General features: G+C 69.1%; 50 protein-coding genes. 23 read left to right on the top strand and 27 right to left on the bottom strand.

Annotation, left to right across the window (positions count from 1 at the left end; all coding sequences use genetic code 11):
- Positions 1 to 131: 131 nt before the first annotated feature.
- The 4 genes from ACIRGA_RS30975 to ccrA all read right to left on the bottom strand — a co-directional run bounded on the left by ACIRGA_RS30975 (position 132) and on the right by ccrA (position 4,401).
- Positions 132 to 1,283, bottom strand: coding sequence for an adenylate/guanylate cyclase domain-containing protein (locus ACIRGA_RS30975; RefSeq protein WP_400947606.1), 1,152 nt, complete (start codon positions 1,281 to 1,283; stop codon positions 132 to 134).
- Positions 1,283 to 1,732, bottom strand: a complete 450-nt coding sequence (locus ACIRGA_RS30970; protein ID WP_400947603.1) for a universal stress protein — start codon at positions 1,730 to 1,732, stop codon at positions 1,283 to 1,285. Before ACIRGA_RS30970 ends, ACIRGA_RS30975 begins: the two co-directional genes overlap by 1 nt.
- A gap of 105 nt (positions 1,733 to 1,837) precedes the next feature.
- A complete protein-coding gene (locus ACIRGA_RS30965; protein WP_400947639.1) occupies positions 1,838 to 2,947 on the bottom strand; it encodes a chromosome segregation protein in 1,110 nt (369 codons plus the stop codon).
- A gap of 104 nt (positions 2,948 to 3,051) precedes the next feature.
- A complete protein-coding gene (gene ccrA / locus ACIRGA_RS30960) occupies positions 3,052 to 4,401 on the bottom strand; it encodes a crotonyl-CoA carboxylase/reductase (protein ID WP_400947601.1) in 1,350 nt (449 codons plus the stop codon).
- 205 nt (positions 4,402 to 4,606) lie between these two features.
- On the opposite strand from ccrA, the gene ACIRGA_RS30955 reads away from it, so the two are divergent.
- Positions 4,607 to 4,975 (top strand): SPW repeat protein, encoded by a 369-nt coding sequence (locus ACIRGA_RS30955; RefSeq protein WP_400947598.1) that lies wholly within the window; start codon positions 4,607 to 4,609, stop codon positions 4,973 to 4,975.
- Positions 4,976 to 4,991: 16 nt separating this feature from the next.
- Positions 4,992 to 5,555, top strand: coding sequence for a TetR/AcrR family transcriptional regulator (locus tag ACIRGA_RS30950; protein ID WP_400947590.1), 564 nt, complete (start codon positions 4,992 to 4,994; stop codon positions 5,553 to 5,555).
- On the opposite strand, the gene mce is transcribed toward ACIRGA_RS30950, so the two are convergent.
- Positions 5,549 to 5,998, bottom strand: coding sequence for a methylmalonyl-CoA epimerase (gene mce, locus ACIRGA_RS30945; protein WP_093937501.1), 450 nt, complete (start codon positions 5,996 to 5,998; stop codon positions 5,549 to 5,551). The two genes, ACIRGA_RS30950 and mce, sit on opposite strands and share 7 nt — an antisense overlap.
- Positions 5,999 to 6,129: 131 nt before the next feature.
- On the opposite strand from mce, the gene ACIRGA_RS30940 reads away from it, so the two are divergent.
- Together ACIRGA_RS30940 and meaB are read left to right on the top strand one after the other, a co-directional pair.
- Positions 6,130 to 7,311, top strand: a complete 1,182-nt coding sequence (locus tag ACIRGA_RS30940; RefSeq protein WP_400947587.1) for an acetyl-CoA C-acetyltransferase — start codon at positions 6,130 to 6,132, stop codon at positions 7,309 to 7,311.
- A gap of 5 nt (positions 7,312 to 7,316) precedes the next feature.
- On the top strand, positions 7,317 to 8,285 hold the full coding sequence (gene meaB / locus ACIRGA_RS30935; protein WP_400947585.1) for a methylmalonyl Co-A mutase-associated GTPase MeaB: 969 nt from the start codon (positions 7,317 to 7,319) through the stop codon (positions 8,283 to 8,285).
- A 45-nt stretch (positions 8,286 to 8,330) separates the two neighbouring features.
- On the opposite strand, the gene ACIRGA_RS30930 is transcribed toward meaB, so the two are convergent.
- Together ACIRGA_RS30930 and ACIRGA_RS30925 are read right to left on the bottom strand one after the other, a co-directional pair.
- On the bottom strand, positions 8,331 to 8,675 hold the full coding sequence (locus ACIRGA_RS30930; protein WP_400947582.1) for a beta/gamma crystallin domain-containing protein: 345 nt from the start codon (positions 8,673 to 8,675) through the stop codon (positions 8,331 to 8,333).
- A 116-nt stretch (positions 8,676 to 8,791) separates the two neighbouring features.
- The gene (locus ACIRGA_RS30925; RefSeq protein ID WP_400947580.1) at positions 8,792 to 9,379 is read right to left on the bottom strand and encodes a hypothetical protein; all 588 of its coding nucleotides are present in this window, start codon (positions 9,377 to 9,379) and stop codon (positions 8,792 to 8,794) included.
- 146 nt (positions 9,380 to 9,525) lie between these two features.
- On the opposite strand from ACIRGA_RS30925, the gene ACIRGA_RS30920 reads away from it, so the two are divergent.
- Together ACIRGA_RS30920 and ACIRGA_RS30915 are read left to right on the top strand one after the other, a co-directional pair.
- Positions 9,526 to 10,206 (top strand): peptidylprolyl isomerase, encoded by a 681-nt coding sequence (locus tag ACIRGA_RS30920; protein WP_400947637.1) that lies wholly within the window; start codon positions 9,526 to 9,528, stop codon positions 10,204 to 10,206.
- A gap of 158 nt (positions 10,207 to 10,364) precedes the next feature.
- On the top strand, positions 10,365 to 12,014 hold the full coding sequence (locus ACIRGA_RS30915; protein WP_400947578.1) for a DUF262 domain-containing protein: 1,650 nt from the start codon (positions 10,365 to 10,367) through the stop codon (positions 12,012 to 12,014).
- Positions 12,015 to 12,111: 97 nt separating this feature from the next.
- Here the strand turns inward: ACIRGA_RS30915 and ACIRGA_RS30910 are convergent, their stop codons facing one another.
- The gene (locus ACIRGA_RS30910) at positions 12,112 to 13,491 is read right to left on the bottom strand and encodes a PLP-dependent aminotransferase family protein (protein WP_400947576.1); all 1,380 of its coding nucleotides are present in this window, start codon (positions 13,489 to 13,491) and stop codon (positions 12,112 to 12,114) included.
- A 46-nt stretch (positions 13,492 to 13,537) separates the two neighbouring features.
- Here ACIRGA_RS30910 and ACIRGA_RS30905 point away from each other — a divergent pair, with 46 nt between their 5' ends.
- The gene (locus ACIRGA_RS30905) at positions 13,538 to 14,002 is read left to right on the top strand and encodes a carboxymuconolactone decarboxylase family protein (protein ID WP_016336647.1); all 465 of its coding nucleotides are present in this window, start codon (positions 13,538 to 13,540) and stop codon (positions 14,000 to 14,002) included.
- Positions 13,999 to 14,742, top strand: a complete 744-nt coding sequence (locus ACIRGA_RS30900; RefSeq protein ID WP_400947573.1) for an isocitrate lyase/phosphoenolpyruvate mutase family protein — start codon at positions 13,999 to 14,001, stop codon at positions 14,740 to 14,742. The genes ACIRGA_RS30905 and ACIRGA_RS30900 overlap by 4 nt, the downstream gene beginning before the upstream one ends.
- Positions 14,743 to 14,800: 58 nt before the next feature.
- On the opposite strand, the gene ACIRGA_RS30895 is transcribed toward ACIRGA_RS30900, so the two are convergent.
- The 12 genes from ACIRGA_RS30895 to ACIRGA_RS30840 form a co-directional block, all read right to left on the bottom strand.
- A complete protein-coding gene (locus ACIRGA_RS30895; protein WP_400947571.1) occupies positions 14,801 to 16,429 on the bottom strand; it encodes a cation acetate symporter in 1,629 nt (542 codons plus the stop codon).
- A complete protein-coding gene (locus ACIRGA_RS30890) occupies positions 16,426 to 16,767 on the bottom strand; it encodes a DUF485 domain-containing protein (RefSeq protein WP_007031706.1) in 342 nt (113 codons plus the stop codon). The genes ACIRGA_RS30895 and ACIRGA_RS30890 overlap by 4 nt, the downstream gene beginning before the upstream one ends.
- 67 nt (positions 16,768 to 16,834) lie before the next feature.
- The gene (locus ACIRGA_RS30885) at positions 16,835 to 18,568 is read right to left on the bottom strand and encodes a cation acetate symporter (RefSeq protein WP_400947568.1); all 1,734 of its coding nucleotides are present in this window, start codon (positions 18,566 to 18,568) and stop codon (positions 16,835 to 16,837) included.
- A complete protein-coding gene (locus ACIRGA_RS30880; RefSeq protein ID WP_400947565.1) occupies positions 18,568 to 18,915 on the bottom strand; it encodes a hypothetical protein in 348 nt (115 codons plus the stop codon). Before ACIRGA_RS30880 ends, ACIRGA_RS30885 begins: the two co-directional genes overlap by 1 nt.
- Positions 18,912 to 19,682, bottom strand: a complete 771-nt coding sequence (locus ACIRGA_RS30875) for a LytTR family DNA-binding domain-containing protein (RefSeq protein WP_007031703.1) — start codon at positions 19,680 to 19,682, stop codon at positions 18,912 to 18,914. Before ACIRGA_RS30875 ends, ACIRGA_RS30880 begins: the two co-directional genes overlap by 4 nt.
- Positions 19,679 to 20,725 (bottom strand): sensor histidine kinase, encoded by a 1,047-nt coding sequence (locus ACIRGA_RS30870; RefSeq protein ID WP_400947562.1) that lies wholly within the window; start codon positions 20,723 to 20,725, stop codon positions 19,679 to 19,681. Before ACIRGA_RS30870 ends, ACIRGA_RS30875 begins: the two co-directional genes overlap by 4 nt.
- Before the next feature lie 58 nt (positions 20,726 to 20,783).
- On the bottom strand, positions 20,784 to 21,068 hold the full coding sequence (locus ACIRGA_RS30865) for a hypothetical protein (RefSeq protein WP_400947560.1): 285 nt from the start codon (positions 21,066 to 21,068) through the stop codon (positions 20,784 to 20,786).
- A 298-nt stretch (positions 21,069 to 21,366) separates the two neighbouring features.
- Complete coding sequence (locus tag ACIRGA_RS30860; protein WP_400947558.1) at positions 21,367 to 22,356, bottom strand: ABC transporter substrate-binding protein; 990 nt, start codon at positions 22,354 to 22,356, stop codon at positions 21,367 to 21,369.
- Between the two features lie 32 nt (positions 22,357 to 22,388).
- Positions 22,389 to 23,450, bottom strand: a complete 1,062-nt coding sequence (locus ACIRGA_RS30855) for an ABC transporter permease (RefSeq protein WP_400947555.1) — start codon at positions 23,448 to 23,450, stop codon at positions 22,389 to 22,391.
- Positions 23,447 to 24,211, bottom strand: coding sequence for an ATP-binding cassette domain-containing protein (locus ACIRGA_RS30850; protein ID WP_400947553.1), 765 nt, complete (start codon positions 24,209 to 24,211; stop codon positions 23,447 to 23,449). Before ACIRGA_RS30850 ends, ACIRGA_RS30855 begins: the two co-directional genes overlap by 4 nt.
- Positions 24,208 to 25,263: a class I mannose-6-phosphate isomerase gene (locus tag ACIRGA_RS30845; protein ID WP_400947550.1), complete on the bottom strand. Its 1,056-nt coding sequence runs from the start codon at positions 25,261 to 25,263 to the stop codon at positions 24,208 to 24,210. The genes ACIRGA_RS30850 and ACIRGA_RS30845 overlap by 4 nt, the downstream gene beginning before the upstream one ends.
- Complete coding sequence (locus ACIRGA_RS30840) at positions 25,260 to 26,246, bottom strand: LacI family DNA-binding transcriptional regulator (RefSeq protein ID WP_400947634.1); 987 nt, start codon at positions 26,244 to 26,246, stop codon at positions 25,260 to 25,262. Before ACIRGA_RS30840 ends, ACIRGA_RS30845 begins: the two co-directional genes overlap by 4 nt.
- A 263-nt stretch (positions 26,247 to 26,509) precedes the next feature.
- Between ACIRGA_RS30840 and ACIRGA_RS30835 the strand changes: the two genes are divergently transcribed.
- Together ACIRGA_RS30835 and ACIRGA_RS30830 are read left to right on the top strand one after the other, a co-directional pair.
- Complete coding sequence (locus ACIRGA_RS30835; RefSeq protein WP_400947547.1) at positions 26,510 to 28,897, top strand: GH92 family glycosyl hydrolase; 2,388 nt, start codon at positions 26,510 to 26,512, stop codon at positions 28,895 to 28,897.
- 203 nt (positions 28,898 to 29,100) lie between these two features.
- On the top strand, positions 29,101 to 29,466 hold the full coding sequence (locus tag ACIRGA_RS30830) for a DUF3817 domain-containing protein (RefSeq protein ID WP_400947544.1): 366 nt from the start codon (positions 29,101 to 29,103) through the stop codon (positions 29,464 to 29,466).
- Positions 29,467 to 29,530: 64 nt separating this feature from the next.
- Here ACIRGA_RS30830 and ACIRGA_RS30825 read toward each other — a convergent pair whose 3' ends face one another.
- A complete protein-coding gene (locus tag ACIRGA_RS30825; protein ID WP_037341773.1) occupies positions 29,531 to 30,031 on the bottom strand; it encodes a MarR family winged helix-turn-helix transcriptional regulator in 501 nt (166 codons plus the stop codon).
- Positions 30,032 to 30,118: 87 nt separating this feature from the next.
- Here ACIRGA_RS30825 and ACIRGA_RS30820 point away from each other — a divergent pair, with 87 nt between their 5' ends.
- Entirely contained in the window at positions 30,119 to 30,418 is a 300-nt protein-coding gene (locus ACIRGA_RS30820; RefSeq protein ID WP_400947541.1) for an MTH1187 family thiamine-binding protein, read from the top strand.
- Between the two features lies 1 nt (position 30,419).
- Here ACIRGA_RS30820 and ACIRGA_RS30815 read toward each other — a convergent pair whose 3' ends face one another.
- On the bottom strand, positions 30,420 to 30,836 hold the full coding sequence (locus ACIRGA_RS30815; protein WP_400947539.1) for a hypothetical protein: 417 nt from the start codon (positions 30,834 to 30,836) through the stop codon (positions 30,420 to 30,422).
- Between the two features lie 97 nt (positions 30,837 to 30,933).
- On the opposite strand from ACIRGA_RS30815, the gene ACIRGA_RS30810 reads away from it, so the two are divergent.
- Positions 30,934 to 31,905 carry a tetratricopeptide repeat protein gene (locus ACIRGA_RS30810; protein ID WP_400947536.1) on the top strand — a complete coding sequence of 324 codons (972 nt, stop codon included), beginning with the start codon at positions 30,934 to 30,936 and terminating at the stop codon, positions 31,903 to 31,905.
- Positions 31,906 to 31,965: 60 nt separating this feature from the next.
- Here the strand turns inward: ACIRGA_RS30810 and ACIRGA_RS30805 are convergent, their stop codons facing one another.
- Positions 31,966 to 33,435, bottom strand: a complete 1,470-nt coding sequence (locus tag ACIRGA_RS30805; RefSeq protein ID WP_400947534.1) for a neutral zinc metallopeptidase — start codon at positions 33,433 to 33,435, stop codon at positions 31,966 to 31,968.
- Between the two features lie 138 nt (positions 33,436 to 33,573).
- On the opposite strand from ACIRGA_RS30805, the gene glgP reads away from it, so the two are divergent.
- Both glgP and ACIRGA_RS30795 read left to right on the top strand, forming a co-directional pair.
- Positions 33,574 to 36,114, top strand: a complete 2,541-nt coding sequence (gene glgP, locus ACIRGA_RS30800) for an alpha-glucan family phosphorylase (RefSeq protein WP_400947532.1) — start codon at positions 33,574 to 33,576, stop codon at positions 36,112 to 36,114.
- Positions 36,115 to 36,218: 104 nt separating this feature from the next.
- On the top strand, positions 36,219 to 37,052 hold the full coding sequence (locus ACIRGA_RS30795) for a hypothetical protein (RefSeq protein WP_400947530.1): 834 nt from the start codon (positions 36,219 to 36,221) through the stop codon (positions 37,050 to 37,052).
- Between the two features lie 6 nt (positions 37,053 to 37,058).
- On the opposite strand, the gene ACIRGA_RS30790 is transcribed toward ACIRGA_RS30795, so the two are convergent.
- Both ACIRGA_RS30790 and ACIRGA_RS30785 read right to left on the bottom strand, forming a co-directional pair.
- The gene (locus ACIRGA_RS30790; protein ID WP_400947527.1) at positions 37,059 to 37,454 is read right to left on the bottom strand and encodes a rhodanese-like domain-containing protein; all 396 of its coding nucleotides are present in this window, start codon (positions 37,452 to 37,454) and stop codon (positions 37,059 to 37,061) included.
- The gene (locus ACIRGA_RS30785) at positions 37,451 to 37,999 is read right to left on the bottom strand and encodes a cysteine dioxygenase (protein ID WP_400947525.1); all 549 of its coding nucleotides are present in this window, start codon (positions 37,997 to 37,999) and stop codon (positions 37,451 to 37,453) included. Before ACIRGA_RS30785 ends, ACIRGA_RS30790 begins: the two co-directional genes overlap by 4 nt.
- A gap of 323 nt (positions 38,000 to 38,322) precedes the next feature.
- Between ACIRGA_RS30785 and ACIRGA_RS30780 the strand changes: the two genes are divergently transcribed.
- The 6 genes from ACIRGA_RS30780 to ACIRGA_RS30755 are packed head-to-tail and all read left to right on the top strand — an operon-like array spanning position 38,323 to position 43,296.
- On the top strand, positions 38,323 to 39,135 hold the full coding sequence (locus ACIRGA_RS30780; protein ID WP_400947523.1) for an ABC transporter ATP-binding protein: 813 nt from the start codon (positions 38,323 to 38,325) through the stop codon (positions 39,133 to 39,135).
- A 55-nt stretch (positions 39,136 to 39,190) separates the two neighbouring features.
- Complete coding sequence (locus ACIRGA_RS30775; RefSeq protein WP_020630952.1) at positions 39,191 to 39,970, top strand: enoyl-CoA hydratase/isomerase family protein; 780 nt, start codon at positions 39,191 to 39,193, stop codon at positions 39,968 to 39,970.
- A 5-nt stretch (positions 39,971 to 39,975) separates the two neighbouring features.
- Positions 39,976 to 40,938: a class I SAM-dependent methyltransferase gene (locus tag ACIRGA_RS30770; RefSeq protein ID WP_400947520.1), complete on the top strand. Its 963-nt coding sequence runs from the start codon at positions 39,976 to 39,978 to the stop codon at positions 40,936 to 40,938.
- A complete protein-coding gene (locus tag ACIRGA_RS30765; RefSeq protein WP_400947517.1) occupies positions 40,939 to 42,108 on the top strand; it encodes a class I SAM-dependent methyltransferase in 1,170 nt (389 codons plus the stop codon). It abuts the gene before it with no gap.
- An 11-nt stretch (positions 42,109 to 42,119) separates the two neighbouring features.
- Positions 42,120 to 42,884, top strand: a complete 765-nt coding sequence (locus ACIRGA_RS30760) for an HAD family acid phosphatase (protein WP_400947514.1) — start codon at positions 42,120 to 42,122, stop codon at positions 42,882 to 42,884.
- Between the two features lie 37 nt (positions 42,885 to 42,921).
- Positions 42,922 to 43,296, top strand: coding sequence for a DUF427 domain-containing protein (locus ACIRGA_RS30755; RefSeq protein WP_360085083.1), 375 nt, complete (start codon positions 42,922 to 42,924; stop codon positions 43,294 to 43,296).
- Between the two features lie 4 nt (positions 43,297 to 43,300).
- On the opposite strand, the gene ACIRGA_RS30750 is transcribed toward ACIRGA_RS30755, so the two are convergent.
- On the bottom strand, positions 43,301 to 44,020 hold the full coding sequence (locus ACIRGA_RS30750) for a hypothetical protein (RefSeq protein ID WP_400947510.1): 720 nt from the start codon (positions 44,018 to 44,020) through the stop codon (positions 43,301 to 43,303).
- Positions 44,021 to 44,087: 67 nt separating this feature from the next.
- On the opposite strand from ACIRGA_RS30750, the gene ACIRGA_RS30745 reads away from it, so the two are divergent.
- Both ACIRGA_RS30745 and ACIRGA_RS30740 read left to right on the top strand, forming a co-directional pair.
- Positions 44,088 to 44,864: a helix-turn-helix domain-containing protein gene (locus ACIRGA_RS30745; RefSeq protein ID WP_400947509.1), complete on the top strand. Its 777-nt coding sequence runs from the start codon at positions 44,088 to 44,090 to the stop codon at positions 44,862 to 44,864.
- Positions 44,865 to 44,892: 28 nt separating this feature from the next.
- Positions 44,893 to 45,318, top strand: coding sequence for an acyl-CoA thioesterase (locus tag ACIRGA_RS30740; RefSeq protein ID WP_400947507.1), 426 nt, complete (start codon positions 44,893 to 44,895; stop codon positions 45,316 to 45,318).
- On the opposite strand, the gene ACIRGA_RS30735 is transcribed toward ACIRGA_RS30740, so the two are convergent.
- Complete coding sequence (locus ACIRGA_RS30735) at positions 45,289 to 45,831, bottom strand: GNAT family N-acetyltransferase (RefSeq protein WP_400947505.1); 543 nt, start codon at positions 45,829 to 45,831, stop codon at positions 45,289 to 45,291. The genes ACIRGA_RS30740 and ACIRGA_RS30735 overlap by 30 nt on opposite strands.
- 28 nt (positions 45,832 to 45,859) lie before the next feature.
- Between ACIRGA_RS30735 and ACIRGA_RS30730 the strand changes: the two genes are divergently transcribed.
- Entirely contained in the window at positions 45,860 to 46,744 is an 885-nt protein-coding gene (locus ACIRGA_RS30730; RefSeq protein ID WP_400947503.1) for an aminoglycoside phosphotransferase family protein, read from the top strand.
- The last annotated feature ends 388 nt before the right edge of the window (positions 46,745 to 47,132 follow it).

The following is a 47,132-nucleotide window of genomic DNA, read 5'->3' as shown; positions in this document are numbered from 1 at the left end:
GGGGGCGCCCGCCGCGCCCCCCCCCGCGGGGGGGGGTGGGGGGGGGGGGGGTTTTTTTTCACACCCCCCCCCCCCCCCCCCCCCCACCAGCCGGGCGGTAGCAAAGGTCCCTTGCTCTCCCCAGCGGGAGGTCAGCGACGCCGACGCTTCGACCGGGGCCGCGGCCGGGGCGGCAACGAGTCCGCGGTGGCGTCTTCGACTTCCTCCGGAGCGGGCGCGAGAGGAGGAGCGGCGTCGCCCAGCCCCAGCATCTCCGCCGCGAGCTGCTGCGAAGACGCGAACATGCCCGAAGGCCGGTCCCGCGCCCGGCGCAGGGACGAAGGCCGCAGCCGGTTGTACCCCCGCACCGACACCGGCCGCCGTGAGCGGACCTCGAACTGCGGGAATTCCGCGAGCTCGGCGGCGAGTTCCTTGTCCACCAGGATGGTGCCGGGCCGTGCGGTCGAGGTGAGGCGGGCGGCGAGGTTCACGACCGAGCCGTAGACGTCGCCGAACCGGCTGAGAATCCGCCCCGAGGCCAGGCCGGCGCGCACGGCGGGAAGGGTCTCGTCGGCGTCGGCGCGTTCGGACAGGGCGAGGGCGATCTCGGCGCCGTCGACGGCGGAATCGGCGACGAACAGGACCTCGTCACCGATCATCTTCACGATCCGTCCGTGATGGTCGGCGATCACCTCGGTGGCGACGGATTCGAACCGGTCGAGGATGTCGGTCAGCTCTTCTTCGTCGACCTGCCTGGTCAGGCGGGTGTAGCCGACCATGTCGACGAAGCCGACCACTTCGGTCCTCGCTTCGAGGTCTTCCTCCGGCATGGCCAGCGCCCGGCCCGCGTAGGCCGCGAGGTGGCGGCGCCAGACGAACTCCTGCACCTTCTCCAGCTCGGGCAGCAGCCGTTCGACGAGCCGGCCGATCTGGCGTTCGCTGCTGCCGATCTCCTTGTTCTCGGTGATCATCGTCCACAACATGTGGACCTGCCATTCCGCGAGCCGCGAAAGGTGCTGGCCCAGGGCGCGCGTGACGGCCAGCTCGATGCTGGGGTCGATCAGCCCCGAGTTCATCAGCTGGTCCGCCGTGCGGATCGCTTCGATGTCGGCGTCGGTGAAGACGACCTCGTCGTCATCGACGGTCGCGAAGCCCAGCGCACGCCAAAGCCGCCGAGAACGTTCCTCGGGAACGCCTGCCTTCTCGGCGACTTCGAGCCGGGTGTACTTGCGTTTTCCGCCGAGCAGGATCCGTTCGAGGCGCTGTTGCAGCGCGTCGGGCGAGATCTCGCCGGGTTCGGGCATCAGGTGGTGTGGACGATGAGCACGTCCACCCCGGACTTCCGCGCGACTTCGGACGGCACGGAGCCGAGGATGCGGCCCGCGAGCGTGTTCAGCCCGCGGTTGCCGACCACCAGCAGGTCCGCGGAGCGGTCGGCGACGACCTTGCGCAGCGCGTCGACCGGGTCGCCGACGACCGCGGCGGTCTCGATGTTCTTCGCGCCGGCCTTCGCGGCCCGGTCACGGGCGGACAGGAGGGTGTCCTCGGCCGGTGCCGAACCCACCACCTGGTACGCCTCGTCACCGAGGACGTCCTGTGCCTTCTCCACGTCGCCCTTGGTGGCGGGGTAGTAGGCGCACACGACGACCAGGGTCGCTCCGGAGTCCCCGGCGACGCCCGCCGCCCGGTCGACCGCGGCGAACGAGGAATCCGATCCGTCCGTGCCCACGACCACGGTCCGATATGCAGCCATCCGCAACCTCCACCGATCTGACAGCCCGCACCTGCGTGCGAGCAGCGACGATAACCGCTCGTCGGCGGCCTCGCAGGCCGCCGTGAGCACGGTCGGGTGAAAAGGTTACTCGCCAGTCGGTTTCTGCGCTGCCGCAGGTCGCGGTGAAGGCTTCGCGCCGGATGTGGCCTTCGGCACATCGGCCGTCCGGAGCTGCACGGTGGCTTCCGCGTCGGGCGAGGGCTTCGCCTTCAGCTCGGCCGGGATATGCGGCTCGTCGCCGAGCACGTGCGTCGCCTCGGCGAGCGCGGTCCGCGCGGAACGTACCTGCTCGGCCAGGCTGGAGCGCACCTTGCGGAGCGCTTCGACCCGTTCGGTGGCCTGTGTGATCCGCCGGTTGGACTCTTCGGTGGCCTGCCGGACGCGGCGGCGTGCCTCGTCGGCCGCCTCGGCGAGCCGGGCGTTGGCCTCGGTGATCGAGTCCTGCTTGCGCTTGTTGGCGTCGGCGACGGACTCGCGCTGACGGCGCTCGATGTCGGCCTTCGCCGCCGTCTCCTCTTCGAGCACCTTCGCGCGGATGGCGGCCGCGTCCTCGGTGGCTTCGCGGACGCGGCGGGCGGCCTCGGCCTTGCTCGCGGCCTCCTGCTCGGCCAGCGCGTGCATGGCCTCGGTGCGCCGCGACGCCATCGCGATCTCGAAGTCCTCTTCGACCTGCGTGCGGCGCTGCTGCGCTTCGGCGTCGAGCTTGTCGCGCTCGGCCTTCGCCTTGTCGGTGACGTCCTTCGCCTCGGCGCGTGCCTTCTCCAGCACGCCGCGGTGCTCGGCCTCCATCTCCTTGCGACGGAGATCGAGCTCGTTGAGCAGCTGCTCGTAGCGGGCCCGCATGGCGCTCGCGTCGGTCTCCGCCTTGGCGCGGATGTGCCCGGCCTCGGCTTCCGCGCGCGCCTTCGTGTCGGCGGCCTCGTCCTGCGCGAGCCGCAACATGCGCTGCAGCCGCTCGGAAAGGCCTTCGACGCTCGTCGGCGGCTGGGCGAGCCTGTCGACCTGTCCGCGCAGGTCCGCGATCTCGCCGCGCGCGATCTCCAGCTGCCGTGCCAGGTCGCCCGCCTGTCCGATGGCGGCATCGCGATCGGCGGTGAGCATCTTCAGATCGGCGTCCAGCCGTTCGAGATGTTCGTCGACCTGCGCACGGCTGTAACCGCGCTTCGCCACGTCGAAGCCGGCTCCCAGCGGCACTAGCTCCCGTTCCTCGCCAAGGCTCATCCTTCTACCGTAGTCGAGCTGGAGTCACGGAAGGGTGAGCACCCACGCAACGCGCGGCGAAAGCACGTTCTGGCGCGCTAAACGTTCCGGAACGCATTGATCCCGTCGATGTGCTTTTCGCGCAGCTCGTGGTTCCGGACACCCAGACCTTCTTCCGGCGCAAGGGCGAGCACGCCGACCTTGCCCTGATGCGCGTTGCGGTGGACGTCCAGCGCGGCCTGTCCGGTGTCCTCGAGCGAATAGGTCTTCGACAGCGTCGGGTGGATCAGACCTTTCGCGATCAGCCGGTTCGCTTCCCAAGATTCGCGGTAGTTGGCGAAGTGGCTGCCGATGATCCGCTTGAGGTTCATCCACAGGTAGCGGTTGTCGAACTGGTGCATGTAGCCCGAAGTCGACGCGCACGTGACGATCGTGCCGCCCTTGCGCGCGGCGTAGACCGAAGCGCCGAAGGTCTCGCGGCCCGGGTGCTCGAAGACGATGTCCGGGTCCTCGCCGCCGGTCAGCTCGCGGATCTTCTTGCCGAACCGCTGCCACTCCTTCGGGTCCTGGTTGTTCTCGTCCTTCCAGAACTTGTAGCCCTCACCAGTGGCGCTGCTGCGGTCGATGATCAGCTCGGCGCCCAGCTTCCGGCAGATCTCCGCCTTTTCGGGGCTGGAGACCACGCACACGGGGATCGCGCCGCCGTTGAGCGCGTACTGCGTCGCGTAGGAGCCGAGGCCGCCCGAAGCACCCCAGATCAGCACGACGTCGCCCTGCTTCATGTCGGCGCCGTTGCGCGAGACCAGCTGGCGGTACGCCGTGGAGTTCACCAGGCCGGGGGAGGCGGCCTCCTCCCAGGTGAGGTGACCCGGCTTCGGCATCAGCTGATTCGCCTTCACGAGCGCGATCTCGGCGAGCCCGCCGAAGTTCGTCTCGAAGCCCCAGATCCGCTGCTCGGTGTCGAGCATCGTGTCGTTGTGCCCGTCCGGGCCTTCGAGTTCCACGTTGAGGCAGTGCGCGACGACCTCGTCGCCCGGCTTCCAGTTGTGCACGCCGGGGCCGGTGCGCAGCACGACGCCGGACAGGTCCGAGCCGACGACGTGATAGGGCAGGTCGTGGCGCTTCGACAGCGGCGAAAGCCGCCCGTAGCGCTCAAGGAACTTGAACGTCGAGACCGGCTCGAAGATCGAGGTCCAGACGGTGTTGTAGTTGATCGCGCTCGCCATGACCGCGACCAGCGCCTCACCGGGGCCGAGTTCCGGTGTCGGGACCTCGTCGACGTGCAGCGACTTGCGCGGGTCCTTGTCCCGGCTTTCGAGGCCTTCGAACATGCCGGCCTCGTCCTTGTGCACGGTCACGCCGCGATAGGTCTCCGGCACGTCGAGCGACGCCACGGCGCCGAGGTCATCGTTGAGAATGGCCTGCTGGATCTCGCCGAGCTGCGACATCGAAACCTCCGCGAATGGGATGGACGGCGTGTGGCGCCTTAAATTACTCACGGGTAACCAAGACCACAACTGTACGAGACGTGGAGCACGTACACATTTCGAAGCGTTATCGCCCGGTCTTGACCGGCCGGCCAACCAAGCGGACGATGGGCGGTGGAGATCTCTCCGACCTGCAGGTTCAGCCGATATTCGGAGGTGAGCACGCATGAACGAACCCACGACGCGCCCTTGGACCCGTCCCCATGACTGGGCGGAGGTGGTCATCGGTGTCGTGGTCGCTCTTTCACCCCTCTGGATGACCACGGACAACACCGCCATGTGGTCGCTCGTCATCCTCGGCGCACTGATCGCCCTCGACGGTCTCGCGTCGCTTGCGATGCCTGGCATGGTCTACGGCGAAGGCATCCAGATCGTTTTGGGTGCGCTGCTGTTCATTTCGCCCTGGGTGATGGGATACGCCGACTTCATGGGCGCGTCCTGGACCGCCTGGATCGGCGGCGTCCTGACCGTGGTGGCCGGGGCGGCGGCGATGCCGATCGCCCAGGCGACGCACCGGACGGCGGGGCAGCACTGACCCAGGAGGGAACGGCGTGAAAGAGGATTCGGCGAAACAGCGCATCCTGCGAGCCGCGGAGGCGCTTTTCGCCGAGTCCGGTTTCGACGCCACGCCCACTTCGCGGATCGCGGAGCAGGCGGGCGTGCCGAAAGGCCTCGTGCACTACTACTTCCGGCGTAAGTCGGATCTGCTGGCCGCGCTGGTCGCCGAACTGCCCGACGCCCGGATCGAACCGGCCGTCGTGGTGGTCCCCGGCGACCTCGCGGGCAGCCTGCGCGGCCTCGTCGTGGAGCTCGACAGGCGGTTCAACCGGTCTTTGGCGCTCTCGCATCTGCTGTGGCGCGAGGCCGATACGCACCGCGCGGTCCGCGACGCGCTGGCCGAACGTTTCCAGCAGCTCGTCCGGCAGGTGAAAGCGGTGATCGTCGCCGCGACCGGTGGCAAGGTCGCGGTCGCCGACGTCGATTCGGCGTCGGGACTGCTCGCGCGGGCGGTCAGCCACCGGCACGCGACAGCACGGCACACCGAGGACGGGGACCCCGCCGAGATCGACCGCGAGGTCCTCTTCATCGCCACCGCGTTGACCCGGGGTCAGTGACCGTCCTTCGCGGGCTCGACCAGTTCCACCAGCACGCCGCCGGCGTCCTTGGGGTGGACGAAGTTCACCCGGCTGTTGGACGTGCCGCGCTTCGCCTCGTCGTAGAGCAGCCGTAGTCCCTGCGCGCGCAGTGCCGCGGCCGCGGCGTCCACATCGGACACTCGGTACGCCAGCTGCTGCAGCCCGGGCCCGCTCTTCGCGAGGAACTTGCCGATCGCGGAATCGTCGCGCAGCGGCGCGAGGAGCTGGATCGCGGTCTCGGTCCCGGCGGTGCCCGGCGCGCGCAGCATCGCCTCGCGGACACCCTGCTCCTCGTTGACCTCCTCGTGCGCGACCTCCAGGCCGAAATGCTCGGCGTGGAAGGCGATCGCGGCGTCGAGGTCGGGTACCGCGATGCCGACGTGGTCGATGGCCGTCACGAACGGTTTCAGCGCCTGGTTCATGCAGAGCAGGATAGGTGCGCGGGCGGGCGGACCGGCGTGCGCCGCCTCACACTGGCTCCATCAAGAGGCCCGCGACCCGGGTATGGTCGCGAAGACCCCCTTTGCCCTTGCGCCGATGCTTGGAGGACGCCGTGTCCGGTTCCGTGATCCTGGGTGCCGCCCGTACACCGATCGGGCGATTGCTCGGTTCCCTGAAGGATTTCTCGGGCGCACAACTCGGCGGATTCGCCATCAAGGCGGCGCTGGAGCAGGCCGGTGTCTCCCCGGACGCGGTCCAGTACACGATCATGGGCCAGGTGCTCACCGCCGGCGCGGGCCAGATCCCGGCCCGTCAGGCCGCGGTCGCCGGCGGTATCCCGATGAGCGTCCCGGCGCTGACCATCAACAAGGTCTGCCTTTCCGGTCTCGACGCCATCGCGCTGGCCGACCAGCTCATCCGCGCGGGTGAGTTCGACCTGATCGTGGCGGGCGGCCAGGAGTCGATGACCCAGTCGCCGCATCTGCTGCCGAAGTCCCGCGCCGGGTTCAAGTACGGCGACACCACGCTCGTCGACCACATGGCCTACGACGGTCTGTTCTGCGCCTTCGACCAGGTCGCGATGGGCGCCTCGACGGAGAAGTACAACAGCCGCTACGGCATCACCCGTGAGCAGCAGGACGAGTTCTCCGCGCGGTCGCACCAGCGTGCCGCCGCCGCCATCGCCGAAGGCCGCTTCGACGCCGAGATCGCGCCGGTGTCGATCCCGCAGCGCAAGGGCGACCCGGTCGTCTTCTCCCAGGACGAGGGCGTCCGCGCCGACACCACCGCCGAAGGCCTCGCGAAGCTGCGTCCGGCCTTCGCCTCCGACGGCACCATCACCGCCGGCTCGGCTTCGCAGATCTCCGACGGCGCGGCCGCGGTCATCGTCGCGAGCAAGGCCAAGGCCGAGGAGCTGGGCCTGACCCCGCTCGCCGAGATCGGCGCGCACGGCGTGGTCGCCGGTCCGGACGCCAGCCTGCACGAGCAGCCGTCGAACGCGATCCTGGCCGCGCTGGCCAAGGAGAAGCTGACCGCGGACGCGCTCGACCTGATCGAGATCAACGAGGCGTTCGCCGCCGTGGGGCTGGTCTCGGCCGACAAGCTCGGCGTCAGCGCGGACAAGGTGAACGTCGACGGCGGTGCCATCGCGCTCGGTCACCCGATCGGCGCGTCCGGCGCGCGGCTCGCCGTGCACCTGATCCACGAACTCCGCCGTCGCGGCGGCGGCCTCGGCGCGGCCGCCCTCTGCGGTGGTGGCGGCCAGGGCGACGCGCTGCTGCTGCGCGTTCCGTAAAGCCCTTGCCGGTACAGCTGGACATCGACGAACTGGTCGGTCGCGCGCGGGACGGCGTCCCCCGCGCGATCGCCCGGTTGCTGTCGCTGGTCGAGGACGCCCATCCGCGGTTGCCCGAGGTCGCGGCGAAGCTGGTGCCGCATACCGGCAACGCGCGGGTCATCGGCCTGACGGGACCGCCCGGTGTCGGCAAGTCGACATCGACTTCGGCGCTGCTCACGGCGCTGCGGGCGAAGGGCCTGCGCGTCGGCGTGCTGGCGATCGACCCGTCGTCGCCGTTCTCCGGCGGAGCGCTGCTCGGCGACCGGATCCGGATGACCGAACACGCCACCGATCCCGGCGTGTTCATCCGTTCGATGGCCACGCGTGGCCATCTGGGCGGGCTGTCGTGGGCGACCCCGCAAGCCGTCCGGGTGCTCGACGCGGCCGGGTTCGACGTCGTGCTGATCGAGACCGTCGGCGTCGGTCAGTCCGAAGTGGACGTCGTGAAACTGGCCGACACCACGGTGGTCCTGCTCGCGCCGGGGATGGGCGACGGGATCCAGGCGGCCAAGGCGGGCGTGCTGGAGATCGCGGACGTGTTCGTGGTCAACAAGGCCGACCGCGAGGGCGCGGACGCGACCGTGCACGATCTCAAGCAGATGATCTCCTTGGTACGCCGGGAGATCCGCGGTCCGAGCTGGCGCCAGCCGATCGTGCGAACGGTGGCTTCTCGTGGCGAAGGCGTCGAGGACGTCGTGCGCGCGCTCGACGAACACCACGAGTGGCTCGTCCAGCGCGACGAACTGCCCCGCCGTCGTGCGGCACGGGCCAGGGACGAGGTCGAGGCGATCGCCGTGCAGCGGCTGCGCGCGGAACTCGTCGACCTGCGTTCCGGAGACCGGCTCACCGAAGTGGCCGAACGCGTCGTCGCGCGGAAACTGGATCCGTTCGCGGCGGCCGAAGAACTGATCGCGGACCTTCGCGGCTCGTGAGTGGTAAGTGTCGTTCTAACGACACTTACCACTCACGAGGTCCGTTCAGAGGATTTCGATGACGCGGACCTTCGGCGGCCGGTTCGGGAAACTGATATCGGTCCACCGGTTGATTCTCACGTCGGCGCCATTGCTGTCGTAGTACATCAGGTCGTTGTTGCCGGTGTAGATCCGGTCGATCCACCAGCCCCCGAAGCCGATCCTTCCGCGATTGGCGTAGCAGTCGACGCTGCTGCTCCCGCCGAGATGTGACCAGATCTTCAGGAAGTTCTCCCCGTCGAGGCAGGGGATGTGGTCGATGGCGAACGACGTACCGGTCGGGACGAGCAGGCTGAACGTGGCGGCAGCGGCGGCCGCCACGGTCAGGACGCGTTTCTTGATCGAGATCACGGAATTCTCCTTTAGCCGTGGAAAAGGAGTACGTGCTTCGAGCATCTCGATCACCGGCGGGGATTGTCAATTTCCGCGAACGTCAGGACAGCGGATCCTGGTCTAACGGGCAGCCCTCAGAATTCGACGTACATCTTGATGTCGCCGAAGTCGCTGTCGAGATTGTCCAAATGGGCGATCGCGTCCTCTTTCCAGACTTCGAGCTGGTTGGTCTCGCCGTAGGTGAGCGGTTCGCCGTCGGCCACCTTGTGGGCGTACTTCGTGATCGTGAGGGTCTGCCCCCGGCAGAACTCCACCCGCTCCAGGAACCTGTCCGCCATGTCGGGATCGAAGACGCGGCCCATCCGGACGTAGCCGTTGTTGATGTGCTCCTCGCAGTAGAAGTGCGCCGCCGCCGAGGCGACCCATTCGGTCAGCGACGGTTCGCGAGGTGGCCACTTCTCCCGGACGTGCGACTTGATCTCCCTGGCGAGGCGGATGACCCGGCGCCGTTCGAGGTCGGTCAGCCCGTCCTCCTTGCGGAAGTCGAGGATCATGTCGTCGACGACCTTGGCGAGCCGGAGCATGCGCGGTTTGTCGAGTTCGGCCGGTTTCTCCGGCGGCAACCCCGCCATGACCCGCTCGTGCACGAGGACGTACTGCGTGTACGCGTACAGGAAGGTCAGGGCGTTCAGCTGCCATTGGTGTCGTTCGGCGATCTCCACGGCTTCGACCCTAACCGCGGACCTACTTCCGGACCTGTGTGAGCGCCGGGGATTCACCCTATGCTCTGCTCTTCGTCCACGGCTGGGAGGCAGGAACCGTGCAGAGGATCGCGAAGGTCTTTGTGGCAGTGCTGGGAGCCGGGCTGATGCTCGCGGCCGGCACTGGAACGGCGTCGGCGGAAGGCGCGCCGCCGAAGGTCACGAAGGGGCCGTGCCAGTACACGCAGACGCCGGACGACCCGGCCGTGCGCCCGGTCCCGCTGCCGCCGGACCCGCGTCGCACGCCGGACCGGGGCAAGATCCCGGTACAGCTGAAGACGAACCAGGGCAAGATCGACCTGACCCTCGATCGGGCGAAGGCGCCGTGCACGGTGCAGAGCTTTCTGCACCTGGCGAAGCACCGGTTCTACGACCGCACGACGTGTCACCGGCTGACCGCCTACCCGACGTTGAAGGTGCTGCAGTGCGGTGACCCGAGCGGCACCGGCGAGGGCGGCCCCGGCTACAAGTACAAGGACGAGCTGCCCGTCGGCCTGCCGCCCGCGCCGACCGACCCGACCGGCGAGCGCAAGGTGTATTCGCGCGGCGTCCTCGCGATGGCCAACGCGGGCCCGGCGACGAACGGGAGCCAGTTCTTCGTGGTGTACGGCGATTCCGCGCTGCGCCCGAACTACACGATCTTCGGCACAGTCGGCCACGAAGGTCTCGAAACCCTCGACGACGTCGCCGCCGGCGGCATCCAGCCGACCCCGGAGAACCCCGCTCCGGTCGACGGTGCGCCCGTCCTGAAGACCGACATCCTGCGGGCGCGCCCCTGGTTCTGCTGACCCCCTCATGCGTTTCGTCCTCTGGATGCGGTAGTTGGTAGCACGTACTACCGCATTCAGAGGACGAAAGGCGGGGGTCACACCGCGTCGCGGAGTAACGGGATCCGGCACTCGTACGACTCGTAGGGAGCCCGCACGTCCCGGAGTGGATTGGTCGTATGAAGAAGCTCGAAGCGCACGAAGTCCCACTGTCGAAAGTGTTCGCGAGTGACTACGAGTTCACCATCCCCGACTACCAGCGGCCGTACACCTGGGGCAGCGAGCAAGCGACCCAGTTGTTTCACGACCTGTACGACGCGGTCGATCGCAACCCGGACGAGCCGTATTTCCTCGGGTCGGTCGTTCTGGTCAAGGATGCGGGCGAGCCGAGAGCCGAGGTGATCGACGGTCAGCAGCGGCTGACCACTCTGACGATCCTCTTGTCGGTACTTCGTGAGCTGAGCGACGACAACAAGGACTACCTGGACAAGCTGATCTGGGAGCCCGGCGACCCCATTCAAGACCTGGCGTCACGCCCCCGGCTCAAGCTTCGCCGTCGCGATGAAGAGTTCTTCCGCAAGCATGTGCAGGACCGTGGCGGCATGGCCGTTCTGGAGAACGGTGCGGCACCGGCAAACGACGCGCAGGAACGTATCGCGGAGAACGTCAACGCGCTGCGCGCGCTCCTGGAACAGAAAAGCCCGGAGGAGCGCTTCGCGCTCGCGAAAACCATCGTTCAGCGAACTTTCCTGGTGATCGTGAGCACGCCCGACCTGGCCAGCGCCTACCGGATATTTTCGGTGATGAACTCGCGTGGCGTAGAGCTTTCACCTGCTGACATCTTCAAGTCCAGGGTCGTCGGCGCACTGCCCGAAGAGCTGAAGGAGAAGTACGCGGGCAAGTGGGAAGATCTGGAGGTCGATCTAGGCCGGGACGCGTTTGCGGACCTTTTTTCCCACATTCGGATGGTCTACATGAAAGTGCGGGCGAGGAGGGAACTGCTTCAGGAATTCGACAGCAGTGTGCTCAGCGGGTTTTTGCCCGACTGTCCAGCGGCGTTCGTCGACGATGTGCTGGAACCCTACGGGCAGGCCTATCGAGACCTCCTCGCCGCCGACTACCAGCCGGTGGACGACCCGACGGGAATCAATCGCTGGTTGCGACGTCTGCACCGGCTTGACGACTTCGACTGGCAGCCACCCGCGCTGTGGGCGTTCACTAACCACCGTTTCGATTCTGAATGGCTGGAAGAGTTTCTTCGCAAGCTCGACCGTCTTGGAGCGTCTATGCTCCTTCGGCGCTTCAACACACACCAACGTGGTCAGCGCATCGGACAGCTTCTTCGCGAACTCGACGAGGGCCTGGGGCTTGACGCCCCGGCGCTTGAGCTGACGTCAGACGAATGTGCCGAGGTGATCGACCGGCTGGGCGGTGAGATCTACAGCCAGTGGATCGTCCGGAAGTACGTGCTGATCCGGCTCGACGAGCTGCTGTCGGATCCGGAGGCGCTCCGGTATGAGCCCAAGATGATCACCGTCGAACATGTTCTCCCGCAGAACCCTCAGCGCGGCTCTGACTGGACTCGGCTGTTCAATCCGATGGAGCGGGCGTACTGGACCCACCGGCTGGCGAACCTGGTGCTGTTGAGCCGAACCAAGAACGCCCAGGCAAAGAACTATGACTTCGTCACCAAGAAGACGAAGTACTTCACCGCCAAGTCGGTTTCGAACTTCCCCCTCACCACTCAGGTACTGGCAACCGAACGCTGGACACCCGGGGTTTTGGAGCAGCGCCAGCAGAACCTGATCGATATTCTCAGTGAGTTCTGAGACCTGGTGCGCTAGGCCCTTCCGCCGCGTTTCGTCCTCTAAATGCGGTGGTTGGTAGCACGTACTACCGCATTCAGAGGACGAAACGCGGGGGTTGCTAGGTCACTTCGAAGATGGCCTCGCGCAAGGCTTGGGTGGCGCCGCCGAAAGCGTGCTTCGCGGCGGCGCCGTACCCGATGATGAGCCCTTCGCGCTGCGGCTCGCCGATCCAGTGACCGCTGAGCCCTTCGAGCCCGATCGCACGACGGCGGCAGGCGGCCAGCACCTCCATCTCCCTCGGTACCTCGCCGGGGAACTGGAGCACCAGATGCAGCCCCGCCGAGATCCCTTGCGGCAGCACGGAATCCGGTAAGGCCGCGAGCAGCCTGTCCCGCCGGGAGCGGTACTCGACGCGGCAGCGGCGGATGTGCCGATCGTAGGCGCCGGATTCGATCAGTTCGGCCATCGTCAGCTGGTCGAGCAGCGCGGGCCGGGCCCCGCTCGCGGCCATCTCCGCGCGCACCGGTTCGACCAGGAACCGTGGCAGCACCATCCACCCCAGCCGTAGCGACGGCGCGAGTGTCTTGCTCGTCGTGCCCACGTACACGACCCGTTCCGGTGCCAGCGCCTGCAATGCGCCGACCTGCTGGTGGTCGAACCGGAACTCGCCGTCGTAGTCGTCCTCGATGACGACGGCGCTGGTCTCCTCCGCCCACCGGGTGAGTTCCGCGCGCCGCCGAGGGGCGAGGGTGACGCCCAGCGGGTACTGGTGCGCCGGGGTGACCACGACCGCCGGACTGTCCAAAGCGGACACCGTGATCCCGTGGTCGTCGACCGGGACACCGACGACGCGGGGGCCGTTGGCGGCGACGATGTCCCGGTAGATGTGCAGTGACGGGTTCTCGAAGGCGATCTCGGCCGCGCCGCGCGCGTGCAGGACCCGCGCCAGGATCGCGATCGCGTGCGAGAACCCGGAACACACGAGGATGCGGGCGGGGTCGGCGATCACGCCGCGGCTGCGGGCCAGATACGCGGCCAGCGTTTCCCGCAGTTCCGGCGCGCCGGATTCGGCCGTGTAGTCGAACGCCGTCATCGGCGCCTTGTGCAGTGCCCGGCGGGTGGCCGCGAGCCAGGCGGAGCGGGGGAACGCGGACAGGTTCGGCCTGCCGGGGCGCAGGTCCCAGCGCGGCGCCGGATCGCGGGGGACGGGCCTCGGCGGTGACGCGGGCAGCGCGCCGGCCGTCGCGACGCGGGTCGGCGCGCCCTGCGCGGTCCGCAGGTAGCCCTCGGCGGCGAGATCGGCGTAGACGCGGGTGACCGTTCCCCTGGCGACGCCGAGGTCTCGCGCCAGCGCCCTGGTCGAGGGCACCGCGGCGCCCGCTTGCCAGCGCCCTTCCCGGATGGCCGCGCGGATCGCCGTCGCTAGCCCGGCCCGGCCGCTCTCGGGACGCCAGTCCAGATGGACGTCCATTCCCGAACTGGACCACGATTCCGCCATGTGACTGGACCATACTCGTGGGCCAGTCGCCGCTAGATTCGCAGTCATGACCGAGCGAATCCACGTGGGCAAGCGAGTGCCCGAGATCTACCAGGCCATGGCGAAACTGCAGGCCGAAGTCGAGAAGGCCGCCGCCAACGCCGGGGTCGACCAGAAGATCCTCGAGCTGGTGAAGATGCGGTCGTCGCAGATCAACCACTGCGCGTTCTGCCTCGACATGCACTCCCACGACGCGTTGCAGATGGGCGAGTCGCCGCGGCGGCTGTTCGTGCTGCAGGGCTGGCGCGAGACCGAACTGTTCACCGAGCAGGAGCGCGCCGCGCTCGCGCTCACCGAGGCGATCACGAACGTCGCGACCCTGCACGACGTCCCGGACGACGTCTACGAAGAGGCCACGCGCGTCTTCACCGAGGAGCAGTACCGCGCCATCGTCTGGGAGGCCATCGCGATCAACAGCTGGAACCGGATGTGCGTGACCAGCCACGCGCCTCTGCCCGAGCGCGCCGAATGACGGCGGCGCGGCTGCGGGAGTTGCACGTCGCGGGCGAGCCGCTCCTGCTGCCGAACGCGTGGGACGCCGACAGCGCGCGTCTTGTGGAGGCCGCCGGGTTCCCGGTCGTGGCGACGAGTTCCTTCGCCGTGGCCAAGGTTCTCGGTTACGAGGACGGGGAGGACGCGCCCGTCGACGAGATGTTCGCGGCGGCCGCGAGGATCGCGCGGGCGGTGGCGGTCCCGGTGACCGTCGACGCGGAAGGCGGGTACGGGCTCGAAGCGGGCGAACTCGCGGCGAGGCTGGCCGAGGCGGGTGCCGTCGGCTGCAACTACGAGGACACCGATCACGCCTCGGGCGGCGTTCTTCCGTTGGAAGCGCAGGCGGAGAAGGTCGCGCGGTTGCGCGAGGCCGCCGGGGACGCGCTGGTGATCAACGCCCGCGTCGACGTCTTTCTCGGCGCGTCCGACGAACGAGCCGTATTGGACGACGCGATCTTGCGGGCCAAGGCGTATCTGGAGGCCGGGGCGGACTGCGTCTACCCGATCCTGGTGAAGTCGCCGGACGTGCTCGGCGAGTTCGTGCGGGCGGTCGCGCCGGGGGCGGTCAACGTCTCCCCGATGCCCGCGGGCCCCGATCTCTCCGCGCTCGCCGAACTGGGGGTGGCGCGGATCTCTCTGGGCACCGGGCTGTGGAAGTCGGTTCACGCTGATCTCCGCGCGAAGCTGGCTGAACTGACGGCGGGAAAGCTGCCTTACTGAGTGGGAACCGGGACGGTGCGGCCGGGGGCGTTCGGTGCCGGCCGCACCGTCCCGGCGACTAGTGGGCGACGGCTTTTTCGGCGCCCGCCCCGGTCAGGGACCGGACCTCCATCTCGGCGTACTTCTTCTGGTTGTGCTCCTTGGACAGCACGGTGCCGAGCCAGCCGAGGAAGAACGCCACGGGGATCGAGATGATGCCGGGGTTGTCCAGCGGGAACCAGTGGAAGTCGACGCCCTGGATCATCGAGGCGCTCTTGCCCGTCTTCGCGTCCACGGGCTTACCCGACACCGCCGGCGAGAACACGATCAGCACGATGCAGACCGCGAGACCGCCATAAATGCTCCACAGCGCGCCCTGGGTGTTGAACCGCTTCCAGAACAGCGAGTAGAGGATCGTCGGCAGGTTCGCCGACGCGGCCACCGCGAACGCGAGCGCCACCAGGAACGCGATGTTCTGTCCGTTGGCGAGGATGCCGCCGAGGATCGCGACCGCACCGATCACCAGCGCGGTGATCCGGGCGACCTTCACCTCCGAAGCCGGTGTCGCCTTGCCCTTCTTGATCACGTTGGCGTAGACGTCGTGCGCGAACGACGCCGACGCGGTGATCGTCAGCCCCGCGACCACGGCGAGGATCGTCGCGAACGCGATCGCCGCGATCAGGCCGAGCAGGATCGGCCCACCGAGTTCCAGCGCCAGCAACGGGGCCGCCGAGTTCACGCCACCGGGCGCGGCCTTGATCTTGTCCGCGCCGACCAGCGCGCCGGCACCGTAGCCGAGCACCAGCGTGAACAGGTAGAAGACGCCGATCAGGCCGATCGCCCACACCACGGAACGACGGGCTTCCTTCGCGGTCGGCACCGTGTAGAAGCGCATCAAGACGTGCGGCAGGCCCGCGGTACCGAGCACCAGCGCGATGCCCAGCGACAGGAAGTCGAGCTTCGTCGTGCCGGTCTTGCCGTACTGGTTGCCCGGTCCGAGCAGCGCCTCGCCGGCCTTGCCCGCCTTGTCCACGGCGCCCTGCAGCAGCGAGGAAAGGTTGAAGCCGTACATGCCGAGCACCCACAGCGTCATCGCCAGCGCGCCGACGATGAGCAGCGCCGCCTTGATGATCTGGACCCAGGTGGTGCCCTTCATCCCGCCGATCAGCACGTAGGCGATCATGATGATGCCGACGATCACGATGATCACGGCCTGCCCGGCCTTGCTCTCGATCCCGAGCAGCAACGCGACGAGGCCACCGGCGCCCGCCATCTGCGCCAGCAGGTAGAAGAACGAGACGGCCAGGGTGGACGTCGCGGCCGCGGCCCGCACCGGGCGCTGCTTCATCCGGAACGCCAGGACGTCGCCCATCGTGAACTTACCGGTGTTGCGCAGCAGTTCCGCGACCAGCAGCAACGCGACTAGCCATGCCACCAGGAAGCCGATGGAGTACAGGAAACCGTCGTAGCCGTACACGGCGATCGCGCCCGCGATCCCGAGGAACGACGCGGCGGACAGGTAGTCGCCCGCGATGGCCACGCCGTTCTGCGGACCGGTGAACGCGCGGCCCGCGGCGTAGTAGTCCGACGCCGTCTTCGTGTTGCGGCTCGCCCGGAACACGACGAACAGCGTGACCACCACGAAGAGGCCGAAGATGGTGATGTTGAGTGCGGGGCTGCTGCCCTCGACTCCGGCGGCGAGGGTCATTTGGTCTCACTCTCGATGTCCGTGCGGATCTTCTCCGCGATGGGGTCGAGTTTCTTGTTCGCGTAGCGGACGTAGAGCCCGGTGATCACGAAGGTCGAAACGAACTGCAGCAGACCGAAGACCAGGCCGACGGTGATGTTGCCGACCAGCTTCGTGCTCATAAAGCCGTGCGCGTAGTCGGCGAGCAGCACGTAGAGCAGGTACCAGAGAAGGAAAAGCGCCGAGACGGGGAACACGAACCGGCGCAGCCGAGCCCGCAGCTCCTTGAACTCCGCGCTGTCATGGGCCTTGTCCCAGTCCGTTTCCGGCGGACTGGGAGCGTTCGTTTCGGTACTCATCGTGCTCTCCTCGCACCGCGAATGTGTTCCGCGACACGTTAAGGAGAGGTCAAGGAGACCGGAACCTTCAGCGGTTCAAACGTCTGCCGAGACGACGAACGGTCGACGAACGGTGGTCCGACCACGACGAAGGGGTCTCGGCTGTCCGATCGTCCAAATGCAGCCGCAGCATGGCTGCCGTGGACCAGGCGGGAGGCCTGCCCCGCCAGGAAACCACGATCATTACGCCGAATGCCAGCGGAACCGACCAAGGCGCGGGCTGCGACACCAGGATCGCGGGCAGACCGCTCAGGCTCGGGACGAACAAGGCCACCAGGATCGAGCCCGAAGACGCGACGAGCCCGACGAGGACACCGCTGATCGCACCCGCCGCGGTCAGCCGGTTCCACCAGATGCCGAGCACCAGCAACGGGCAGAACGTCGACGCGGCCACGGTGAAACCCCAGGTGACGAGGACACCCGCGTCCAATCTGGCCGACGGCAACGCGAGCAGGACCATCACCGCCGCCGCCCCGAGCACCGACCACCGCAGCCGCCGCAGGCCGCCGGGCGCCAGGTCGTGCGCGACAGCGCCGGAGATGACCAGCAGCAGCCCGAGCGACGTCGCAAGGAACGCGGCGAACGCGCCCGCCGTCAGCAGCCCGGTGAACAACGAGCCCGCCCAGCCGTCGTCGATCTGTGCGGGCAACGCGACGACGACCGTGTCCGTCGCGCCGGAGACGTACAGCTCGGGCACCAGCACGCGGCCGAAGACGCCGTAAACCCCTGGGAACAGGTAGAAAACGCCGAGCAGGGCGACGGTGATCGCCGCCGTCCGGCGGGCGGCGCGGCCGTCCGGGCTGGTGTGGAAGCGCATCAGGACATGCGGCAGGCCCATCGTGCCGAGCATGGTGGCGATCAGGATCGCCCAGGTGCCGAGCAGGGGATAGCCCTGGTCGCCGAGGTCGAGCAGCGGTCGTTGCCAGTCCGGCCCGCCCAGCGGGGCACCGCCCCGGACGGCGGGAACCGGGGCGCCCTCGGCGAATTCCAGCGTCTCCCCGCTCCTGGCCACCAGTTCGCCCGGCGGCACGACATGCTTCTCCGGGGTGAGCAGGGTGGTCGGCTCGCGCAGGGTCAGCGTCACGTCGATCTCGAAGGACAGCCGGGTGTCGCGCGCGAAGTGGGTGAACTCCACGGGATGTACCGCGGCCGACCGTTCCTCCGGGGAGACCTGCGAGACCAGCCAGATCGCGGGAACGATGAACAGCAGCAGTTTCAGCACGAACTGGAAGGCCTGGACGTAGGTCGCCGCGCGCATCCCGCCGAGCGCCAGTGTCGCGCTGACGGCGGTGCCCGCGATGACGACGCCGACCCAGTACGGCGTGCCGCCGACGGCGGTCAGCACGAGTCCCGCGGTCCGGAATTGCGGGACCAGGTAAAGGGTTCCGATCACGAGGACGACGACGGCGGCGAGGCGGCGCAGGGCGGGGGAGGCGAGCCGCGCTTCGGCGAAGTCCGGGACGGTGAGCGCGCCCGAGCGCCGCATCGGCGCGGCGACGAGCACCAGCATCGCGATGTACCCGGCGGTGAACCCGACCGGATACCAGAGCGCGCCTATGCCGTCCTTCACCACCAGCCCGGCCACGCCGAGGAACGACGCGGCGGACAGATATTCGCCGGAGACCGCGGCGGAGTTGACCAGCGGCGAGATCCGGCGCGAAGCGACGAGGAAGTCCGACGTCGTGCGCATGGCCGCGACCCCGCGCAACCCGATCAGCAGGGTGACCAGCACGACGGGAGCCACCGCGAAAGCGGCCACCATCACTCGTCCTCGATCTTTTCCGCCCGGCGCAGTTGCCACCACGACAGCAGCGCCATGGCCGGGTACGGGAGGATCGCGATCATCAGCCAGGACAGCGGGATCCCGGCCAGCCGCACCGAATCGAGCCCGGGGAACAGCCCGAACACCAGCGGGAGCCCGAAGACCAGCCCGAACATCCCGGCCAGCGCGGGGAGCCCGCGACGGCGCTGGGCCCGGTACAGCAGGTCCGCGCGTTCGGCGTCGCTCGCCGCCAGCCGGGGGACCCGCCAGCGTCCGCGTGACCGGCGCCGCGAATGCGCGAGCCGGGTCTGCGGGCTGGTGACGGCGACCCGTTTGACGCGGCTCACGGGCGGCTTCCCCGGCCCAGTTCGCCGCGTTGCGCGGCGGCGAGCAACCGGTCGCGCAGGTCGCGCGCGTGGCGGCGGCTCACCGGCACGTCACCGGCTTCCGTATGCGCCAGCAGCCCGCCGGTGGTGTCGCTGCGCAGTTCGAGCACCGCGTCCACGGCGAGCAGGAAACCCCGGTGCACGCGGGTGAATCCCGTTCCCTCCCAATACTCTTCGAGCCGGGAGATGGGCATCCGCGTGACATGCACGCCGGATTTCGTGTGCAGCCGGACGTAGTCGCCGTGCGCCTCGACGAACTGGACGTCGTCGCGCCGGACGTATCGGGTGCGCCCGCCGGATTCCACTGGCAGCGCGGACATCGCGTCCGGCGCGGGTTTCGGCTCGTCGGCCTGATTGCCCGCCATCCGGACCACTTTGGACAGTGCGGCGGACAGCCGTTCCGCGCGGACCGGTTTGAGCAGGTAGTCGACCGCGCCGATACCGTACGCGGCCACGGCGTGCCCGTCGTGCGCGGTGACGAACACGATCACCGGCGGTTCGTTGAGCCGTGCCAGCAGGGAGGCCAGTTCGAGACCGTCAAGGCCGGGCATCGAGATGTCGAGGAACACCGCGTCGAAATGACTGCCCTGCAACAGTTTGAGCGCGTTGACCGCGTCGCCGGCGGCGACCACCTCGGCGACTTCCGGAGCCTCGCGCAGCAGGCTGCACAGCTCGTCGAGGGCGGGCGGGACGTCGTCGACCGCCAGCACCCGAAGCCCGTTCGTCACGGCAGCACCCCCGGCTGGAAACGGGGCACGCGTACCACGACCCTGGTGCCCGCGCCGGTCTCGGTCTCGACCGTCAGGCCGTACCAGGGCCCGTAGACGCTGCGCAGCCTTCTGTCCACATTGGCCAGTCCGACGCCGCCGTCGTCGCCACGCCCGGCCAGGATCGCCGCCGCGCGTGCGGGGTCCATGCCGACACCGTCGTCCTCGACGCTGATCACGCAGTCGTTCCCTTCCGCCATTCCCTGAACCTGGATGAACCCCGCCTCGGCGCGTGGCTCGATCCCGTGCCGGATCGCGTTCTCCACCAACGGTTCCAGCACGAGGTACGGCACCGCGACGGCCAGCACCTCCGGCGCGACGCGCACCTGTACCCGCAGCCGTTCGCCGAGCACGGCGCGCTGCAACGCCAGATACGTCTCGATGGCGCGGAACTCCTCGGCGACCATCGTGTACTCGCCGTGCCGGGCGAGGCTGTAGCGCGTGTACTCGGCGAAGTCGAGCATCAGGTCGCGGGCGCGATCCGGGTCGGAGCGGACCAGCGAGGAGATCACGGTGAGCGCGTTGTAGACGAAATGCGGCGAGATCTCGGCCCGCAGCGCCCGCAGCTCGGCCTCCGCGGCCTGCTCGGCGGAGGCCTCCAGCCTGCCCCGTTCGAGTGCGTGGACGACGAGCTCGACGGCCTGGCGGGCGACGGCGTTCGTCCCGTCCGAGACCAGGAGGACACCGGCCAGCTCGTCGTGGACGTGCAGCGGCAGCGCCAGCAGCCCGGGCTCGGACACCGGCGTCTCGGAGTGGAGGACCTCGTCGAGCGCGGAGGCGACGACGTCGTCCGCCGCCGGGCGGCCGGACCAGACGAGCGAGCCGGACAGGTCACCGAGACCGAGGCCGGAGACGCCGAACAGCCGGCGGAGGCCGTGCGCCGCGTGGCGGGCGCGGGGCCCGGCGAGGCCGTCCATGAGATCGTCGGAGACGCGCTGGGCGGCGGCGAGCACCGGCACCGGATCCGCGCTCACGGCGGGACGCCAGGGCAGACGGGTGGTCATCCGGCCTCCTCCGCGACGTCGGGGCCTAGATCCTAACGTCGGTGCGTGGTTTCGCCGGTTACGCTCCGGGCATGGTCCCCGGTGATGCGGTGATGCTGCGCTTGGACGTCGTGATGCGGCGGTTCGCGTGGGCAGGGTTCGTGGTGTTCGGCGGGGGCGGCCTGGTGGCCGTCGTGCTGACGTTGTTCTCCGGCTCGGTTTCCGGGGTGGTGTTCAGCCTGCTCAGCGTGGCCTTCGCGGGGCTGATCCTGCTCGCTCTCCGGAAGTCGGCGGGCACGTTGACGATCTCGGCCGCGGGGTTCTCGGTCCCCGGCGTTCTCGACGTCCGGTGGAGCGAGGTCACGCGGCTGCGCGTGTACCGGGAGAAGCGGCGGGTGGGGCGGTGGATGCACTGGTGGCACTACCGGCTCGAGTGGACCGGCTCGGGGCCCGAGGTCCTGCTTGAGGACGGTGAGTACGCCTACGCGCTGGGCCACCTGGGCGGCGGCGCTGCGCTGTACGGCGCGTTGGAGAGGTTCGCTCCGGCTGGGGTGGGGGGGGGGGGGGGGGGGGGGGTTGGGGGGGGGGGGGGCCACCCAAACCCCCCCCCCCCCCCCCCCCCCCCCCCACCCGGCCCACCACGGACCGCGGCTTGCCTGCTGTCAGCAGCTCTGCTTGTAGAAGTACTGCGCGTTCGCGTCCATGTTCGCCTTGGTGATCGAGTGCAGCGAAGCGGTCAGGTTGCGCGTCACCGGCTTGCCCTCCAGCGCCGCGATGGCCTGCTGCACGCCCTGCTGCCCGATGGCGGCCGGGTCCTGCGCGATGAGGCCCTGGTACTCGCCCTTCTTCAGCCCCTCGATCTCCGACGGCGAAGCGTCGAAGCCGATCAGGTTGACCGCGCCGATCTTGCCCGCGTTCCGCAGGCCGGTCGCGGCGCCCTCACCGGTGTTGAGGTTGGTCGCGAAGATGCCGACCAGGTCCGGGGTGGACGCCAGCGCGGCGGTCACCTTGGACGCGGCCTGGTCGGGCTCGTTCTGGGTGAACTGCACGCCGGCCGACTTCAGGTTCGGGTAGTTCTTCAGCTCGTCCTCGAAGCCCTTCGCGCGGGTGTTCGTGGTCGAGGTACCCGCGATGGTGTCGAGCACCAGCACCGAACCGGTCTTGCCCGCGGCCAGCTCCGCCATCGTCTTCGCGGCGAGCTTGCCGCCCTCGGCGTTGTCCGACGAGATGGACGACTCGGCCACGCTGGTGTCCTTCAGCGCGGTGTCGACCTCGATGACCTTCGCGCCGCGCGTCTTGACCTGCTGGATCGGCGCGAGCATCGCCTGCGCGTCGGTCGGCGCGATCAGCAGCGCGGCGGGCGGGTTGGAGCCCAGCGCGTTGACCAGCTGAGTCTGCATGGCCGCGTCGAACTTCTGCGGCGCCTGCGTGGTGAGCTCGTAGCCCGCCTTCTTGGCCTCGGCCTCGGCGCCGCACTGCATCGAGATGTAGAACGGCTCGGCCTGCACGCCCGGGATCAGCGACAGCTTCTTGTTGTTGGTCTTGGCGGCGGAGTCGCCCGACGACGATCCGCCGACGGTGCCGCCGCCGCAGGCGGTCAGCAGGAGGGCCGCGGAGACGGCGGCACCGGCGACGAGCAGGGTCTTCTTCATGGGGAATAGCACCTCTTTGTGCGTAGGGAGAACTAACGAGAGTTGCGGCGACGACGGCGCCGCTGGTCGAACCAGACCGCGGCGATCAGCACCGCGCCGACCGCGATCATCTGCCAGAAGTCCTGGACCTGCGTGATGTTGAAGCCCTTCTTGAGCACGGCCGGGATGAACACGCCGATCACCGTGCCCAGCACCGAACCGACACCGCCGAAGAGGCTCGTGCCGCCCATCACCGTGGCGGCGATGGCGTTGAGGTTGTCGGTGGTGTGCGCCGAAATCGTCGTCGACGCGTAGTACGCCAGCGAAAGGAAACCGGCGACACCGGCGAGGAAACCGGTGAGCGTGTACACCTTCAGTAGATGCGCGGTCACCCCGATGCCCGCCCGGCGCGCGCCCTCGGCGTTGGAGCCGACGGCGTAGGTGTAGCGGCCGAATTTGGTGGTGTGCAACAGCCAGGCGCCGATCAGCGTGATCACCACGGCCACCAGCACCAGGTTCGGCACGCCGCCGAACGACGTCCCGTAGCCGAGCGTCTTGTTGAGCTCGGTGGGCACGCTGCGCACGTCGGACCCGTTGTTCAGCAGGTACGCGGCGCCGAGCGCGGCACCCATCGTGCCGAGCGTGACGATCAGCGGCGGGATGTTCGCCACCGCGATCAGGAAACCGTTGATCAGGCCCCAAATCGTGCCCGCGACGACGGCTGCCACGAGCCCGGCGGTGATGACGCCCCAACCGGCCTTGGTCGCGTCACCGTCCGGGCTCAGCGCCTCCATCGTCTTGCCCGCCACCATGCCCGCGAAGATCAGCACGGAACCGACCGAGAGATCGATACCGGAGGTGATGATCACGAACGTCATGCCGACCGAGAGCACCAGCAGCACCGAGGTCTCGATCAGCAGCGTCTGGAAGGTGAACACCGTCGCGAACTCGGCGGGCGCGATCGCGGTGAACACGATGATCAGCGCCAGCAGCACCAGCGCGATCCAGAACGTGTTGGCCCCGATCAGCCGCTGCCCGATGGACCGCTTGCCGAAGCCACCGTCCACAGAGGTCTGGATCTCGGGGCCGTTCTTCGTCGGAGTGGACACGGTCACGCCGCCTCCTCTTGTACGAGGGCGCCCGTCATCGCGGCGACCAGGTCTTCCAGTTTCGTGTCGGCGCCGGTGAACCGGGCGACGCGTTTGCCGAGCCGCAGCACCTCGATGCGATCGGCCACCGAAAGCACCTCGGGCATGTTGTGGCTGATCAGCACGACGGCGATGCCCTTGTCCCGCACCTTCTTGATCACGTCGAGCACGCGCTCGCGCTGCACGACGCCGAGCGCGGCCGTCGGCTCGTCCATGAACACGACCTTCGACGCCCACACGACCGACCGCGCGACGGCGACGCTTTGCCGCTGCCCGCCCGAAAGCGAGCCGATCGGGACGTCGGTGCTCTGCAGGGTCACGCCGAGCCGCTGGAACTCCTCCACGGCCTGGCGTTTCATCTCCTTCTTGTCCAGCATCCCGAGCTTGCCGAGGATCCCCTTGCGGTGGATCTCCCTGCCCAGGAACAGATTCGCGGCCGGGTCGAGCTCCGGCGCGACCGCGAGATCCTGGTACACCGTCTCGATCCCCATCCGCCTCGCCGTGGTGGGGGATTCGAGCACCACCTCGGATCCGTCGAGCAGGATCTTGCCCGACGTCGGCTGCTCCGCGCCGGACAGGCATTTGACCAAAGTGGACTTTCCGGCGCCGTTGTCGCCGATCAGCGCGGTGACCTCACCGGCGCGTGCCTGGAAGGACGCGCCGCGCAGGGCTTCCACCGAGCCGTAGCGTTTGACCAGGTTCTGTGCGTCGAGCAGGAGTTCGCTCACGATCGCTCCCTCTTCTCGGGTGCGGGCGGACGGCAGCGGATGACGGTGACGTCACCATCCACAGAGGACTGACCGGCGTCGTGCGGGACCACGTACGTCTCGCCCTTGCGCAGCGCGTACTCGCCGCCGTGTTCGGTGCGGAGCGTGCCCGAACCGTCCATGACCACCAGTACCGCGAACGACGGATCGAGTGACAACGTTGTCGACGTACCGGAAACAGCGGGACGGAGCCGGTCGGCGCGGAAGAACGCGTCGCTGCCGTCGGCGAGGAGGTCCACAGTGGACGCTTCGTCGCCGGCGGTGCGCTTGACGATCGAGCCGAGCCGTTCTTCGTCCCAGCCCGAGGTGTCCAGGGTTTCGATGGCGGTCTCGAAGCCGATCCCGAGATGCGCCTTCTCCGGGTTCGCCAGGAAGTCGCGCCATTCCAGGGTCAGCGAGAAGTCGGTCGGCTGCTGGAGTTCGACGACGAACACGCCTTCGCCGATCGCGTGCGGCAGGCCCGCCGGGATGTAGACCGTGTCGCCGGGGGTGACCGCGACGCTGTTCAGCGCCTCGAGCATGGCGGGCGCGTCCTGGGTGCGGGCCCATTCGTTGACCGTCGCTTTGTCGACGGTCTCCTTGAAGCCGGGGTAGACGCGCGGGTCGTCGCCGTAGGTGCCGACCACGATCCACGCCTCGGTCTTGCCGAAGTGCGAGTCGAAGTGCCGCTTCGCGAACGAATCCGACGGGTGGAAGTGCACGGGCAGGCGCTGACCCGCGTCGAGCAGCTTCACCAGCAGGCCGGTCGAATCACCGAGCGCCTCGACGTGTTTCGCGCCGAGCCAGGCGGACGGGTTCTCGCGGACGGCGTCGCGCAGCCAGACCCCGCTGGGCAGCTTGGTCAGGCCGTTCGTCTCCTGGCCGAACATCGTGGTGGCCGAGCCGACCCAGTCTTCGGGGCCGAATTTCGACTCCGAGGGGGCGCCCCGCAACGCGGCGATGGCGTCGCCGCCGCGGTAGAACTGCGGCGGCTGGTTCGCCGGCAGGCGGATCGGTTCGAGGTGGCCGCTCATGACGGGGCGACCTCCCCGGAACCGCGGGCTACGAGATGCACGGGCAGGACTACCTTTCTCGGTGCGGATTGATCTCCCTGGACGCGGGCGAACAGCAGTTCCGCGGCCGCCCGGCCCAACGCGCTCACGTCGTGCGCGATCACGGAGACCGGCGGATCCAGCAGATCCGCCAGTTCGAAGTCGTCGAAGCTGATCATCGCGGGCCGGCGTTCGGCGTGGGCCAGCGCGCGCAGCAGGTGCACGGCCACCCGGTTGTTGCCCGCGACCACGGCGGTGGCCGGGTTCGGCCCGGTGAGCAGCCGTTTCACGGCGTCGCCGACGCTCTCGGCGGTCGGCGTCCGCATCACGACGAGGTGCTCGTCGTACGGGATCCCGTTGCGGACACAGCCTTCGCGGAAACCGCGCAGGCGTTCGCCCGCGGTGAAGATGTCGGGGCTGTCGGCGAGGAACGCGATCCGGCGGTGGCCGTGCTTCGCGAGGTGGGCGACCGCTTCGACGGTGCCGCCGATGTTGTCGACCAGCACCGTGTCGGCCATGATGTCGCCCGCCGGGCGGTCGAGGAACACCACGGGGGTGCCGGCGCGCATCTCGGGGACCAGGTAGCCGTGCTGCATCCCGGCGGGGACGACGAGGATGCCGTCCACCCGGCGCGAGCAGAACTCCAGGACGAGTTCGCGCTCGCGGTCGGAGTTCTCCTCCGACGAACCGGTCAGCACCTGGCGGCCGAACGAGGTCGCGATGCGTTCCACGGCCCGGTTGAGCTCGGAGTAGAAGGGGTTTCCGACGTCTTCGACGATCAGGCCGATCGTCCCGGTCGTCGAGCCGCGCCGGAGGTTCCGCGCGCCGAGGTTGCGCCGGAAGCCGAGCTGCTCGATCGCCGCCATGACGCGCTCCGCGGTGTCCGGATGGACGGCGGGCTCGTCGTTCACTACCCGCGAGACGGTCTTGATGCTCACGCCCGCGAGCCGGGCCACGTCGCTCATCGTGGCCCGTCGGCTGGTGGTGCGGTGGCCGTTGTCCGGTCCGCTGGAAGACAACGTTGTCATAGTGGCGGGAATTGAACGCCAGCGACGCGGTGATGTCAATGCCCGATTCGTCCCAGGGGCGTTTTCCGAGTTCGAACCGTTACGACCCCCGGGGGCACTGTCCTGAATCGGACAGGGTTCGGCGGACCTCTTGACCAGGTGGTCCGTTCTTGTCGAAGGTGAGCAGGCAGCGACAACGTTGTCAGGAGGCGGCCTTTCCCATGCCTGCACGCACTTCGACCCGCGTCGCCGGGTTGCTCACCGCGCTCACCCTCCCCGCCGGGCTGCTCACGCCCGTCGCGGCGGCGGCGCCCGGTGGCGACCCCGTGGACGCGGTCAACACCTTCATCGGCACCAAGGACGATGGCAACACCTTCCCCGGTGCTTCGGCGCCGTTCGGGATGACGCAGGTCAGCCCGATCTCGTCGCATTACGCCGGCTACCGCTACGACGACACCGCGATCCGCGGTTTCGGGCATTTCTTCCTGTCCGGGGCGGGTTGCTGGGAGCAGGGCGGCCTCGTGTCGACCCTGCCCACCACCGGCGCGGTCGGGCCCGGCGCGGCGTTCGACACCGCGAAACCCGAGACGTTCGACCACAAGAAGTACGCCTCGCCGTACACGCACGAGGGCGAGGTCGGGAAACCCGGCTACTACAAGGTGCGGCTCACCGGTTACGGCGGTGTCGACGCGGAGACCACCGCGACCACGCGGACCGGTGCCGAGCGGTACACCTTCGCGAAATCGGGCGACGCGAACGTTTTCGTCAACGTCGGGCAGGCCAACGACAAGGAGCCCGTGACGGCGAGCCAGATCCGCGTCGTCGGTGACCGGACGGTCGAAGGAATGGTGGAGTCGCAGGCGTTCTGCGGCGGGAAGCCGTACAAGACCTGGTTCACCACGACGTTCGACAAGCCGTTCAAGTCCTTCGGCACCTGGTCGCCGACGGGCGGCACGCCGGGTTCGAAGGAGTCCGCCGGCGGTGAAGGGCTGCGCGGCGCGTGGCTGACCTTCGGCGGCGGGCAGGTCACCGCGACGACGGCGATCTCCCATGTGGACGCTTCCGGTGCCCGGCTCAACCTGGCGTCCGAGAAGGGCCGTTCGTTCGACGCGGTCCGCGAGGGCGCCCAGCGTGCCTGGCGCAAGGAACTGTCCTCAGTGGACATCAAGGGCGGTACGAAGGACGACCGCACGGTGTTCTACACCTCGCTCTACCACGCGCTGCTGCAGCCGCTGACCGGCAACGACGCCGACGGCCGGTACCGCGGGTTCGACGACAAGATCCACCGCGCGCTGGGCTGGACGTACTACGAGTTCTTCTCGTTGTGGGACACCTATCGCACGCAGAACCAGCTGCTCGCGCTTCTGCGGCCGTCGCGCGCGAAGGACGTCGCGAAATCCGTGCTCGCCATCCACGACCAGGGTGGCTGGCTGCCGCGCTGGGCCTACGCGAACCAGGAGACGAACACGATGACCGGTGATCCGGTCACCCCGTTCCTGGTCGACCTGTGGCGCTTCGGGGCGTTGTCCGGGCAGGAACTCAAGGCGTACCAGGCACTTCTGCAGAATTCGCGCGAGATCCCGCCCGCGTCCTCGCCGTTCCAGGGCCGCTCGGGGAACGCGAGCTACCAGAAGGACGGGTTCGTCCAGTACGACAAGGACTTCCCGAAGAAGGGGCAGGACACCGACCCGAACCACGGCGCTTCGGCCACCCTGGAGTACGCGCTCGCGGACTGCTCGCTGTCGATCATGGCCGCCGGTCTCGGCAAGAAGGACGACGCGAAGGCCTTGGCGGACAAGGGACGCAGCTATCGCACCCTGTGGGATTCTTCGGTGAGCGATCGCGGCTTCACCGGTTTCTACCGGCCCAAGCTCGAAGGCGGCCGATGGTTCAGCCCGGCGGACAAGCCGTACACCCCGCAGAGCCCGGACGGGTTCCACGAGGGCACGTCCTGGCAGTACCAGTGGCTGACCCAGCAGGACGTCCCCGGTCTCGTCGAGCGTATGGGCGGCAAGGAGAACGTCGGCAAGCGGCTCGACGATTTCTTCGCCTACGGGGATCTGCTCAAGGATCCGGCGAAGACCGTGCGCGAGGAATGGGTCGTCGGTCCGTACAACTACTACAACCAGTTCCGTTACAACCCCAACAACGAGCCGGATCTGCACTCGCCCTGGATGTACACGCTGACCGGGCAGCCGTGGAAGACCTCGGCCGTCGTCCGCGCGGCGCACACTCTGTTCACCAACGCGCCGAACGGTGTCACCGGCAACGACGACCTCGGGACCATGTCCGCGTGGTACGTCTTCAGCGCGCTGGGGCTCTATCCGGCGGTGCCGGGCACCGGGCAGTTCCTGCTGAACGCGCCGCGGTTCGAGAAGTCGGTGGTGCACTTGGAGAACGGCCGCGACATCACGATCAAGGCCGCCGGCGCCGACGGGTCGAAACTCCAGTACGTCCAAGGACTGGGATCCGGGTCGCAGCGGGCCTATGTCGGGTTGGAACAGTTGACGCGGGGGACCACTGTGGACTTCCGCCTGACGGACGACGCGGCGAAGGCGACCTGGGCGACCGGTCCCGAGGGGGCACCGAAATCGCCCTGCGCCGGGTGATCCGAGTGGTTTAGACCGGTTCGTACCGGGGGTCGTGAGGAGCATCACGGCCCCCGGTGTTCCGGTGAGGGCCGTCACGCCTCACACTGGTATTACCACGTCCGACAGCGCTGTTGACGTTCTTGGCGAGTCCGCCTTGGACAGTGCTCGTCGGACGTAGTCATGTATGCACACACAGTGGTGAGACCCCACAGGAGGAGAACGTGTCCAGCAAGGCCGCTCTAGTATTCCGCGTGGCCGCGGTAGCCGAAGCCCTTTCGTGGGCCGGGCTGCTGGTCGGGATGTTCCTCAAGTACGCCGTCAAGCTCGGCGAGGGCGGCGTTCCCGTCCTCGGCATGGTGCACGGCGTCGTGTTCGTCCTCTACGTGCTGGTCTCCCTGTCCGTGGCGAAGCCGCTCGGCTGGCGCCCGAAGACCCTGATCCTGGCCCTGCTCTCCAGCATCCCGCCGCTGTTCACCTGGCTGTTCGAGTCCTGGGCGCTGCGCAACGGCAAGCTGGACGGCCCGCAGCGGCTCACGCACGGTGGTGTCGGCCTGTTCGCCAAAACCCCGGAAACCGCCGCCGCCTGATCTTCTGTCAAGCGCGTGAAGGCCCCCGTCCTGCCGGATGGGGGCCTTTCGCGTGCTTCCGGGGTTATTCGGTGAAGTCGCCGGTGGCCTTGCGGACCTTGGTGAGCAGGTCGGTCAGCTGCTCGGTCTGCTTGCCGGTGAGACCGGTCAGCCCGAAGTCGATCTCGGTGACCGCCTTCGTGGCCTCTTCGCGGCGTGCGCGGCCTTCGTCGGTGATCTCGACCAGCGTGGTCCGGCGGTCGGTCGGATGCGGCACACGCTTGACCAAGCCGTCCTTCTCCAGCCTGTCGACGATGTTGGTGACGCTCGTCGGGTGCAGCTGCAGCCGCTCGCCCATCACGCGCATCGGCAGATGGGACGCGCGGGCGAAGGTCAGCAGGACCAGTGCCTCGTACCGGGCGAAGGTCAGCCCGTGCGGTTTGAGCGCTCCGTCCACCGCGGACTGGATGATCTGTTGCACGCGCATGATCCCGGTCACCGCGGCCATGGTTTCGGACGGCCCGATGCGGGCTTCCCACAGCTGCGCCGCGCGGGCGATCGGGTCGAACGGCAACGGACGGCTCATGGCGCTCGAAGTTACCAGCGGGTACCCGTGCCACGCCGCACCACCGGGTGTTATGCGTGGGAAAACTGTCTGAACGAGGAGCAGAAGATGATCGTGGCCTTCAGCGTCAGCCCGTCCGCGGCCGAGGAGGACGGCGGTGTCAGCGAGGCGGTCGCCCGCGCGGTGAAAGTGGTCCGCGAGTCCGGCCTGCCCAATTCGACCAACGCGATGTTCACGAACATCGAGGGCCAGTGGGACGAGGTGATGGACGTCGTGAAGCGGGCCGTCGAGGCCGCGGGCGAGGGTTCGTCACGGGTCGGGCTGGTACTCAAGGCCGACATCCGGCCGGGTTACGAAGGGCAGCTGACCGCGAAGGTGGAGCGCGTCGAGAAGCACCTGAGCGAATGAGTCAGGGGAGCGGCGGGGTGAACGAGACCATCCACAGCTTGTCCTTGACCGCGATGGCCACCGGATAGCCGAAGGAGCTTCCGTCGCCGAGCTTCCCGCTGACGGTCGCCGAAGTCGGCGCCAGCTCGTCCGGCGCGAACTTCACCGTGACGTCGTGGACGCCGCGGCTCGTCAGCGCGTCGACATAGGACTTCGCGAAGTCGCCCGCCGACGCGGGCGGGTAGTCGATGAGTTCGGAGAGGGCCTCGACGTCGTGCTCGTTGAGCGCGGCGGTGAGGCCCTCCCGGAGCTGCGCGGGACTGGCGACACCGGGGTCGGGCCGATGGGCGATGAGGACCGTGATGACGCTCACCCACGTGATGGCGATGGCGATCGCGACGGCCACGGTGGCCGTCCTGCGTGTCGGAATGTCGATCACCCCCTCGTGGCGAGCCTGCCGGAACCCCGGCGTCCTGCCAAGCGGGCAGCCGGGGGCATGCGGTGAAACGCTCGGGGATGCGTGCCAGGATGGAACCGTGACACACCCACGCGGATCAGCATCGAAGACGGCGGCCCTCTCCGCCGCGCTTTCCGGCGCGGTCGACCTTTCCGCGCTCAAGGCGCGTGCCGAGGCGCCCCAGAAACAGCCCCCCGCCCCGCCGCGGCCCGCGGACGGTGGCGCGCCCGGCGCCCCCGCCACGGCGGGCTCCGTGATCGACGTCACCGAGGCGACCTTCCAGGCCGAGGTCGTCGAACGCTCCCTGCAGCAGCTGGTGGTCGTCGACCTGTGGGCCGAATGGTGCGGCCCGTGCAAACAGCTCAGCCCGGTGCTGGAGCGCCTCGCCGCCGAGTCCGGCGGTGCCTGGGTGCTCGCGAAGGTGGACGTCGACGCCAACCCGCGCATCGCGCAGCTCTTCGGCGCGCAGTCGATCCCGACGGTCATCGCCATCGGCGGCGGCCAGCCGGTCGACGCGTTCTCGGGCGCCCTGCCCGAACCCGAGATCCGCAAGTGGCTCGGTTCGCTGCTCGACGCGCTGCGCGACCGGCTGCCCGGTATCCAGGCCGCCGAGGAGAACGGCGGCGGTGTCGAGGTGCCGGAGGACCCGCGGTTCACCGAGGCCGAGGAGGCCTTCGAACGCGGTGACTTCGCCGCCGCGCAGGCGGCCTACGAGCGCATCCTCGACGTCGAACCGGCGAACGAGGAGGCCAAGACCGCGCTCGCGCAAGTCAAGTTCACCGCCCGCGCCGAGGCCGCCGGCCCGGACGCGATCGCGAAGGCCGACGCCGACCCGGCCGACCTCGACGCCCAGCTCGCCGCCGCCGACCTCGAAGTCGCGGGGCAGCAGCCCGAGGCAGGCTTCGCGCGGCTGATCGCCGTCGTGCGGCGTACCGCGGGCGACGAGCGCAACAAGGTGCGGGAGCACCTGGTGGCGCTGTTCGAACTGTTCGACTCGGCGGACGAGCGCGTCATGAAGGCGCGACGGGATCTGGCGAGCGCGCTCTACTGAGACAAGCCTCGTGAGTGGTAAGGGCGGTTCTAACCGTCCTTACCACTCACGAGCCCATGATCAGCCGTACTGCTGCGAGCAGACGGACGAGCTCTCCAGGTAGCCCTTCCGCAGGGCCTCGACCCGCTCGAAACCGTTGTCCACGCGCTTGCCGTTGACGTCGGCCGAGACCAGGCTCTCCGGGTCCAGCAGGTCCGAGATGGCCTCGTCGAGGTCACCGGCCGAAAGCCGCAGCGTCGCGCCGGGCACGGTGCTGGCCTTCGCCCACGCGCCGACCAGGCAGGCGGTGCGCAGTCCCGCGTTCGCGTTGTCGATCGACGCGCCGACACCCTTCTGGATGCCCATCGCGTACCGGGACGCGATTTCCGAGAACGCGGCGAAGTCGCCCCTGCCCTCGCTGTGCCCGCTTTCCCATTCCGCCTGCTGGTCGACCGGCTGGGCGAGTTCGCGCAGCTTGGCCATGTCGATGCTGACGGTGTTGTTCGACGGGCAGTACGACGCGGGCGGGGTGCTGGGGCCGCCGGGGCAGCTGCCGTTGCCGTCCTCGGTGATCTCCGGGCCGGGGACACCCGCGCCCTTGAAGGCCTCGTCGAGGCTCTTCTTCAGGATCCCGATGATCTCGGCGTCGAGCTTCTCGTCGCCCTTGCCCTTGTCACCCTTGTCGAACGGGCGCTCGGTGATCCGCGCCTTGATGTTCTCCTCGTTCATCGCGGCGCATTCCTTCGGGCCCTTCTCGAACCCGACCTGGAACGCGAACGTGCGGTCGAACGCCGTGCCGTGCGCGCCCTGCTTGGTCGCGCTGGTGCCCGCCTGGTCGCGGATCAGGAACAGCGACGCCATGACCTGGTTGAGGCCTTCGGAGGTGGAGACCCGGTAGTGCTTGCTCTTGTCCTCGGCGACCCAGCGGAAGTAGCCGCCGGCGAAGCAGTCGGCCTGCTGTTCCTTGACGATCGACGGGGTGTTCTTCTTGATGCCCGCCTTCTCGGCGAGCCGGTACTGCACGGCGTGCCCGAGCTCGTGCGACAGCACGACGGCGCCCGCCATCTTCCCGAACCGCTCGCGCAGCATGGGCAGCAGCACGCCGCGGTCCCACGCCACCAGGTCACCCGGCGGGCAGTAGAACGCGTTGACGAGCTTCTTGACGCTCCCGCATTCGGTCTCTTCGTCGTCGGTCTTCGCGCTGTAGGACAGCAGCGACTTCAGCGGCTCGTACGGCTGGCCGAAGTCGCGCGGCATGACCTCGCTCCAGTAGGCCTGCGCGTCGGCGATCGCGGCGATGGCGAGCTGGTCGTCTTCGGAGCCGTCCTCGTTGCGGACCTGCAGGTCCGGCTTGGGCGCGTTCGGCTTCAGCCCGCTCTCGAAATGCGTGACCGGCAGACCGGCGATGTCACCGGCGCCCGGCTGGCTGCCCTGCTGGCCGGTCGGGCTTCCCTTGTCGCTGCAAGCGCTCAGCCCGAGGGCCAGCACCGTCACGACCGCGACCAGAGCCGGGCGGCGAAAGCCCCGCGCTCCCCCTTGGATCATGTTCACTCGCTTGTCGTCAGGGCCCCGACCGGGCCGCGTACTCCGGCAAGCAGGGACCCTACCCAGCGCTTATGGCCCGCGTGCAGGTAATCCCCGAAGTGGGTCTTGAGCGGGGCGGGGTCCGTGCCGATATGGTCGCTCCTCATGAGAGCAGTCCGCCGGTTCACCGTCCGCGCGAGCCTGCCGGAGTCGCTCTCCGGCCTCGGTGACCTCGCCACGAATCTGCGCTGGACCTGGCATCCGCCCACCCGCGACCTGTTCGCGTCGATGGACGCGGAGCTGTTCAACCGCGTCCGCGATCCGCTGCGGATGCTCACCGCCCTGCCCCCGGCCCGGCTCGACGAACTCGCCGTCGACGACGCGTTCCTCGCCCACGCGCGCGAGGCGGTCGCCGATCTGGACCGCTATCTCGCCGAGCCGCGCTGGTACCAGAAGCAGGACGACCCCGATCTCCCGTCCGCCGTCGCGTACTTCTCGATGGAGTTCGGTGTCACCGAGGCGCTGCCGAACTACTCCGGCGGCCTCGGCGTGCTCGCCGGGGACCACCTCAAGGCGGCGTCGGACCTCGGCGTGCCGATGGTCGGCGTCGGGCTGCTCTACCGCGCCGGGTACTTCCGGCAGGCGCTGTCGCTCGACGGCTGGCAGGTCGAGCACTACCCGGTGATCGACCCCAACGCCTTCCCGCTGGAGCTGCTGACCGACGGCGGCGAACCGGTGCTGGTCGACGTCGCGATGCCCGCCGGGCGCACGCTGCACGCGCAGATCTGGAAGGCTCGCGTCGGCCGGATCCCGCTGCTGCTGCTGGACACCGACACCGAGGCGAACGACGAAGACCTGCGCGCCGTCACCGACAGGCTGTACGGCGGCGATGCCGACCACCGCATCCGGCAGGAGATCCTGTCCGGGATCGGCGGCTTCCGCGCGGTGCGGCGCTACTGCGAGCTGACCGGGCATCCGCAGCCGAAGGTGTTCCACACCAACGAAGGCCACGCCGGATTCCTTGGGCTGGAACGGGCCCGCGAGATCATCCAGGCCGACGGGCTGGCGTTCGACGAGGCCCTGCCCGCCGTCCGCGCCGGCACCGTGTTCACCACGCACACGCCGGTCAGCGCCGGTATCGACCGGTTCCCCGTCGATCTGGTCCAGCGGTACTTCACCGACGGAAGGCTGGTTCCCGACGTCGACCCGCGCCGCGTGCTCGCGCTCGGCGCGGAGGACAACCCCGGCCTGTTCAACATGGCGCATATGGGGTTGCGGCTGGCCCAGCGCGCGAACGGCGTCTCGGCGCTGCACGGCCGCGTCTCGCGGCGGATGTTCTCCCGGTTGTGGCCCGGCTTCGACTTCGACGAGGTGCCCGTCTCGTCGGTCACCAACGGCGTCCACGGGCCGACCTGGGTGGCGCGTGAACTGAGCGCGCTGCTCGGGCGCAACCACGAGGAACTGGGCCTCGACGGGGCGCAGGGCAAGCCGCTGCGGGACGGCGTCTCCGACGAGCAGCTGTGGGCACTGCGGCGGGAGCTGCGGGAGAAGCTGGTCGCCGAGGTGCGGCGCCGGGTGCGGGCCGCGTGGATGCAGCGCGGCGCGTCCGCGCTCGAACTCGGGTGGACCGACACGGTCTTCGATCCGGACGTGCTGACCGTCGGCTTCGCGCGCCGCGTGCCGACGTACAAACGGCTCACGCTGATGCTGCGCGACCCGGAGCGCCTGCGCGCGCTGCTGCTGGACGAGCGGCGCCCGATCCAGCTCGTCGTCGCGGGCAAGTCGCATCCGGCCGACGAAGGCGGCAAGCAGCTGATCCAGCAGATCGTCCGGTTCGTCGACGATCCCGAGGTCCGGCGCCGGATCGTCTTCCTGCCGGACTACGACATGTCCATGGCGCGCTACCTCTACCGCGGCTGCGACGTCTGGCTGAACACGCCGGTCCGGCAACTGGAGGCGTGCGGCACCTCGGGGATGAAATCCGCGCTCAACGGCGGCCTCAACCTGTCCATCCGCGACGGCTGGTGGGACGAGTGCTACGACGGCAGCAACGGCTGGGCGATCCCGACCGCGGACGGCGTCACCGACCCGCTGCGCCGCGACGAACTGGAGGCCGCGGCGCTCTACGACCTGCTGGGCCACCAGATCGCGCCGCTGTTCTACGACCGCGACGCCGGTGGCGTGCCCGGTGGCTGGATGTCGATGGTGTGGCACACGCTGGAGACCCTCGGGCCGCGTGTGCAGGCTTCGCGGATGGTGCGGGAATACGTCGAATCGGGTTACCTGCCCGCCTCGCGCATGGTCGCGGAGGCCACGGGTGACGGCTATCGCGGCGCGCTGTCGCTGGCCGACTACCGGACCAAATTGGACGTCTCCTGGCCGCGGGTGCGGATCTTCGACACCGAACTGCTGGTCGAGGATTCCGCGCCGATGGTCACCGGTACCGAGGTGACGATCCGGGCGCGGATCGACCTCGCCGGTCTCGAACCGTCCGAAGTGGACGTCCAGGCCGTCGTCGGGAAGGTGGGCGACGGGGACGAATTGAGCGACCCAGTCACCGTGCCGATGTCGGGGGACGGGATCGGCGCGTTCGCGGCGCGGCTGAAACTGCCGCATCCGGGCTCGATCGGCTATACCGTCCGCGTGCTGCCGAAACACCGTCTGCTGGCCACGTCGGCGGAATTAGCCCGCGTCGTCCACGCTTAGTCCGGTACCGAACAAAAGAAACCGCTGATTCTCGATTTCCGCCGAACAATACGGATCGGCCCGGTGAAATAGACTTTGCCGGGCCGATCCCTAATGGCGGAGGAATGGTGGCTTCGGCTAAGGAAACGAAAACATCGCGCAGGGCCAAGGACCGGCTGCACCATGTCCACGCCCGCGCCGGGATCCGGCAGGATGGGCTGCGCCGCGCGCTGGGGCCCGAACTGCGGGGTATCTGGGGGATCGCCGAGGACGCCGAGCCCGGCCGAGTGCGCGAGATCGTCCTGCTGCGGCTGAACCGCGTTCTCGAGCGGTTCGCCGACCCGCTCATGCCCGAGATCGTCTGGACCGCGTACAACCTCGGCGTGGATCCGGTGCACGGCGGGGCGGGCATGGTCGGCCGGATCAGGACCATGGTCGGCCGCGGCCGGGTCGCGGTCTCCGAACGGACCTGCACCAGGCGGTTCTACGAATTCCTGGCGAGTGTCAAGAACAGCCTGGACGGTTTCCAGGAGGATCTCACCGGCGAAGACTTCAGGCTCGCTTCACGGTGGATCACCGAGAACATCCGCCCCGAGCGGGAGCAGACCGGCGGAATTCCACGCGATCCCGTCCCGTCGGTCATGCGGATGTTCCTCGACGGCACCGTATGGGGCCCGGCGGACGAGGCCGGCGCCCCGATCCCCGCCCGCCTCGGCGCGCACGGCGAGTGGTTCTGCGTCTTCACCGACGAGCGGCTGCTGGCCGAGTACCGCGCGATCACCGGCGCGGGGTGGGCCCGCATCCGGCACCGGACCGGCCGCGAAGTCGTGCTCGCGGCCGCCAGGCGCGACGCGGCGACAGGGGTGCTGGTCAACCCCAAACCGACGCGGGGCGCCGGGATCCACGCCGCGCTCCCGCTCTCGCCGGATTCGATCGCCCGGCTGGCGATCCGCCGCTAGCGCGTGTTAGGGAACGGCGGGAGTGCCGCCTTCCCGGATCGGGAGGCCCGCCGAACGCCAGGCGCGGAACCCGCCTTCGAGGTCCGTCGCGCCCGGCAGGCCGAGCCGCCGCAGATCGGCGGCGGCGAGGCTCGACGCGTAGCCCTCGTTGCACACGACGATCACCGTCGAGTCCGGTTCCACCTGCGGCAGCCGCCACTCGCTGTCCGGCGCGAGCCGCCATTCGAGGTGGATCCGCTCGACGACGACCGAGCCCGGGATCTCGCCTTCTTCGAACCGGTTGACGTGCGGGCGGATGTCCACGATCAGGGCGCCGTCCCGCTGCAGCCGCAGCGCCCGCTCGGGCTCCGCCCGGTCCAGTCCGGACCGGGCCGCGGCCAGCTGTTCGTCGATAGCGCTCATCGGCCCAGTATCGGGGCCAGCGAGGGGATCTCGGCGGGAACGTCGGCGAGTGTGGCGTATTCGCGGGTCGCGACCAGCGGTGGCGAGTAGGCGTGGACGCTGGCGGCGGGCTCGGTGCCGATGCCGGTCACCTGGTGCGCGCGGCCCGCGCCGAAGCCGATGCCCTCGCCCGCGACGTGCGTGCGGCGCCGGACGGGGCCGCCGGGGTAGCGGTACTCCTCGCCGAGTTCGCCCTGCAGCACGGTGAACGAGCCGGACGCGCCGCCGTGGTCGTGCGGTTTGGTCCGCTGGCCGGGCAGCCACGACAGCAGCCACAGCTCGACACCGTCGGTCAGCGCGAGCCGCGCCCACCAGCGGCGGTCGGCGTTGAAACGCAGCAGGCCGCGCAGGCCAGAGGTCAGTTCGGTGGTGACGGTGGAGGTCAGGTCGGCCAGTTCCCGGGGCGTCCAGAGCAGACGGTCGGGGTGCAGCAGTTCCGGCAGCAGCGGGTCGACCAGCTGCGGGTGGATCTCGAAGTCCTGGCGGGGCGTGATGGACGTGGTCACGGAGAGGCTCCTCGTGAAGGTTCGCGGGCTCGGAAGCAGGGCCGAACGCGGCGCGACACGGGGTGCCGTCGGAAGAGCGGAGGGCTCAGCCGTGTCGCGCGGTGGTACACCCGCACGAGGCGACGAGGAGCAGATCGATGGCCCGGCGGCGCCAGAAAGAGCCCCCGATGACGGGGAAGGCGGCGGACACGGACCTGATCACGTGCTCGATGCTGCCACAGCCACCGCACCAGGGTCGCTTCGTCCCACTCCCTGGACCAGCCGCTTTCCGCCGACCGGCGGCCCGGTGCACACACGCGCGCGAGTGCGGACACAATGGGCGCGTGAGCGAGCCGATCCAGCCCAGCGAACTTGACGACCTCGTGGTGAGGATGACCGGTGTCGGGGTCCGCCGAACAGGCAACGACCTCCTCGCCGACCTCGATTGGACCGTGGAACTGGACGAGCGCTGGGTGGTGCTCGGCCCGAACGGCGCGGGCAAGACCACGCTGCTCAGGCTGGCCGCGGCCGAACTCCACCCGACCTCGGGAACGGTCGACCTGCTCGGCGACCGGATCGGCAAGGTCAACATCTTCGAGCTGCGCCCGCGCATCGGGTTCACCTCGGCCGCGATCGCCCAGCGGGTGCCGGGTGAGGAGCGCGTCGTCGACGTCGTGGTGAGCGCCGGTTACGCCGTCGTCGGCCGCTGGCGTGAGGAATACGACAGCCTCGACACCGACCGCGCGCTGGAGCTGCTGGGCGCGCTGGGGATCGCGCACCTGGCCGAGCGCACCTTCGGCACGCTGTCCGAGGGCGAGCGCAAGCGGACCCTGATCGCGCGTTCGCTGATGACCGACCCGGAGATGCTGCTGCTCGACGAGCCCGCCGCGGGACTCGACCTCGGCGGCCGCGAGGACCTCGTCGCGCGGCTTTCGGAGCTGGCCCTCGACCCCGAGGCCCCGGCCATGGTGCTCGTCACCCATCACGTGGAAGAAATCCCGCCGGGATTCACCCACGCGCTGCTGCTGCGCGACGGCCGCGCGGTCGCCTCCGGTCTCGTGGACGACGTCGTGACCAGCGACAACCTGTCCAAGACGTTCGATCAGGACCTCATGCTCGAACGGTCCGGTGATCGCTTCTTCGCCCGTCGCCGCTGACGGGTCGTACTGACCGGTAGCCTGCAATCTGTCTTGGACGGTTAAGGAGGACGGCGTGGGAGAGTTCGTAAGTCTCGAGGTCGAAGGCGGGGTCGGCACGATCCGGCTGGACCGCCCGCCGGTCAACGCGCTGAACAACCAGGTGCAGGCCGAGCTGGCCGAGGCGGCCCGTGAGGCCTCCGAGCGCGACGACGTGCGCGCCGTGATCCTTTACGGCGGCGAGAAGACCTTCGCGGGCGGCGCGGACATCAAGGAGATGGCCGAGCGCACCTACCCGGAGATCGCGAAGTTCGGCGCCGCGCTGACGGCGTCGCTGGCCACCATCGCGAACATCCCGAAGCCGGTCGTCGCGGCCATCACCGGTTACGCGCTGGGCGGCGGGCTCGAACTCGCGCTGACCGCCGACCGCCGGATCGCCGGCGACAACGTCAAGGTCGGCCAGCCGGAGATCCAGCTCGGCGTCATCCCCGGCGCCGGCGGCACGCAGCGTCTCGCGCGGCTCATCGGGCCGAGCAAGACCAAGGACCTCGTGTTCACCGGACGCTTCGTGAAGGCCGAAGAGGCCCTCGCGCTGGGCATCCTCGACGAGGTCGTCGCGCCGGACGACGTCTACGCCGCCGCGCACAAGTGGGCCGCGCAGTTCGCGAACGGCCCGGCTGTGGCGCTTCGCGCCGCGAAGGCCGCCATCGACGGCGGTCTCGACACCGACCTCGCGAGCGGCCTCAAGCTCGAATCCCACCTCTTCGCCGCGCTCTGGGCGACCGAGGACCAGCGCAACGGCATGAAGTCGTTCATCGAAAACGGCCCTGGCAAGGCCACCTTCGAGGGGAAGTAAGCACGATGACCCAGGTGAACGACCCGGCGCCGAACCCGCACGCCACCGCCGAAGAGGTCAAGGCCGCCTTTGACGACCCGAAGCTCGCCAACGTGCTCTACCACGACTGGGAAGCCGGGACCTACGACGAGAAATGGTCCATCTCCTACGACGAGCGCTGCATCTCCTACGCGACGGACGTGTTCAACGCCGTCGCCGGTGAAGACGGCCAGCCGTACCCGACCGCGATGGAACTGGGCAGCGGCACCGGTTTCTTCCTGCTGAACCTGATGCAGGGCGGGGTGATCAAGAAGGGTTCGGTCACCGACCTCTCGCCGGGCATGGTCCAGGTCGCGCTGCGCAACGCCGAGAACCTCGGCCTCGACGTCGACGGCCGGGTCGCCGACGCGGAGCGGATCCCCTACGAGGACAACAGCTTCGACCTCGTCGTCGGGCACGCGGTGCTGCACCACATCCCGGACGTCCGCGCGGCGTTCGCCGAGGTGCTGCGGGTGCTGAAGCCGGGCGGCCGGTTCGTCTTCGCGGGCGAGCCGACGAAGGTCGGCGACTTCTACGCGCGCAAGCTCGGGCAGATCACGTGGTACCTCACCACGAACCTGACCAAGCTCCCGGTGCTGAACGGCTGGCGTCGCCCGCAGGAGGAGCTCGACGAGTCCTCCCGCGCGGCCGCGCTGGAGGCCGTGGTCGACATCCACACCTTCGACCCGTCCGACCTCGAGTCGATGGCCCGCGGGGCGGGCGCGCAGGACGTCCGCGCGGTCACCGAGGAGTTCGCCGCGGCGCTGGCGGGCTGGCCGATCCGGACCTTCGAAGCCGCCGTGCCGCAGGAGAAACTGACCCTGCGCTGGCGTCTGTTCGCGTACCGGCTGTGGCTGCGGCTGTCCGCTTTGGACAAGAAGCTGCTCGCCAAGCTGCTGCCGCGCGAGCTGTTCTACAACGTGATGATCACCGGTACCAAGCGGTCGTAGGTGCCGTATCGGTTCACACTCGACGACGTCGCCTTCCTGCGCTCCGGCGCGGGAAGCGCGGCGCTCGCCGAATGCTCGTCCCTGCCGCTGACCGACAAGACCCGCATCGCCGACGTCGCCGCCGTGCGCCGGATCGCCCCGGACCACGCGGCCGCGGTACTGGAAACGGTGGTGCTGCGGCGGAAATCGTCGCCGAAACTGGACTCTGCGGGCTCGTGGCTGTTCACCGGAGACGCCCTCCAGCAGGCCAGCGCCACGCCGGTCGCCCGGCACCGGGCTTCGCGGCTCGCCGGTCGCGACGTGCATGACGTGACATGTTCCGTCGGCGCGGACCTGATCGAGATCGCCCGCGTCGCCTCGACGGCGCTGGGATCGGATCTGGACGAGGTCCGGCTGGCGATGGCGCGGCACAACGCCGCCGAGGCCGGGGTTTCGCCGGCGTTGCTCAGGGCCGACGCGCTGCGGCCGGTCAGCCGGTCTTCGGTCGTCGTCGCCGACCCGGCCCGCCGTGACTCAGCCGGACGCCGGGCGTGGAAGCCCGCCGATTTCCTGCCACCGCTGGACGGCCTTGTCGACGCGTATCCGGGGCGCGAGCTTTCGGTCAAATGCGCGCCGGGTCTCGATTTCACGATCGCGCCCTGGGCGGACGAGGTCGAACTGGTCTCTTTGGACGGGCAGGTCCGCGAGGCGTGCCTGTGGCGCGGCGTGGGCTCGACGGTGTCGCGCCGGGCGACGGTGTTGCGTTCGGACGGTGCACAGTGGACGGTCACCGACGCCGACCCCGACGAGATTCCCGCGCGGGAGCCGGGTGAATGGATCGTCGACCCCGACGGCGCCGTCGTCCGGGCGGGACTGGTGCGGCATTACGCGGCACGGCACGGCTTGTGGCAGCTCGACGAACGCATCGCGTATCTGACCGGGGACACTCCGCCGCCGGGAATCCGGGCGTTCCGGGTGTTCGAGTACGGACCGTACAGTGAGAAGAATCTTCGTGTACTGCTGAAAAAACACGATATCGGTCGGCTGGAGATCCTCGTCCGCGGTCTCGACATAGACCCGGATGCCTTGCGGCGCAAGCTGAAGCCTCGCGGTGGTGAAGAAGCGACTTTGGTACTGACCAGAATCGGTCGTTCTGGAGTAGCGTTCCTTTGCCGCGCACAGCTGACGTGAGGAGCATTTCCATGAGCCGGTTCACCGGTCTGCTGAAACTGGCCGCCGCCGCGGCCGCCGGAGCCGTTCTCGCGGGCGGTGCCACCGCCGTCGCGAACTCCGACGACGCCACCTGGCGCCGGGGGCACGAGCCCGCCAACATCGGCCAGGTCAAACTCGACGTGAAGGCCTATTACGGCGATGTCGTGGGCAGCGACGGCAAGCATCAGTACTCCGAAGGCAGCCGGTTCGTTTCCGACACCAAGCGCCAGGTCGAGGACGCCAAGCGCTATCTCACGCGGCGGCTGGACCGCGGCGTGAAGAACCCCGCCGTCGTGTTCGACGTCGACGACACCGCCGAAGTCACCTACGGCTGGGAAGCGGACAACGACTTCGGCTTCGACCCGAAGAAGCAGCAGGAAGCGATCGACAAGGGCACGTTCGTCGCGAACAAGCCGGTGCTGGAACTGGCGAACTGGGCCGCGCAGCGCGGCGTGAAGATCTACTTCCTGACCGGGCGCAACGAGTTCCAGGGCCCGCAGTCGCTCAAGAACCTCGCGAACGAGGGCTACCCGGCGCCGACGGGGGCGTTCTTCAAACCGAAGACCACCGCGCCGGACTACCTGCCGTGCGGGCTGACCTGCACCACCGTCCAGTACAAGTCGGGCACTCGGAAGCACATCGCCTCGACCGGCGCGACCATTCTCGCCAACTTCGGCGACCAGTTCAGCGACCTCGAGGGCGGCTACGCCGACTTCCCGGTCAAACTGCCGAATCCGATGTACTACCTGCCCTGACGGGAATATCCGCGCGTTCGGCGTCGCTGTGCCCGGTATGTCTGACAAGAAGGTGTTGAAGCCCAGCGCGGACCACCCGATCACGGTGGCGCCGAACGAGGCGCGAGTGGTCGTCACCGTCGGCGGCAAGGTCGTCGCGGACAGCGCGAACGCGCTCACGCTGCGGGAGGCGAACTACCCGCCCGCGCAGTACATCCCGCGTGCCGACGTCGACTTCGACCTGCTGGAGCGGACGGATCACTCGACGTACTGCCCGTTCAAGGGCGACGCGTCGTACTACAGCATCCGCACCGGCGACGGCCTCGCCGAGAACGCCGTCTGGACCTACGAGGCGCCGCACGACGCGGTCGCCGAGATCAAGGACCACGTGGCGTTCTACCCGACGAAGGTCGACGCGATCGAAGAGCGCTGACCGTTCACGGGAGCCGGTTGATCCGGTCCCCGTCGGCCGCCAGCGAGGTGTCGGGCTCGATGGGCCAGGCCTCCAGGCCGGGCGTGTCCAAGAGCGCGGCGATCAGGGCCTCGTCACCCGCGACGAGGGTCGAATCGAAGTCGACCTCGGTGGCCACGCACCACGCGCGGTCGTCCGGCCAGAACAGGTTGGGCGACTGCGCCTCGAACCAGTGCGGCCGGGGCCGCCAGCCGAGTTCGGTCGCGGACGTCAGCGGCCCGCGGAAGAGCAGGTAATCCCGGCCGGGATGGCGCAGGCGCGGCGCGGCGAGGTGTTCGCGGGACAGCGTCGCCTCGTCGGCCCAACCGTAGCCCTCCCAAAGGCAGAACCAGGCGTCCGACGTGGACGTGTGGTCGCCGAGCACGGCCAGCAGCGCGGTGAGGCTGTGCGTCGGCAGCGTCCCACGCCCCGGCGGGGAGCCCCGCCAGAGCGAGCCGGTGAGATTCACCGGATCCGGGGAGCCGACGAGCGCGTGCCACTGCATGGCGCCATGGGCCCGCCGTCCCGTCTCGGCCGCAGCTTCGCGCCAGCTCGCCCAGCCACCGCGATCGCGCTCGGCGGGATGGCAGAGGCGCGCGTAGGCGGCGTAACCACGTGGAACCGTGCGGCCCGCCGCGCCGAACGCGCCGCCGAGCCTGGACGAGATCCACTCGGCGGGGGACGGGTCGAGCACCGGCAGCAGCACGACGGCAAGTCTTCAGCAAGATCAAACGATGCGCATCTTGTCGGTGGGCGGGGGCATACTGCCGGACGTGGGTGTTCCGCTGCGCCGCCGTTCGGGTCGTTCGGTGTACCGCGAAAGCAGGCCGGGCGCGGCGGTGGCCGGCGTCGTCGAGAGCGCCTGGACGGGGTTGGTGGGCTGCCGTCGTCCGCTGAGGGTGTTCCCGGACGGCTGTGTGGACCTCGTGTGGGACGGGCGAGAGCTCGCCGCGGTCTCGACGGTGCGCGGTGTGGTGCGGCAGGATCTGCCGTCGGCGGTGTGGACCGCCGGGCTCCGCCTGCGGTGCGGCGTCGGCGGCGCGGTGCTGGGCCTGCCGATGACGGAGCTGGCGGCGGGCGCCACCCCGCTGCGCGACCTGTGGGCCGCTGGGGCTCGCCGCGCGGAATCCAAGCTGGCCGAGTGCCGGACGCCCGGCGAGGCACGGTCGGTGCTCGAAGCGCTGGTCGCCGAAAGGCTCCGGGACGTCGAGGTGGACGGGCTGTCGATCGTCGCCGCTCGCGCATTGCGTGCACCCGGCGCCCGCACCGATCGCGTGGCGGCGGAGCTGGGCGTGAGCGAGCGCGGCCTTCGGCGGCATGTGCGGCACGACGTCGGCGTCGGTCCGAAGGAACTGCAGCGGGTGCTGCGGTTTCACGGATTCCTCAAGCGGGTCGAGGCCGTGGCGCGCGACCACGCGTCGCTCGCCGACGTCGCCGCCGACGTGGGCTACGCGGATCAGTCCCATCTCGGGCGGGAATGCCGCCGGCTGTCGGGCGCGTCGCCCGGCGCGCTCGTGCGGTCCTGGACTGGCCGAAACGTTCCAGACTGACGCGGCCCGCCGAGGCGAAGATCGGGGAGTGCTCGAACCTTTCCGCGTCACCATCGACATCCGTACGGACGATCTCGACCTCAACGGTCACGTCCGCGGCCCCGCCTACCTCGCGTACGCCGATCACGCGCGCTGGGAATGCGTCTGGGCGGCGGGAGTGGACCCGTTGGCGCTCAAGGCCGGGAACCTCGGCCCGGTCAACCTCGAAACGACGATCCGGTTCCGCCGCGAGCTCCGCGCCCGCGCGCGGATCGACGTCCTGACCCGGTTCGCCTGGGAGCCGGGCAAAGTGTCACGGGTCGTCCAGGAGTTCGTGGCGCCGGACGGTGCCGTCGTGGCCGAGGTGGAAAGTGTCTCCGGACTGATGGATCTCGAACTACGGCGCCTGGTCCCGGACCCGGGACGGCACTGGGGGAAGTACGCTTCACGGCCGGAGGTCCTCGGCTTGCCGTGACTCGGCCACCCGCTTTTCGTAGAGGCTGGTGGGCCATTTCGCGCCAGGCGGGTCCGCCACGTGCTCGAAGCCCGCGCGCTCGTAGTACCCGCGCAAGGCCGGGTTGTCCCTCGTGGTCGCCACCCGGACGAAGGTCTTGTGGTGAGCCGCGGCCTTCTCTCCGACCCAGTCGATGATCCGGACCCCGAGCCCGGCCGCTTCCCGCGCCACCGCGAGGCGGCCCAGATAGTAGGCCGGTTCCTCGGTTTCGCCCCAGAGCTCGGGATCCGCCTCGGACACCGCACAGGTCGCGACCCGCCCGCCGGACCCGACGATCAGCAGCGCCTCGCCCGCCTGGATCTGATGCCGCACCGACTCCAGGGGAAAACGTTGCGGCCATTGATGAATCCCGCGCGCGGCCAGCCAGGCGGCGGCGTCGGCGAGGAGGTCGAGCACGACGTCCTCCTCGCCCGCCCTGGCCGGGCGGATGGTGGTCTCCGGGGTGAGCGGCTCGGGACCGGCGAGGATCGGCATGTCCCGATGATGCCCCGGCGATGGTTGGATGTCCGTCGTGGTCGACGAGAACCTCGTGCGGAAGCTGATCGCGGCACAGTTCCCCCGGTGGGCCGGGCTGGCGATCGAACGATGGCCTTCCGGCGGCACGGTCAACGCCATGTTCCGCCTGGGCGACGACATGGCCGTGCGGTTGCCGCTGACCAAGAGCGGCGCGAAGGACGTGGCGCTGGAACAGAAGTGGCTGCCCCGGATCGCACCGAGGCTGCCCACGCCGATCCCCGAGGTGCTCGGGGCAGGGGTGCCCGCCGACGGATACCCGTGGCCGTGGTCGGTTTACCGCTGGCTGCCGGGCGAGAACCCACTGCCGGAAGCGCTCGGCTCACCCGTGCCGCTGGCCGAAGACCTGGCCGAATTCGTGCTGGCGATGCGGCGCGTCCCGCCGTCGCCGTCACTGGCGCCGAAAGCGCACCGCGGCGGACCGCTCGCGACGTTGGACGCGGAGACGCGATCGGCGATCGAAAGCCTGCGCGGGATCCCGGAAGAGAACGTCGACTGCGACGCCGTCCTGGCTCTCTGGGAGACGGCTCTGCGAGTCCCGGCGTGGGAGGAAGCGCCGGTGTGGCTGCACGCTGATCTGATGCCGGGCAATCTGTTGGTGTCCGTGGGCAGGCTGTCCGCGGTGATCGATTTCGGCTGCATGGGAGTGGGCGATCCGGCCTGTGACCTGTTTCCGGCGTGGAATCTGCTGCCCTCTTCCGGGAGGGAAGCCTTCCGGGAAGCGCTGGGCGTGGACGACGCGAGCTGGAACCGCGGCCGCGGCCGGACGCTTTCGCAGGCGCTGATCGCGCTGCCGTACTACCGCACGACCAACGAGGCCATGGCGGGCAACGCGCGGCACGTGATCCGGGCGGTGCTCGACGACGTTGGGTGATCCGCTGCCGGGGCGCTCCGTGAAGCGTTTTGGTTTTACGGTTCCAGAATGACGAGGATCCGATCGAGCTGACGGTCCACCCGGCTCGCGACCATCTGGTCGCGCCGGTCGTTGTGGAGCCGGAAGTCAAACGTGTCGTGGTGAGACCGCGAACAAGGAGGCCTTCGGCGCGAGGCACGGGCGCCGACGTCGCCCTGCTACCCCTTGAGTGTCCACACAGGACCGTTCCTGGTGTCCAAATGCGGGTTTGATGTTCGCATGGCCGGTTTTCCGTGGGGTCGTGAGTGGCAAGTGGGGTTGTAAAACCCCAACCCCACCAACCCCCCCCCCCCCCAACGGGTGGGTTTTCCCAAAAAGCGAAATTATGGACAAGGCAAATAATTATTTG

The sequence above is a fragment of the Amycolatopsis sp. NPDC102389 genome, from assembly GCF_044765885.1.
Taxonomy (GTDB): domain Bacteria; phylum Actinomycetota; class Actinomycetes; order Mycobacteriales; family Pseudonocardiaceae; genus Amycolatopsis.
The sequence above is the reverse complement of the archived record's forward strand: the minus strand, read 5'-3'. Positions and strand labels throughout refer to the sequence as shown.

What these genes read in the sequence shown, in the direction of transcription:
- ccrA (WP_400947601.1), bottom strand. Translation starts at nt 4,401, where the DNA reads ATGTCGCAGCTCGGCGAGATCCAGCAGGCCATTCTCAACGATGACCTC.
- ACIRGA_RS30890 (WP_007031706.1), bottom strand. Translation starts at nt 16,767, where the DNA reads ATGAGTACCGAAACGAACGCTCCCAGTCCGCCGGAAACGGACTGGGAC.
- ACIRGA_RS30730 (WP_400947503.1), top strand. Translation starts at nt 45,860, where the DNA reads ATGTCCGTCGTGGTCGACGAGAACCTCGTGCGGAAGCTGATCGCGGCA.
- ACIRGA_RS30910 (WP_400947576.1), bottom strand. Translation starts at nt 13,491, where the DNA reads ATGGCGGAATCGTGGTCCAGTTCGGGAATGGACGTCCATCTGGACTGG.
- ACIRGA_RS30795 (WP_400947530.1), top strand. Translation starts at nt 36,219, where the DNA reads ATGGTGGCTTCGGCTAAGGAAACGAAAACATCGCGCAGGGCCAAGGAC.
- ACIRGA_RS30845 (WP_400947550.1), bottom strand. Translation starts at nt 25,263, where the DNA reads ATGAGCGGCCACCTCGAACCGATCCGCCTGCCGGCGAACCAGCCGCCG.
- ACIRGA_RS30840 (WP_400947634.1), bottom strand. Translation starts at nt 26,246, where the DNA reads ATGAGCGACGTGGCCCGGCTCGCGGGCGTGAGCATCAAGACCGTCTCG.
- ACIRGA_RS30900 (WP_400947573.1), top strand. Translation starts at nt 13,999, where the DNA reads ATGACGGCGGCGCGGCTGCGGGAGTTGCACGTCGCGGGCGAGCCGCTC.
- ACIRGA_RS30975 (WP_400947606.1), bottom strand. Translation starts at nt 1,283, where the DNA reads ATGCCCGAACCCGGCGAGATCTCGCCCGACGCGCTGCAACAGCGCCTC.
- ACIRGA_RS30735 (WP_400947505.1), bottom strand. Translation starts at nt 45,831, where the DNA reads ATGCCGATCCTCGCCGGTCCCGAGCCGCTCACCCCGGAGACCACCATC.
- ACIRGA_RS30870 (WP_400947562.1), bottom strand. Translation starts at nt 20,725, where the DNA reads ATGACCACCCGTCTGCCCTGGCGTCCCGCCGTGAGCGCGGATCCGGTG.
- ACIRGA_RS30835 (WP_400947547.1), top strand. Translation starts at nt 26,510, where the DNA reads ATGCCTGCACGCACTTCGACCCGCGTCGCCGGGTTGCTCACCGCGCTC.
- mce (WP_093937501.1), bottom strand. Translation starts at nt 5,998, where the DNA reads ATGAACCAGGCGCTGAAACCGTTCGTGACGGCCATCGACCACGTCGGC.
- ACIRGA_RS30860 (WP_400947558.1), bottom strand. Translation starts at nt 22,356, where the DNA reads ATGAAGAAGACCCTGCTCGTCGCCGGTGCCGCCGTCTCCGCGGCCCTC.
- ACIRGA_RS30970 (WP_400947603.1), bottom strand. Translation starts at nt 1,732, where the DNA reads ATGGCTGCATATCGGACCGTGGTCGTGGGCACGGACGGATCGGATTCC.
- ACIRGA_RS30955 (WP_400947598.1), top strand. Translation starts at nt 4,607, where the DNA reads ATGAACGAACCCACGACGCGCCCTTGGACCCGTCCCCATGACTGGGCG.
- ACIRGA_RS30760 (WP_400947514.1), top strand. Translation starts at nt 42,120, where the DNA reads ATGAGCCGGTTCACCGGTCTGCTGAAACTGGCCGCCGCCGCGGCCGCC.
- ACIRGA_RS30790 (WP_400947527.1), bottom strand. Translation starts at nt 37,454, where the DNA reads ATGAGCGCTATCGACGAACAGCTGGCCGCGGCCCGGTCCGGACTGGAC.
- ACIRGA_RS30895 (WP_400947571.1), bottom strand. Translation starts at nt 16,429, where the DNA reads ATGACCCTCGCCGCCGGAGTCGAGGGCAGCAGCCCCGCACTCAACATC.
- ACIRGA_RS30885 (WP_400947568.1), bottom strand. Translation starts at nt 18,568, where the DNA reads ATGGTGGCCGCTTTCGCGGTGGCTCCCGTCGTGCTGGTCACCCTGCTG.
- glgP (WP_400947532.1), top strand. Translation starts at nt 33,574, where the DNA reads ATGAGAGCAGTCCGCCGGTTCACCGTCCGCGCGAGCCTGCCGGAGTCG.
- ACIRGA_RS30825 (WP_037341773.1), bottom strand. Translation starts at nt 30,031, where the DNA reads ATGAGCCGTCCGTTGCCGTTCGACCCGATCGCCCGCGCGGCGCAGCTG.
- ACIRGA_RS30915 (WP_400947578.1), top strand. Translation starts at nt 10,365, where the DNA reads ATGAAGAAGCTCGAAGCGCACGAAGTCCCACTGTCGAAAGTGTTCGCG.
- ACIRGA_RS30820 (WP_400947541.1), top strand. Translation starts at nt 30,119, where the DNA reads ATGATCGTGGCCTTCAGCGTCAGCCCGTCCGCGGCCGAGGAGGACGGC.
- ACIRGA_RS30920 (WP_400947637.1), top strand. Translation starts at nt 9,526, where the DNA reads ATGCTCGCGGCCGGCACTGGAACGGCGTCGGCGGAAGGCGCGCCGCCG.
- ACIRGA_RS30770 (WP_400947520.1), top strand. Translation starts at nt 39,976, where the DNA reads ATGACCCAGGTGAACGACCCGGCGCCGAACCCGCACGCCACCGCCGAA.
- ACIRGA_RS30905 (WP_016336647.1), top strand. Translation starts at nt 13,538, where the DNA reads ATGACCGAGCGAATCCACGTGGGCAAGCGAGTGCCCGAGATCTACCAG.
- ACIRGA_RS30755 (WP_360085083.1), top strand. Translation starts at nt 42,922, where the DNA reads ATGTCTGACAAGAAGGTGTTGAAGCCCAGCGCGGACCACCCGATCACG.